The sequence below is a fragment of the Pseudaminobacter soli (ex Li et al. 2025) genome (genome assembly GCF_029892515.1).
Lineage (GTDB): Bacteria > Pseudomonadota > Alphaproteobacteria > Rhizobiales > Rhizobiaceae > Pseudaminobacter > Pseudaminobacter soli_A.
In genome coordinates this window covers 110,297-164,375 of the sequence record NZ_JARXVF010000008.1, presented here as the reverse complement: position 1 = coordinate 164,375, position 54,079 = coordinate 110,297, and the positions used below count along the sequence as shown (strand labels likewise).

59 protein-coding genes and 1 pseudogene are annotated in these 54,079 nt (G+C 63.6%); 26 read left to right on the top strand and 34 right to left on the bottom strand.

Annotated elements, in window-relative coordinates; all coding sequences use genetic code 11:
• Positions 1–185: 185 nt before the first annotated feature.
• The 4 genes from M2281_RS25285 to M2281_RS25270 are packed head-to-tail and all read right to left on the bottom strand — an operon-like array spanning position 186 to position 7,003.
• A complete protein-coding gene (locus M2281_RS25285; protein WP_280823963.1) occupies positions 186–2,255 on the bottom strand; it encodes a hypothetical protein in 2,070 nt (689 codons plus the stop codon).
• A gap of 1 nt (position 2,256) precedes the next feature.
• Complete coding sequence (locus M2281_RS25280; protein WP_280823962.1) at positions 2,257–5,085, bottom strand: DUF4159 domain-containing protein; 2,829 nt, start codon at positions 5,083–5,085, stop codon at positions 2,257–2,259.
• On the bottom strand, positions 5,082–5,999 hold the full coding sequence (locus M2281_RS25275; protein WP_280823961.1) for a DUF58 domain-containing protein: 918 nt from the start codon (positions 5,997–5,999) through the stop codon (positions 5,082–5,084). The genes M2281_RS25280 and M2281_RS25275 overlap by 4 nt, the downstream gene beginning before the upstream one ends.
• Entirely contained in the window at positions 5,999–7,003 is a 1,005-nt protein-coding gene (locus tag M2281_RS25270; RefSeq protein ID WP_280823960.1) for an AAA family ATPase, read from the bottom strand. The genes M2281_RS25275 and M2281_RS25270 overlap by 1 nt, the downstream gene beginning before the upstream one ends.
• A gap of 137 nt (positions 7,004–7,140) precedes the next feature.
• On the opposite strand from M2281_RS25270, the gene M2281_RS25265 reads away from it, so the two are divergent.
• Genes M2281_RS25265 through M2281_RS25255 form a run of 3 tightly spaced genes read left to right on the top strand, consistent with a single transcriptional unit; the run spans position 7,141 to position 9,677 of the window.
• Positions 7,141–7,770 carry a DUF1285 domain-containing protein gene (locus M2281_RS25265; RefSeq protein WP_280823983.1) on the top strand — a complete coding sequence of 210 codons (630 nt, stop codon included), beginning with the start codon at positions 7,141–7,143 and terminating at the stop codon, positions 7,768–7,770.
• A gap of 3 nt (positions 7,771–7,773) precedes the next feature.
• Positions 7,774–8,406 (top strand): CoA pyrophosphatase, encoded by a 633-nt coding sequence (locus tag M2281_RS25260; protein WP_280823959.1) that lies wholly within the window; start codon positions 7,774–7,776, stop codon positions 8,404–8,406.
• A complete protein-coding gene (locus tag M2281_RS25255) occupies positions 8,403–9,677 on the top strand; it encodes a CCA tRNA nucleotidyltransferase (RefSeq protein ID WP_280823958.1) in 1,275 nt (424 codons plus the stop codon). Before M2281_RS25260 ends, M2281_RS25255 begins: the two co-directional genes overlap by 4 nt.
• Before the next feature lie 22 nt (positions 9,678–9,699).
• On the opposite strand, the gene M2281_RS25250 is transcribed toward M2281_RS25255, so the two are convergent.
• A complete protein-coding gene (locus tag M2281_RS25250) occupies positions 9,700–9,885 on the bottom strand; it encodes a DUF1059 domain-containing protein (protein WP_106725759.1) in 186 nt (61 codons plus the stop codon).
• Positions 9,886–10,132: 247 nt separating this feature from the next.
• Between M2281_RS25250 and M2281_RS25245 the strand changes: the two genes are divergently transcribed.
• From M2281_RS25245 to M2281_RS25230, 4 genes and pseudogenes are all read left to right on the top strand, one after another.
• Positions 10,133–10,474 carry a hypothetical protein gene (locus M2281_RS25245; RefSeq protein ID WP_280823957.1) on the top strand — a complete coding sequence of 114 codons (342 nt, stop codon included), beginning with the start codon at positions 10,133–10,135 and terminating at the stop codon, positions 10,472–10,474.
• Between the two features lie 235 nt (positions 10,475–10,709).
• A pseudogene (locus M2281_RS25240) lies at positions 10,710–11,180 on the top strand (glycosyltransferase family 25 protein); the annotation flags it as partial.
• On the top strand, positions 11,173–11,874 hold the full coding sequence (locus M2281_RS25235; protein ID WP_280823982.1) for a polysaccharide deacetylase family protein: 702 nt from the start codon (positions 11,173–11,175) through the stop codon (positions 11,872–11,874). The pseudogene M2281_RS25240 and the gene M2281_RS25235, both read left to right, overlap by 8 nt.
• 131 nt (positions 11,875–12,005) lie before the next feature.
• Entirely contained in the window at positions 12,006–12,206 is a 201-nt protein-coding gene (locus M2281_RS25230; protein ID WP_280823956.1) for a hypothetical protein, read from the top strand.
• A gap of 133 nt (positions 12,207–12,339) precedes the next feature.
• Here the strand turns inward: M2281_RS25230 and M2281_RS25225 are convergent, their stop codons facing one another.
• Positions 12,340–13,275: an alpha/beta hydrolase gene (locus M2281_RS25225; RefSeq protein ID WP_280823955.1), complete on the bottom strand. Its 936-nt coding sequence runs from the start codon at positions 13,273–13,275 to the stop codon at positions 12,340–12,342.
• 250 nt (positions 13,276–13,525) lie between these two features.
• Positions 13,526–14,440 (bottom strand): oxygen-dependent coproporphyrinogen oxidase, encoded by a 915-nt coding sequence (gene hemF / locus M2281_RS25220; protein WP_280823954.1) that lies wholly within the window; start codon positions 14,438–14,440, stop codon positions 13,526–13,528.
• Between the two features lie 118 nt (positions 14,441–14,558).
• On the opposite strand from hemF, the gene M2281_RS25215 reads away from it, so the two are divergent.
• Entirely contained in the window at positions 14,559–14,816 is a 258-nt protein-coding gene (locus M2281_RS25215) for a hypothetical protein (RefSeq protein WP_280823953.1), read from the top strand.
• Here M2281_RS25215 and soxR read toward each other — a convergent pair.
• A complete protein-coding gene (gene soxR / locus M2281_RS25210) occupies positions 14,803–15,273 on the bottom strand; it encodes a redox-sensitive transcriptional activator SoxR (RefSeq protein WP_280823952.1) in 471 nt (156 codons plus the stop codon). The genes M2281_RS25215 and soxR overlap by 14 nt on opposite strands.
• Before the next feature lie 271 nt (positions 15,274–15,544).
• Positions 15,545–16,003: a tRNA (cytidine(34)-2'-O)-methyltransferase gene (locus tag M2281_RS25205; protein ID WP_280823951.1), complete on the bottom strand. Its 459-nt coding sequence runs from the start codon at positions 16,001–16,003 to the stop codon at positions 15,545–15,547.
• Between the two features lie 281 nt (positions 16,004–16,284).
• On the opposite strand from M2281_RS25205, the gene M2281_RS25200 reads away from it, so the two are divergent.
• The 8 genes from M2281_RS25200 (at position 16,285) to M2281_RS25165 (ending at position 24,593) form a co-directional block, all read left to right on the top strand.
• On the top strand, positions 16,285–16,737 hold the full coding sequence (locus tag M2281_RS25200) for a hypothetical protein (RefSeq protein ID WP_280823950.1): 453 nt from the start codon (positions 16,285–16,287) through the stop codon (positions 16,735–16,737).
• Between the two features lie 15 nt (positions 16,738–16,752).
• Positions 16,753–18,627 carry an ABC transporter ATP-binding protein gene (locus tag M2281_RS25195; RefSeq protein ID WP_280823949.1) on the top strand — a complete coding sequence of 625 codons (1,875 nt, stop codon included), beginning with the start codon at positions 16,753–16,755 and terminating at the stop codon, positions 18,625–18,627.
• Between the two features lie 137 nt (positions 18,628–18,764).
• Entirely contained in the window at positions 18,765–20,633 is a 1,869-nt protein-coding gene (locus M2281_RS25190) for an ABC transporter ATP-binding protein (RefSeq protein WP_280823948.1), read from the top strand.
• A 9-nt stretch (positions 20,634–20,642) separates the two neighbouring features.
• Entirely contained in the window at positions 20,643–20,951 is a 309-nt protein-coding gene (locus tag M2281_RS25185; RefSeq protein WP_280823947.1) for a DUF6665 family protein, read from the top strand.
• Between the two features lie 221 nt (positions 20,952–21,172).
• Positions 21,173–21,736, top strand: a complete 564-nt coding sequence (petA, locus tag M2281_RS25180) for a ubiquinol-cytochrome c reductase iron-sulfur subunit (RefSeq protein ID WP_280823946.1) — start codon at positions 21,173–21,175, stop codon at positions 21,734–21,736.
• A gap of 14 nt (positions 21,737–21,750) precedes the next feature.
• Positions 21,751–23,055, top strand: coding sequence for a cytochrome b (locus M2281_RS25175; protein ID WP_280823945.1), 1,305 nt, complete (start codon positions 21,751–21,753; stop codon positions 23,053–23,055).
• Positions 23,056–23,081: 26 nt separating this feature from the next.
• Positions 23,082–23,945 (top strand): cytochrome c1, encoded by an 864-nt coding sequence (locus tag M2281_RS25170; RefSeq protein WP_280823944.1) that lies wholly within the window; start codon positions 23,082–23,084, stop codon positions 23,943–23,945.
• 102 nt (positions 23,946–24,047) lie between these two features.
• The gene (locus tag M2281_RS25165; RefSeq protein WP_280823943.1) at positions 24,048–24,593 is read left to right on the top strand and encodes an adenine phosphoribosyltransferase; all 546 of its coding nucleotides are present in this window, start codon (positions 24,048–24,050) and stop codon (positions 24,591–24,593) included.
• 120 nt (positions 24,594–24,713) lie between these two features.
• Here M2281_RS25165 and M2281_RS25160 read toward each other — a convergent pair whose 3' ends face one another.
• From M2281_RS25160 to M2281_RS25140, 5 genes are all read right to left on the bottom strand, one after another.
• Positions 24,714–25,208, bottom strand: coding sequence for a MaoC family dehydratase (locus M2281_RS25160; RefSeq protein ID WP_280823942.1), 495 nt, complete (start codon positions 25,206–25,208; stop codon positions 24,714–24,716).
• Positions 25,205–25,666: a MaoC family dehydratase gene (locus M2281_RS25155; RefSeq protein WP_280823941.1), complete on the bottom strand. Its 462-nt coding sequence runs from the start codon at positions 25,664–25,666 to the stop codon at positions 25,205–25,207. The genes M2281_RS25160 and M2281_RS25155 overlap by 4 nt, the downstream gene beginning before the upstream one ends.
• 93 nt (positions 25,667–25,759) lie before the next feature.
• Entirely contained in the window at positions 25,760–26,731 is a 972-nt protein-coding gene (corA, locus tag M2281_RS25150) for a magnesium/cobalt transporter CorA (RefSeq protein WP_280823940.1), read from the bottom strand.
• 138 nt (positions 26,732–26,869) lie between these two features.
• The gene (ychF, locus tag M2281_RS25145; protein ID WP_280823939.1) at positions 26,870–27,973 is read right to left on the bottom strand and encodes a redox-regulated ATPase YchF; all 1,104 of its coding nucleotides are present in this window, start codon (positions 27,971–27,973) and stop codon (positions 26,870–26,872) included.
• Between the two features lie 74 nt (positions 27,974–28,047).
• Positions 28,048–28,590 carry a dihydrofolate reductase family protein gene (locus M2281_RS25140; protein WP_280823938.1) on the bottom strand — a complete coding sequence of 181 codons (543 nt, stop codon included), beginning with the start codon at positions 28,588–28,590 and terminating at the stop codon, positions 28,048–28,050.
• Between the two features lie 307 nt (positions 28,591–28,897).
• On the opposite strand from M2281_RS25140, the gene M2281_RS25135 reads away from it, so the two are divergent.
• Positions 28,898–29,182 (top strand): hypothetical protein, encoded by a 285-nt coding sequence (locus M2281_RS25135; RefSeq protein WP_280823937.1) that lies wholly within the window; start codon positions 28,898–28,900, stop codon positions 29,180–29,182.
• Between the two features lie 98 nt (positions 29,183–29,280).
• Here M2281_RS25135 and pth read toward each other — a convergent pair whose 3' ends face one another.
• The 3 genes from pth to M2281_RS25120 all read right to left on the bottom strand — a co-directional run bounded on the left by pth (position 29,281) and on the right by M2281_RS25120 (position 32,629).
• Positions 29,281–30,009 carry an aminoacyl-tRNA hydrolase gene (gene pth / locus M2281_RS25130; RefSeq protein ID WP_280823936.1) on the bottom strand — a complete coding sequence of 243 codons (729 nt, stop codon included), beginning with the start codon at positions 30,007–30,009 and terminating at the stop codon, positions 29,281–29,283.
• A 26-nt stretch (positions 30,010–30,035) separates the two neighbouring features.
• Positions 30,036–30,668 carry a 50S ribosomal protein L25/general stress protein Ctc gene (locus M2281_RS25125; RefSeq protein WP_280823935.1) on the bottom strand — a complete coding sequence of 211 codons (633 nt, stop codon included), beginning with the start codon at positions 30,666–30,668 and terminating at the stop codon, positions 30,036–30,038.
• Between the two features lie 173 nt (positions 30,669–30,841).
• On the bottom strand, positions 30,842–32,629 hold the full coding sequence (locus tag M2281_RS25120; protein ID WP_280823934.1) for a DEAD/DEAH box helicase: 1,788 nt from the start codon (positions 32,627–32,629) through the stop codon (positions 30,842–30,844).
• Between the two features lie 244 nt (positions 32,630–32,873).
• On the opposite strand from M2281_RS25120, the gene M2281_RS25115 reads away from it, so the two are divergent.
• Positions 32,874–34,199 carry a chromate transporter gene (locus M2281_RS25115; protein ID WP_280823933.1) on the top strand — a complete coding sequence of 442 codons (1,326 nt, stop codon included), beginning with the start codon at positions 32,874–32,876 and terminating at the stop codon, positions 34,197–34,199.
• A gap of 81 nt (positions 34,200–34,280) precedes the next feature.
• Here M2281_RS25115 and M2281_RS25110 read toward each other — a convergent pair whose 3' ends face one another.
• From M2281_RS25110 to lgt, 6 genes are all read right to left on the bottom strand, one after another.
• Complete coding sequence (locus M2281_RS25110; RefSeq protein ID WP_280823932.1) at positions 34,281–35,216, bottom strand: ribose-phosphate pyrophosphokinase; 936 nt, start codon at positions 35,214–35,216, stop codon at positions 34,281–34,283.
• 124 nt (positions 35,217–35,340) lie between these two features.
• Positions 35,341–35,907: a hypothetical protein gene (locus tag M2281_RS25105; RefSeq protein WP_280823981.1), complete on the bottom strand. Its 567-nt coding sequence runs from the start codon at positions 35,905–35,907 to the stop codon at positions 35,341–35,343.
• A gap of 61 nt (positions 35,908–35,968) precedes the next feature.
• Entirely contained in the window at positions 35,969–37,126 is a 1,158-nt protein-coding gene (locus tag M2281_RS25100) for a M24 family metallopeptidase (RefSeq protein WP_280823931.1), read from the bottom strand.
• Positions 37,126–37,920: a peptidoglycan editing factor PgeF gene (gene pgeF / locus M2281_RS25095; protein WP_280823930.1), complete on the bottom strand. Its 795-nt coding sequence runs from the start codon at positions 37,918–37,920 to the stop codon at positions 37,126–37,128. The genes M2281_RS25100 and pgeF overlap by 1 nt, the downstream gene beginning before the upstream one ends.
• 108 nt (positions 37,921–38,028) lie before the next feature.
• Positions 38,029–39,117, bottom strand: a complete 1,089-nt coding sequence (locus M2281_RS25090; protein WP_280823929.1) for a class I SAM-dependent methyltransferase — start codon at positions 39,115–39,117, stop codon at positions 38,029–38,031.
• Positions 39,114–39,962 carry a prolipoprotein diacylglyceryl transferase gene (lgt, locus tag M2281_RS25085; protein WP_280823928.1) on the bottom strand — a complete coding sequence of 283 codons (849 nt, stop codon included), beginning with the start codon at positions 39,960–39,962 and terminating at the stop codon, positions 39,114–39,116. The genes M2281_RS25090 and lgt overlap by 4 nt, the downstream gene beginning before the upstream one ends.
• Positions 39,963–40,176: 214 nt before the next feature.
• Here lgt and M2281_RS25080 point away from each other — a divergent pair, with 214 nt between their 5' ends.
• The 4 genes from M2281_RS25080 (at position 40,177) to M2281_RS25065 (ending at position 43,064) form a co-directional block, all read left to right on the top strand.
• Entirely contained in the window at positions 40,177–40,488 is a 312-nt protein-coding gene (locus tag M2281_RS25080) for an accessory factor UbiK family protein (protein ID WP_280823980.1), read from the top strand.
• A gap of 326 nt (positions 40,489–40,814) precedes the next feature.
• Entirely contained in the window at positions 40,815–41,315 is a 501-nt protein-coding gene (locus M2281_RS25075; RefSeq protein WP_280823927.1) for a YbjN domain-containing protein, read from the top strand.
• A 12-nt stretch (positions 41,316–41,327) separates the two neighbouring features.
• Positions 41,328–41,687, top strand: coding sequence for a tRNA-binding protein (locus tag M2281_RS25070; RefSeq protein WP_280823926.1), 360 nt, complete (start codon positions 41,328–41,330; stop codon positions 41,685–41,687).
• Positions 41,688–41,891: 204 nt separating this feature from the next.
• Complete coding sequence (locus M2281_RS25065) at positions 41,892–43,064, top strand: TMEM43 family protein (RefSeq protein ID WP_280823925.1); 1,173 nt, start codon at positions 41,892–41,894, stop codon at positions 43,062–43,064.
• 35 nt (positions 43,065–43,099) lie between these two features.
• Here the strand turns inward: M2281_RS25065 and M2281_RS25060 are convergent, their stop codons facing one another.
• The 3 genes from M2281_RS25060 to M2281_RS25050 all read right to left on the bottom strand — a co-directional run bounded on the left by M2281_RS25060 (position 43,100) and on the right by M2281_RS25050 (position 46,083).
• Positions 43,100–44,395, bottom strand: coding sequence for an ATP-binding protein (locus tag M2281_RS25060; protein WP_280823979.1), 1,296 nt, complete (start codon positions 44,393–44,395; stop codon positions 43,100–43,102).
• Positions 44,396–44,843: 448 nt separating this feature from the next.
• A complete protein-coding gene (locus M2281_RS25055; protein WP_280823924.1) occupies positions 44,844–45,563 on the bottom strand; it encodes a response regulator transcription factor in 720 nt (239 codons plus the stop codon).
• Positions 45,550–46,083, bottom strand: coding sequence for a MarR family winged helix-turn-helix transcriptional regulator (locus M2281_RS25050; RefSeq protein ID WP_280823923.1), 534 nt, complete (start codon positions 46,081–46,083; stop codon positions 45,550–45,552). The genes M2281_RS25055 and M2281_RS25050 overlap by 14 nt, the downstream gene beginning before the upstream one ends.
• Here M2281_RS25050 and M2281_RS25045 point away from each other — a divergent pair.
• The 4 genes from M2281_RS25045 (at position 46,082) to M2281_RS25030 (ending at position 48,455) form a co-directional block, all read left to right on the top strand.
• Entirely contained in the window at positions 46,082–46,294 is a 213-nt protein-coding gene (locus M2281_RS25045; RefSeq protein ID WP_280823922.1) for a hypothetical protein, read from the top strand. The genes M2281_RS25050 and M2281_RS25045 overlap by 2 nt on opposite strands.
• Positions 46,295–46,336: 42 nt before the next feature.
• Complete coding sequence (locus M2281_RS25040) at positions 46,337–47,230, top strand: branched-chain amino acid aminotransferase (RefSeq protein ID WP_280823921.1); 894 nt, start codon at positions 46,337–46,339, stop codon at positions 47,228–47,230.
• 153 nt (positions 47,231–47,383) lie between these two features.
• The gene (locus tag M2281_RS25035; RefSeq protein WP_280823920.1) at positions 47,384–47,671 is read left to right on the top strand and encodes a hypothetical protein; all 288 of its coding nucleotides are present in this window, start codon (positions 47,384–47,386) and stop codon (positions 47,669–47,671) included.
• 142 nt (positions 47,672–47,813) lie between these two features.
• On the top strand, positions 47,814–48,455 hold the full coding sequence (locus M2281_RS25030; protein ID WP_280823978.1) for an MBL fold metallo-hydrolase: 642 nt from the start codon (positions 47,814–47,816) through the stop codon (positions 48,453–48,455).
• An 8-nt stretch (positions 48,456–48,463) separates the two neighbouring features.
• On the opposite strand, the gene pqqE is transcribed toward M2281_RS25030, so the two are convergent.
• From pqqE to M2281_RS24990, 8 genes are all read right to left on the bottom strand, one after another.
• On the bottom strand, positions 48,464–49,585 hold the full coding sequence (gene pqqE / locus M2281_RS25025; protein WP_280823919.1) for a pyrroloquinoline quinone biosynthesis protein PqqE: 1,122 nt from the start codon (positions 49,583–49,585) through the stop codon (positions 48,464–48,466).
• Positions 49,582–49,878 (bottom strand): pyrroloquinoline quinone biosynthesis peptide chaperone PqqD, encoded by a 297-nt coding sequence (gene pqqD / locus M2281_RS25020; RefSeq protein ID WP_280823918.1) that lies wholly within the window; start codon positions 49,876–49,878, stop codon positions 49,582–49,584. Before pqqD ends, pqqE begins: the two co-directional genes overlap by 4 nt.
• A complete protein-coding gene (gene pqqC / locus M2281_RS25015; protein ID WP_280823917.1) occupies positions 49,878–50,633 on the bottom strand; it encodes a pyrroloquinoline-quinone synthase PqqC in 756 nt (251 codons plus the stop codon). The genes pqqD and pqqC overlap by 1 nt, the downstream gene beginning before the upstream one ends.
• Positions 50,630–51,568: a pyrroloquinoline quinone biosynthesis protein PqqB gene (gene pqqB / locus M2281_RS25010; RefSeq protein WP_280823916.1), complete on the bottom strand. Its 939-nt coding sequence runs from the start codon at positions 51,566–51,568 to the stop codon at positions 50,630–50,632. The genes pqqC and pqqB overlap by 4 nt, the downstream gene beginning before the upstream one ends.
• Positions 51,569–51,703: 135 nt before the next feature.
• Complete coding sequence (locus M2281_RS25005) at positions 51,704–51,799, bottom strand: pyrroloquinoline quinone precursor peptide PqqA (RefSeq protein WP_106725802.1); 96 nt, start codon at positions 51,797–51,799, stop codon at positions 51,704–51,706.
• A 178-nt stretch (positions 51,800–51,977) separates the two neighbouring features.
• Positions 51,978–52,517, bottom strand: a complete 540-nt coding sequence (locus M2281_RS25000; protein ID WP_280823977.1) for a PQQ-dependent catabolism-associated CXXCW motif protein — start codon at positions 52,515–52,517, stop codon at positions 51,978–51,980.
• 83 nt (positions 52,518–52,600) lie between these two features.
• On the bottom strand, positions 52,601–53,464 hold the full coding sequence (locus tag M2281_RS24995) for a substrate-binding domain-containing protein (protein WP_280823915.1): 864 nt from the start codon (positions 53,462–53,464) through the stop codon (positions 52,601–52,603).
• Entirely contained in the window at positions 53,464–53,985 is a 522-nt protein-coding gene (locus M2281_RS24990; protein ID WP_280823914.1) for a c-type cytochrome, methanol metabolism-related, read from the bottom strand. The genes M2281_RS24995 and M2281_RS24990 overlap by 1 nt, the downstream gene beginning before the upstream one ends.
• Positions 53,986–54,079 lie beyond the last annotated feature (94 nt).

Here is a 54,079-nt window from a genome sequence, read left to right as displayed (position 1 = left end):
GGGAGGGGGTAGGGGTGGGGGTATGTCGAGGGCGTGGTCCGAGACAGAGGTGGGGACGTCCTTCGAGGCTCGCCCTTCGGGCTCTCACCTCAGGATGAGGGAGGTTTGCGCCGACGGTCCTGATCCTGAGGTGCGACCCTGAGCTTGCCGAAGGGCGAGCCCCGAAGGACGCACCGCAGTAGTCTCTACCGCCCCTCGCGATACCACATGGCGCCCAGCGCCATCAGAAGCAGGCCGAGGCCGAAGAAGCCGCCGAACAGCGGCACGCGGCTGACCGACTTCAGCACGCTGTCATTGGTGGTCCTGAGCCCGATCCAGTCGCGGCCTGCCGCATCGGAATTGCCGCGCACCGGCACGATGCTCGGCACGTTGACGCCAGAAGAGGCGGCAAGGCGGCGCACGCTGCCGCCGGTCTTTTCGGCATAGGGCTTCAGGATCGCCTCGGTCGAAACCATGTCGCCGAATTCGGGCGCGTTGATGGGGCCGATATGGGCAAGCGTGGTCAGATTGCCGTTGGCAACCTGATAGAGGCCGATCTCCTTGGTGACCGCGCTGCCGGAGAAGATGCCGGGCTCGGTCTGCGTGAGCGGCACGGTCATGGGTTTGCCGGACGGGGTGATGACCTGGGCATTGCCGGGGTTGTCGCTCATCGTCTGGCGGCGGATCTCCAGCGTCATGCCGCGGCCGTTTGCGGTGAGGCGTTCTTCCTCGAGCTCGGGTTCCTTCATCAGCCAGTGGGCGATGCGGCGGTAAAGCGAAACATGCGGGCCGCCGCCCTCGAAACCGCGCGCCCAGAGCCAGCCCTGGTCGGACAGGAACATGCCGACACGGCCTTGGCCCTTGCGGTCGAGCACCAGAAGCGGCCGGTCATCGGGGCCCTTCATGACGACCTCGCCCTCGGGGTGATCGACGCCGATGATGCGGAACCAGCGGCTCCAGTTCGGCGGCTCGCTGGTCGAGCCTTCGAGACCGCGCGTGACCGGGTGACGTTTGCCGAGGTCGGTGAGACGTGGATAAAAGGCCCTTTCCACCACTTCGCCGGTGGGCATGGCGGGCAGCGCCGGCAGAAGCGGCGTGCGCGCGATGGACTGCTGGCCGGCATACTCGGGACCGGCGGCGACGAGCAGCGCGCCGCCCTTTTCGACATACTCGGTGATGTAGTCGTAATAGAGGATCGGCAGCACGTCGCGGTGCTGGTAACGGTCGAAGATGATGAGGTCGAACTCGTTGATCTTGTCGACGAACAGCTCGCGCGTCGGGAAGGCGATGAGCGAGAGTTCGTTGATCGGCGTGCCGTCCTGCTTTTCGGGCGGGCGCAGAATGGTGAAATGCACCAGATCGACCGACGCGTCGGATTTAAGCAGGTTGCGCCAGGTGCGCTCGCCGGCATGCGGCTCGCCCGATACCAGCAGCACGCGCAGGTTTTCGCGGATGCCATCGACCAGCGCGACCGAGCGGTTGTTGATGTCGGTGATCTCGCCGTCCTCGTGGTCGACGGCGACCTCGATGATGTTGCGGCCGGCATTGGGAACGGTGATGCGCAGCGGCATCTCCTGGCCGATGATGGCGCGCTCCACCGATACCTGATGGCCGTTGATCGAGACGCGCACGTCGACCGAGCCGGTCTCGCCGCCCGAGGTGATGACGCGGTAGCTCATCTCAAGCGGCTTGCCGACGATGCCGAAGCGCGGCGCCTTTTCGAAGCGGATGCGGCGGTCCTTCTCGCCTTCCTCGCCGGTGATCAGCGCATGCAGCGGTGCGTGGAAACTCTGCGTGCCGTTCGGCACGTCATGCACCTGCCCGTCGGTGATCATCACGGCGCCGCCGATGCGCGAGGGCGGCACGTCGCGGAAAGCGCCGTCTAGCGCCGAGAACAGGCGCGTTTCGGTGCGTTCGTCGGCAGCGTCGGCCTTGCCGGCCTCCACCACGCGGACCTCGAACTGCTTGAGATGCGACAGCTTTTCCTGCAGCGAGGCTAGCGCCTCGTTGGTCTGGCCGGTGCGGTTGCCGATGTCCTGGCTGGGGCTGCGGTCGACGATCAACGCCACGACGCTTTGCAGCGGCTCGCGGATCTCGTCGAGCAGAACCGGGTTGAACAGCGCAACTGCCAGGGCAGCCAGCGCGACCAGCCTGAGCAGGGCGCCGCGCCGGCGGAAAAGCAGACCGGCCAGCGCAAGCAGGGCCAGCGGCACGAGGATGAGGCCCAGCAGCGACAGGCCGAGCAGCGGTTCGAAGGAGAGCGACCAGCTGTTCATGCTACTGCCCCAACCTTTCGAGCAGGGCGGGCACGTGCACCTGGTCGGATTTGTAGTTGCCAGTCAGCATGTACATGACGATGTTGACGCCGGCGCGAAAGGCAAGCAGGCGCTGCGTCGGGTCGGACGGCACGGTGGGGAACATCGGATTGCCGCTGCCGTCGACGGCCCAGGCGCCGGCGAAGTCATTGGCGGTGATCATGATCGGGGTCACGCCGTCGCCGGTGCGCACGGGGCGATGCTCGGCATTGTTCGCCTCAAGCGACGCCTCGACCCAGAGCGGGCTGCCGTTGAAGCGGCCGGGAAACTCCGGAAGGATGTAGAAGGATTTCGTCAGCACGTGGTCTGCCGGCACAGGCTCCAGCGGGGGCACGTTGAGATTGGCCAGGATGTCGCGCAGCCGGCCGGTGGCCGGGCTGGCCGATTCCCCGCCGATGCCGTTGGCATACTGGTCGCGCGTGTCGAACAGCACCGTGCCGCCCTGCTGCATATAGGCGTCGATGCGGGCGATGGCCTCCTGCGAGGGCATGGCCGCCTTGGGATCGATCGGCCAATAGATGATCGGGTAGAAGGCGAGTTCGTCATGGACGATGTCGACGCCGGCCGGGTCGCCCGGCTCGAGCGCGGTCTTGTCGATGAGGAAGCGCGTCAGGCCTTCGAGGCCGGCGCGGCTGATGTCGTCGACCGAGGAGTCGCCGGTGATCACGTAAGCCAGCCGGGTCTTCGACACTGCCTGGACGGCGGCTTCGTCGCCCGGCTTGGAATCGTCGGCATGCGCAGCATGCGGAGCAAGCGCAAAGAAGAGCGCGCCCGCAGCCAGCAGCACGGCAGCAGTGCCGGCACCGCGCGCAGCAGTGCGGCCGCGGCGGCCGGCGAACATGCCGCCCAGCCAGAACACGGCCAGCGTGTCGAGCAGCATGAGGATGGCTGCGGCGGCCACGAGCGGGCCCTTCAGGTCGCGGGATTCATCGAAGGCATAGCGCATCTCGGTGACGGGCGCCGCGATCTGAGGGCGCGCTAGCGGGGCGAGCGTGGCGTCGGCCGGGAGCAGATTATGCGCCACCACGCCTTCCTCGCTGCCATAGAGGCCGGGCGGGTTTTCGATGGTCACCGCCGGGCCGCGACCGACCGTCAACGGCCGCGCCTCGGCGGGCGGCGGCACCAGCGTGCCGTTGGCCGCGATCATGCGATAGGGCGCCAGCGAGGCCACCTGGCCTTCGCCGTTGGCGGCGACTGCACCTTGGTTTCGCGACATCTGCACCAGGCGCCGCAGCATTTCCACGAAGCTGCCGGAGATCGGCAGGTTGGACCAAGTCGCCTGCGGCGCGGTGTGGAAGAGCACGAGCGTGCCTTTTTCGCGCTTTGCGCCAGTGACCAGCGGCGTGCCGTCGGCGAGGTTTGCCCAGGTGCGGTCGACGATGTCGGCCGAAGGCTCGGCCAGTACCTGTCGGCTGACAGTAACCTCCGAGGGCGGGGCGAGATCGGAGAACGGGCCGGTCTTGGGGAATTCGGTGACCGGCTGCGGCTCGGTCCAGGACAGCGCGCCGCCCAGCGAGCGTTCGCCGGTGCGGAGGCGGACGGGCAGAAGCTCGTCGTCATTGCCGGCGGCAGCGAGGCGCGAGCCGGCGAAGCGCACCAGCATGCCGCCATTGTTCACCCACTCCACCAGCTTCTGGTGGGCGGGCTCGGGAATGTTGCCGATATCGGCCATGACGATCATGGCCGGCTTCTGTTCCAGAAGCTGCGGGATGGCATCGGCGAGGTCGCGGCTCTGGGGCTCGACCAGATCGGCGAAAGGCTGCAGCGCCCGGCGGATATAATAGAGGGGCGACAGCAGCGGCTGCGCCTGGTCGGCCTCGGATTGCGAGATCAGCCCGACGCGGCGGCGCTTGGCGCTTTCGTCCAGCACGCGCACGGCGCCGGCGTGATTTTCGCCGTCGATCGACATGGCGGCAAAATCGTTGCGCAGCTCGAAGGGAACCTTCATCAGCCCCGCGCCCTTGGTCTCGCCCATGCCGAAGGTGATGGTCGCGTCGGCGATGCGGCGGCCCTTGTCGTCATAGGCGCCGGCGCTGATCTGGCGCGGCGCGGCATCGCTGGACGGGCGGACCGCGGTGAGCGCAAAGCCTTCGATCTGGTTCTCGGTGCTGGTCAGCCCCACGGTCGCCAGCCTGTCGGGAACTGCCCAGATCACGCTCGACGGACCTTTGCCTAGGAGCGTCTTGAAGGCGGCGTCGTCGCCTGGTGCTGCAAGGCCGTCGGCCAGCACGGCAACGCTTGCGCCGGGCATGGTGTCGAGTGCTGCGGAGACGCGGGCATAGACGCCCGGGCGGTCAGTCGGGATCGGTCGCGGATGGGTAGCGCGCAGCTTGTCGCGCGCGGCCTCGGGCGAGAAGGGGCCGATGTCGGCATTCGGCTTTTCGGCAGTGAACGCCAGCAGGATCGGCACGCCGCCGACCGCGGCATCGTCGATCAGCCGCTCGGCGGTGGCAACGCGGCGGTCCCAATCGGGCGAGGCGGCCCAGCCGTTGTCGATGACGAGCGCCAGCGCGCTGCCGGCGGTGGGCAGTTTTTCGCGCGGATTGAAGATGGGTTCGGCGAGCGCCATGACGACGAGCGCGGCCATCAGGAGCCTCAGCAGCGTCAGCCACCACGGGCTTTGCCGGGGCGTTTCCTCGCGCTTCAGCACGCGGGCCAGGATCTTCAGCGGCGGAAAGATCTCCGTCTGCGGCTTGGGCGGGGTGAGCCTCAGCAGCCACCAGATGACCGGCAGCGCCAGAAGGCCCCACAGGATCGCGGGGAAGCCGAAGGAGAGCGGCAGCCAACTCATGCGCGCACTCCCGTGGCGTAGCCACTATCGGCGCTCATGGCCATGTGCACCTGCACCAGCGCCTCGGAGGCGAGGCGGTCGGTGTGGTTGACGGTGTAGCTCCAGCCGAGCCGCTTGCACCAGGCCGCGAGCTCTTCGCGGCGGGCGATGTAGAGCCGGCGATATTCTTCGCTCAGCTGCTCGGCGCGGCCGGCGGTGATCTTGTCGCCGGTCTCAGGATCGCTGAACTCGGTGCGCCCGGAATAGGGGAAGGTTTCCTCCGCCGGATCGGCAACCTCGATGAGATGCGCACGGGCGCCGCGCCGCGCGAGAACATCAAGCCAAGCCATTGTTTCCTCGACGGGATCGAGGAAGTCGCTGGTAATGACGATGTCGGAAAAGCGGCGCACGGCGGTGAGATCGGGTTTGTGCGGCAGCGGACCGGCATGAGACAGGTGGGTGGCGAGCCGCTCGGCGCCGTTGCGCGCGGTGAAGGGATCGGTGAGGCCCGGCCAGGCGATGCGCTCGCCGCCGCGCGACAAAAGCTCGGCCAGCGCCAGGGTCAGCACCAGCGCGCGCGATTCCTTGGAAACGTTTGCGGTCCGCGACTTGTAGAGCATGGAGGCGGACGGGTCGGCCCACAGCCAGACGGTGTGGGCGGCCTCCCATTCGCGGTCGCGCACATAGATATGGTCGTCGCGGGCGGAGCGTCGCCAGTCGATGCTGGCCATGGTCTCGCCCTCGACATAGGGGCGGAACTGCCAGAAATTCTCGCCGATGCCGCGCTTGCGGCGGCCATGCCAGCCGCTGATGACGGTGTTGACCACGCGGCGCGCCTCGATCAGCAGGTCGGGCACCAGAAAGGCACGCTGCCTTGCGCGGGCAAGGGCGTCCTTGGTGCCGACAGGAGGCGACGCCTCGCCAATGCGTGCCATCAGATTCCCTTCACCAGCCGCGCCACCACGTCGCGCACGCTCATGCCTTCGGCGCGGGCGGCGAAGGTGAGCGCCATGCGGTGCTGCAGAACCGGCTCTGCCAATGCCTTGATGTCGTCGATCGACGGCGCGAGCCGGCCGTCATAGAGCGCGCGGGCGCGGGCGCAGAGCGTCAGCGCCTGGCTGGCGCGCGGGCCGGGGCCCCAGGCGACATGCTTGTCGGTGTCGGCATTGCCCTGACCCGGACGGGCCGAGCGGACTAGCGACAGGATCGCCTCGACCACGCTTTCGGGCACCGGCATGCGACGGATGAGCCGCTGGATTTCCTTCAGGCGCTCAGGCGTCAGGACATTGGCGGCCTTGGCCTCCTCGACGCCGGTGGTTTCGAGCAGGATGCGGCGCTCGGCCTCGATGTCCGGGTAGAGGATGTCGATCTGCATCAGGAAGCGGTCGAGCTGGGCTTCGGGCAGCGGGTAGGTGCCTTCCTGCTCCAGCGGGTTCTGGGTGGCCAGGACGTGGAAGGGGGCGGGCAGGTCATGGCGCGCGCCGGCGACGGTGACGTGATACTCCTGCATCGACTGCAGAAGCGCCGACTGCGTGCGCGGGCTCGCGCGATTGATCTCGTCGGCCATCAAAAGCTGGGCGAAGATGGGGCCGGGAATGAAACGGAAGGAGCGCCTGCCGTTCTCGTCCTGCTCCATCACTTCGGAGCCGAGGATGTCTGACGGCATCAGGTCGGGCGTGAACTGGACGCGGCGCGAATCCATGCCGAGCACGATGCCTAGCGTCTCGACCAGCTTGGTCTTGGCAAGGCCCGGAACGCCAACCAGAAGCGCGTGCCCACCGGCCAAAAGCGCCACCAGCGTGCGCTCGATGACGCTCTCCTGGCCGTAGATGACCCGGCCGATGCCGTCGCGAACCCGGGCAATGTCGCCAAGCGCCTTCTCGGCATCCGCGATCATTTCCTTCTCGCCGATCGAGGGGTCCTTGATCACTACGCTCATACCGCTTCGATCCTCGCTTCTGGGCGAATATGTAACCATTTCTGGCCGTTACGATTCGCTTCTTTCCAGTCCAATCAAGTGAACTTAAATCACTGAACTAGGCTGACAAGCGCAACAACAGTGACTATTTCGTGACGATGACCCATGACAGCCAAGATCAACGAGAGAGCCTGACAGCAGTGGGCGACGCCGCCGGACTGCAAGCACTTATTTCGCGCGCCGCCCGCGCGGGACAAGGCCTGCCGCCCGTCGAACGCTGGAACCCGGACTTCTGCGGCGACCTCGACATGGAGATCCGGCAGGACGGAACCTGGTTCTATCTCGGCACCCCGATCGGCCGCATGCCGCTGGTGCAGCTGTTCTCCACGGTGCTGCGCAAGGACGCGGACGGCAAGACCTACCTTGTGACGCCGGTGGAGAAGGTGGGCATCCGCGTGGTGGATGCGCCTTTCGTGGCCGTCGAGATGACGGTGACGGGCTCGGGCGACGAGCAGGTAATTACCTTCCGCACCAATGTGGGCGATGTTGTGGAGGCGGGCCCGGAGCGGCCGATGCGCTTCGTGGACGAGGACGAGACCGGCGGGCTGAAACCCTACGTGCTGGTGCGCGGCCGGCTCGAAGCGCTGGTGGCGCGGCCGGTGATGTACGAGCTGGTCGAATATGGCGAAGAGGTCGAGATCGACGGCGAGCAGATGTTTGCCGTGCGCTCGAAGGGGGCCGTGTTTCCAATCATGCCGCTGGAGAAGCTGCAGCGGCTGAGTGCCTGAGCCATGGACAAGGTTGCCGCATCGCATTTTTCCGCACGCGACTTTCGCGAGCGTGTGGTGCGCCTGCATCCGGAAGATGCCAGGCACGACTATGGCGACCATTATTTCAATCCCGGCTTCGGGGACCTGATCAAGCGAGACAATCTCCGCGCGGCCGCCGTGCTGATCCCGGTGGTGGATCACGGCGATGAGGCTAGCGTCATCCTGACCAAGCGGGCCGAGAAGCTGCGCAGCCATTCCGGCCAGGTGGCCTTTCCGGGCGGGCGCATCGACGCCACCGACCCGACACCGGAATTTGCCGCGCTACGCGAGGCTCAGGAGGAAATCGGGCTCGACGCCGGCCACATCGAGGTCATCGGGCGCATGCCGGACTATGTGTCGGGCAGCGGCTATCGCATCGCGCCGGTGCTCGGCATCGTGCAGCCGGGCTTTCACCTGAAGCTCAATGCGCATGAGGTGGACGTGGCCTTCGAGGTGCCGCTGCGCTTCCTGATGGACCCGGCCAATCATCATCAGAACAGCCGCGTCTGGGACGACCGCAAATGGGTCTATTACGACATGCCCTATGGCGGCCAGCGCATTTGGGGCGTCACGGCCGGCATCATCCGGACCCTCTATGAAAGGTTTTATACATGAGCGGCAGCGCGACGATCGCCGGCAAGGCGGACTGGCTGGACGACGCGAAGCTGCAGGCGCTGCTTGCGGCCCTGAACGCGGATGGCGAGCAGGCGCGCATCGCCGGCGGTGCGGTGCGCAACGCGCTTCTGGGGCAGCCGGTTTCGGACGTCGACATCGCGACCACGACCAATCCGGACGAAACCATGCGCCGCGCCAAGGCGGCCGGCTTCAAGGCCATTCCGACCGGGGCCGAGCATGGCACCATCACCGTGGTGGCGGGCGGGCGGCCGTTCGAGGTGACGACGCTGCGCGCCGACATCGAAACCGACGGACGCCGCGCCAAGGTGCATTTCGGCCGCGACTGGAAGCTTGACGCCGAACGGCGCGACTTCACCATCAACGCGCTCTACGCCGAGGCGGACGGGCATGTGGTCGATCTGGTCGGTGGCCTTGCCGACCTCGAAAACCGGACATTGCGCTTCATCGGCGACGCGGAAACGCGCATCCGCGAGGATTTTCTGCGCATCCTGCGCTTCTTCCGGTTCTTTGCCTGGTATGGCGCGGGGCGGCCGGACGCTGAGGGGCTGAAGGCCTGCGCGCGGCTGAAGGAGGGGCTCGACGGGCTGTCGGCCGAACGGGTGTGGAGCGAGCTCAAGAAGCTGCTGTCTGCGCCCGATCCCTCGCGTGCGCTTCTGTGGATGCGGCAGGCCGGGGTGCTGACGCGCATCCTGCCGGAAAGCGAGAAGTGGGGCATCGACGCCATTCATGCGCTGGTGGCCACCGAGGCGTCACTCGGCTGGCCGGCCGATCCAATGCTGCGGCTGGAAGCCATCGTGCCACCGGACGCGGTGCGCATGGCCGCGATGGCGGAGCGGCTGCGGATGTCGCGCGCTGAGGCCAATCGGCTGGCGGAGTGGGCGCGCTCGGACACGCCGGCGCCGACGCTGACCGAAGGCGCCTTTGCAAAAGTGCTCTATCGCGGCGATCCCGGCGGCATTGCCGACCGGCTGAAGCTGGCGCTGGCTTCTGCCCGGAGCAAGGCGGTGCAGGACGACAAGGCGATGATGGAAGCGGGCGGCTATTCGCGCCTTCTCGGCTTTGCCGCGAAATGGCAGCGGCCGGAATTTCCAATTAATGGCAAAGACCTTGCGGCGCTTGGCGTCGGCAAGGGGCCGAAGGTGGGCGAGATGCTACGTGGGCTCGAAAATGCCTGGATCGATTCAGGTTTTTCCCTCGAACGCGGCGCGCTGCTCGAACGCGCCGCCGATAGCCTCAAGACGGTTGATTGAGATTTTGGGCGGCACTTAGCTCTCAGGCGGCGTCGCGAACCTTTTCGATCCGCGAGCGGATCGCCTCGATCATCGTTTCGCGGATGATCGTCTCGCCATGGGTTTCGCGCATGTGCTCGACCGCGCGGCGGATGATTTCCGCCTCCTCTTGGTGGCGGGTGTGCCAGTCACAGCCGGGGACGAGTGAGCCGCATTGAAACTCTTTCATGGCTTTTCTCCCTTTGTTTTCATTGCGTAATCTGCCTGTTTCGTCCCGTTTCGATGATCATTGAGATCAAGCGGGACATTCGTCCCGCCCTTTGGGGGCTTCTTAGGCATTGCCCAAGGATTGCCCTCCAGGCTCCCGCCGTCAACTGGTTCCGATCGCCGGCCTTGTCGAGCCGCAACCGCCAGTCGAGCGATGCACAAGATCATGATAGCATGCCGCCCGTTAGCACATGTTCCGGGAGGAAACGATGCGTGCTCTAAGTATTGCCGTCACATTGCTTTTGATCTCAGGCTCCGCAAACGCCGCCAATAACAAGCAGCAGTTCTGGAACCTGACCGAAAACACCGTCACGGAGTTTTACCTGGCGCCGGCCGGAACCGAAAGCTGGGGCAAGAACCAGACGAAGAACGACCCCGATGGCTCGGTCGACCACGATGAAAGGTTGCTCATCCGCGACACGCCGGCCGGCAATTATGATGCCAAGCTCACGGACAAGACCGGTCGGACCTGTGTGGTGAAGAACGTGGAGGTCAAGGAGAAGGGCGTATTCTCGATTGAGGAGAAGCAGCTGACTGGCTGCACGAAGTGAGGGGCGCAGGCACGCTGAGGTAGGTAGCCGTCGACCACGGTGAAACCGTGGTTGGGATCGTCGGCGGGCTCTTGGCGCCGTCGATATCGGCGCGCTCTGGATTGGCTTCCCCGAAAGTACTCCGAAGAAAGCCTGTCGCATTTTTATTGATTTCTGATAGACGGGCGCTATTGCGGCTCGCAGGATTATTCCGCTGGCTTGGAAATATTAGCAACACGTTTTGGATGCGAAGATGATGGGCGGTGCTGTTTCGTCGACGGAAAGTCAATCTCACTCGTCCCAGAAGACAATCAAAGCATTCATCATCTATTTGAAGCGGGCAGAGAACCGGCGTGAACAGGTAAGTCGCCTGGTTGCCGAACTTCCGGTCGAAGCGGAAATCATAGACGCCGTGGATAGTCTCGCCTTGTCGAAGCCTGAGATCGACCGCGTCTATCGCCGCCAATTGCACCGGCCGCGCTACCCGTTTGCATTGAGCACCAACGAGATCGCCTGTTTCCTTTCACATCGGAAGGCCTGGCAGGCCATCGTAACCCAGAACCTCGATGCAGGCCTCGTCATCGAGGATGATGTCGCTTTGAACGCCGGCTTTGGTGCCGCTTTTGCGACGGCCTGCTCGCATCTGAAATCTGGCGACTTCATCCGTTTGCCTTTTCGCGCAGATCGTGAAACAGGGGCGGAAGTCTTTGCCGGAAATGGTGTTCGTACCGATCCTTCTCTATCACCAGATCGATATTCCGCCTGTCCGGCGGGTGCCGTTTCGCAGCATGATCGTTCATCCCGACGCGTTCCGCCGGCAAATGAACTGGCTGAAGCGGCTTGGCTACCAGGGCTTATCGCTGCGCGAGGCGATGCCCTATATCCGAGGCGAAAAGACCGGCAAAGTGGCCGCAATCACCTTCGACGACGGCTTTCTCAACGTCTACGAAAAAGCTCTGCTCGTGCTGCAAGCGCATGGCTTCACGGCGACCAATTTCTTCGTCGCCAATCAGGTTGGCGGGCAAAATGCCTGGGATATTCCGTTCGGCGGGGTGCAGGCTCCCTGCATGTCGGTTGCCCAGATGCGGGAATGGGCGGCACTCGGGCATGAAGTCGGCTCGCATACACTCGACCATGTGCATCTGCCGCAAGTGCCCTGGGAGGAAGCAAGAAAGCAGATCGCGCTATCGCGTGAGATACTGCAGGACATGATTGGCGAAGCGGTGACCTCGTTTTGCTATCCTTATGGCGACGAGAATGGAGATATGCGCAAGCTCGCGCGCGATGCGGCCTATGATTACGCCACGACAACCGCGCGGCGGCGCGCCCGCAAGGAGGACGACTCCTTTGGCCTGCCGCGCCTGACGATCCGGCGCAACGACACTTGGCTGCATTTTCTCAGGAAGTGCCTCACTAGATGAGCCTCGCTTTCCATTTTCCCCGACCGACCTTCTGAGGCATTGCCGAGACGGGTTGCGCGTTCGGGCGCGTGGAACCTTAGGTGCAAACGGTTGTTGTTTGGCCACCTGTCAACCAGGAAAAGGAACGTGTCATGGCAAAGCACCCGGCATCAGAGCATCATCACAACGCCGCGGCCCACCATGCCGCGGCTGCTCATCATCACCGCAGCGCTGCGCATGAACATGAACAGGGACGCCACGACGAGGCCAAAAAGCACTCATCGGCCGCCGTCGAACACAGCGAACATGCCCACCGTCACACGACCGAAGCTCATAAGCATTCCGGCAAGTGAGGCTTAGCGGTTGATCAGGCCCGCTCCGGTGCCCCGGCGCGGGCCTTTCTATTCGTTCGGACGTGCGAAGCAGCCGTCGGCCCAGATGAGGCTGCCTGTGGGCGTCCGTCCACTCGATTCTTGAGGGCGCTCGTCAGTTCAAAGACACGGCGCTCGCACGTGCCAGCCAATCGCCGACGACCTTGACATCTTCGTCGCCGAGACCGTGGTCGGCCTTGATCGTGCGCACTTCCAGGCGTGCGCCGTGATCGCGCAGCATGGCTTCGAGCGCCGGCGCGAGAGGCGCGTAGGTCTGGTCGGCCCCCCCTGCCACCACGAGGAAGCGCGTGCCCGACAGGCTGACCTCAGGCACTTTGTCCAGCACCGACATCGGCCGCAGCAGGATCGCACGTTCGATCAGGCCCGGATGGAGCACCGAAAGCGCGGCCAGCAGATTGGCGCCGTTCGAGTAGCCCAGGAAGGTGGTGTGATCGAGGTCGAGCTTCTTCACCTTCACCATGCCGGCGAGGAAATTGGCGAATGCGTTGGCTTCGCCGCGGATGTCGTTCTGGTCGAACTGGGTAGGGGTGATGCGCTTGTACCAGCGCTTCTTGCCGTCCTGCACGACGCGGCCGCGCACGCCCATCAGCACTGCGCGCGGCGCCATGCGCGAGGCAAGAGACATCAATGTCGTCTCGTCGCCGCCCGAGCCGTGCAGCAGCACCAGCGTTTCGGCCGAGGGATTTTCCGGCCGCTTGACGAGCACGGTGAAATCCTTGGCGTGGATGATCGAGCTGGCGCCGACCTCGGCGGGGAGGGCACCAGTTGCCGGAGCCTGCGGCGCGGGGCTCGCATTGGCCGTATCAGGCTGGGCGGCGGGGGCAGCCGCCTTCGCATCGGCCGAAAGGTCCGGACAGCCGGAGGCGCTGGCGGGGGGGGCGACCAGTTTTTCCTTGTTCGTGCTCGAAGCAGCCATCCTTGCCTGCGATCCGTTACGTTCGCAGTCAGATAGGTCGCGCGCGCTGGCGACGCCAGCCACGCCAAGGGCGAGCAGAAGGGACAGGGTGCCGATAAACGTTTTCTTTGCCATGCCTGGACACTGTCAGCGAAAAGTTAACCAACATTCTAGGGTGCGTTTGGCCGCCGGAAACGGACAACCATCGGCCGACGGTCAGTCGAGCCGAGAAAACCGATTATCTGCCGTTCAAAGCAAGCCGATGACAGCAGGCTGACGAAACGGCAAGTTTCAATCACAATGTGTTTCAATCCGTCATCGGGCAACAGGAGATGCCCGACAACTTGTCATCAATTCGGGAACTGAGCGACGCGTGGTTGGCCGTTTACGGCCACTTCACCGCCGGCGGCATGCTCGACAGGATCGAGTTGACGTTGCCGCCGGTCTTCAGGCCGAAGATCGTGCCGCGGTCGTAGAGCAGGTTGAACTCGACATAGCGGCCACGGCGGATGAGCTGCTCGTCGCGGTCGGCGTCGGACCAGGCGGTGTTGAAGTTGCGGCGCACCAGATGCGGGTAGACGACGAGGAAGGAGCGGCCGACATCCTGCGTGAAGCGGAAATCGGCGTCCCAGCCGCCCTTTTCCTCGGGCGAGTGCAGCCAGTCATAGAAGATGCCGCCGATGCCGCGCGCCTCGTTGCGGTGCGGGAGATAAAAATACTCGTCGCACCAGGCCTTGTACTTGGCGTAGTCGGCCACGGCCGGATGCTTGCCGCAGGTGAATTCCATCGTCTTGTGGAAGGCCATCGTATCGGGGTCTTCGTGCGTGCGGCGCCGGTCGAGCACAGGTGTAAGGTCGGCGCCGCCGCCGAACCACTGGCGCGAGGTCACCACCATGCGCGTGTTCATGTGCACGGCTGGAACGTTCGGGTTCCAGGGGTGCGCAATCAGCGAGATGCCGCTTGCCCAGAAGCGCGGGTCTTCCTCGGCGCCGGGCATCTGCTTGCGGAACTCAGGCGAGAATTCGCCGTAAACGGTGGAGGTGTGCACGCCGACCTTCTCGAAGACGCGGCCATGCATCATCGACATGATGCCGCCGCCGCCCTTGCCTTCGTCGCGCTGCCAGGGGGTCCGCTCGAAACGGCCCGCCGCGCGGTCGGTCTGCGGTCCGGTTACCTCGTCCTCGAGCTGTTCGAAGGCGGCGCGGATGCGGTCACGCAGTTCCTCGAACCACTGACGAGCCGTTTCCTTCTTGTCCTCGATGTCGGCCGGCAAGCCGACTGGGATTTCGGGGCGTTCCATACCAACTCCACTTGATCAGGGATGCCTGAGTTCCATAGGGACGGGCGCATCCACAAATGACTCGTATTTTTTCACCGCGATCCCTAATCTCTTGGTGATCTGGGTCAAGGAGTTCCTCGTGAGTACCCCGACAAGACCGCCACTGGATGGTCTGAAGAAGAGGCTCGAAGAGAGCCGGGCGGCGCGTGCGCGCATGCCGCGCGACGGTTTCCTGCGCGAAACCTACGTGCTGCCGCGATCCGATGCGCGCGCCAAGGCGAAGGAGTGGTTCGACCGCTGGCCGAAGCAGGCCTATTGGACGAGCATCGAGAGCTGGTTCGAACGCCCCGGCGACGTCATCGAATTCACCATCCGGCGCCTGCCTACGTCCGACTAGGCGGCGCTGCCTTTCCTGCTGTTTCGACCAGCAGACGCCTGGGGCCGGGGCCCTCGGCGGCGAGACGGTCATGCGCATTGTGCAGCGGGCAGTGCTCCAGCGACATGCAACCGCAGCCGATGCAGCCGGTGAGGCCGTCGCGCAGCTTCTGCATCTGCAGGATACGCCGGTCGAGATCGGACGCCCAGCCTTCCGACAGCACCCGCCAGTCCTCGCGCGTCGGCGTACGGCCGTCCGGCAGCGAGGCGAGGGCGGCTGCAATGTCGGCAAGCGAAAGGCCGATTTCCTGCGCAACACGGATGACGGCGACGCGCCTGAGCACGTCGCGGCTGTAGCGCCGCTGATTTCCGGCGGTGCGGTGGCTCCGGATCAGGCCCTTGCTTTCATAGAAATGCAGCGCGGAAACCGCCACGCCGCTGCGGCTTGCCACTTCGCCGACCGTAAATTCCCTGACCATAACGAATTCCAGCTTGACCTAAAGTTAAGTTGAGGTTGTAGCAGGTCATCCTTCGGCACGCAAATCGAAGGATGGATGGATGTTCATGAGACTGGCAATCGCGGGATGGCTGACGCGGCGCGGACGGCGCGTTGGGCGGTTTGCGGTGGTTTTGGGTCAAGATGCTCGCACGTTGAATCACAACAGCGCTGTAAGCTTTTGTTTTTGCCGCATGATCTTGTCCGAAAAGTCTGCAGCTTTTCGGGATCATTCTCCGGGCGTGGTGGACCTGTCAGCCGAGCTGCCGCATCGCTTCGCTGGCGGCGATCGCCGCGCTCAGGGCAAGGTTCAGGCTGCGGCCGCCGCCGCGCATGGGAATGAGAAGCCGTTCGTCGGCGCGGTCGTGCACATGGTCGGGTACGCCCGCAGATTCGCGGCCAAACAATATTACGTCGCCGTCGGCGTAGTGGAATTCGGTGTAGGACAGGGTGGCCTTGGTGCTGAACAGGACAAGCCTGCGGCCTTCGGAAATCCGCCAGGCATCGAAGGCCGCGAAATCGACATGGCGCTTAAGGGCGGCCATTTCGAGATAGTCCATCCCGGCCCGGCGCAAATTGCGGTCGGAGAGGTCGAAGCCGGCTGGCTCGATGATGTCGACGGCAAGGCCGAAGCAGGCAGCCATGCGCAATATCGTGCCAGTATTGCCGGCGATGTCGGGCTGGTAGAGCGCGATGCGGATGCCTTGGGTCAATATTCGTCTCCGCTAATCTGTTGCCTGATGGCAACGATTGCCCTGTTGTGGCGAGAAAGTTTCCGGCCGGCATGGCTTTTCGAGCCGTTTGGGTCTATAGAGCCCGCATTGTCAACTCGAACCGAAGGAGGAAAGCATGGCTGTACGTATGTTTTGGCTCCACCGAGGCCGTAAGGCCTGACGGCGGTTTCGGTTCGACGCTTTTTACTTCCTGACATTTCCAAACAGCATCGTCTCGATTTCCGCCGGAACAGTTTCTCCGTTCCCGAAGGAATTTTGCGATGTTTTTTCCGTTTGCCAAGGGGCCCGATGCCCCGTCTGACCTGCCTTCCAATCCGGGCCGCCGCGCTGCCGGCGGCTTGAGCCGCAGCGAGCGAAAGCTGGCCGCCTGGGCGCTGGCCATGGGTGCGCGCGTGCCGCTCGAGCACCCATATGAAGGACACCGGCGGCGCGGCGGCCTGCCCGATATCGACCCCTGGGACGCCGGTCCTGATCCGGGCTATCGCTCGCCGCTACGGCGACTGATCGACTGGCTTGGCGAAATCGTCCGTCGCGATGTGCCCATGAAAGCTCCTGTCGCGACCATGTCAGGAGCGATGTGCGAGAGGGTCGGCGCGGCCGACCCGATATCCTACATTGGCGCGGCCGACTCTGCTGCGAAAGGCGGAGCCGGCGAGGCCGGTGAAATTACGACCGAAGATGCATGCGAGCGCCCGCTGAAGCGCGCCGCATGACATGATTTGAAGAGAATGAAGATGTTTCGCTGGTTTGAACAAAGACTGGATCCGTTTCCCGCGGACAAACCCATCGAGCCGCCGCGGACGCTGGTCGCGTTCTGTTGGCATTTCACGAAGCCCGCCTGGCCGTTCGTGCTGATCGCGGCGATTACCATGGCGCTGATCGCCATCATGGAAGTCTGGATGTTCGGCTTCCTCGGCAACATCGTCGATTGGCTGTCGGCGCATGATCGGGCCACGTTCCTTCAGACGGAGTGGTGGAAGCTTGCGGGCATGGTGCTGGTCGTCGGCGTCGCCTTGCCGCTGACGGTGTCGCTGTCGTCCTTCAATACGTACCAGACGCTGTTCGGCAACTATCCGATGCGCATCCGCTGGCAGGTGCATCGCTACCTGCTGAACCAGTCGATGGCCTTCTACCAGGACGAGTTCGCAGGCCGCATCGCCGCCAAGCTGATGCAAACGGCGCTGGCGGTACGCGAGACGGTCATCAAGTTCGTCGAGGTGCTGAACTATGTGATCGTCTATTTCCTGGGCGTGCTGGTCATCGTCGGCTCGGCCGACTGGCGGCTGACGGCGCCGCTGCTGGTGTGGCTGGTCTGCTATCTCCTTGCGCTGCGGTTCTTCGTGCCGCGGCTCGGCAAGGTCGGAGCGGCGCAGGCCGATGCCCGCTCGCTGATGACCGGGCGGATCGTCGACAGCTACACCAACATCCAGACGGTGAAGCTCTTTTCCCATGCACAGCGGGAGGCCACCTATGCGCGCGAGGGCATGAGCGATTTCATGCGAACCGCCTACGCGCAAGGGCGTCTCGTGACGCAGTTCTACATGGTCGTCTACGGCCTCAACTCGCTGCTGCTGATTTCGGTCGGCGCGCTGTCGATCAGCCTGTGGCTGGACGAGATCGTCACGGTTGGCGCAGTCGCAGTGGCCATCGGCCTGGTGCTCCGGCTCTGGGGCATGTCGCAGTGGATCATGTGGGAGGTCTCCGGCCTGTTCGAGAACATCGGCACGGTGCAGGACGGCATCACGTCGATCTCGCTGCCGCGGCTGGTCGAGGACAAGCCCAATGCGCCCGAGCTCTCGGTCCGCAAGGGCGAGATCGAGTTCGACAAGATCGGCTTCCACTACGGCCAGGGCAAGGGCGTCATCGAGAACCTGTCGCTGACCATCAAGCCCGGCGAAAAGGTCGGCCTGGTCGGTCGCTCGGGTGCGGGCAAGTCGACGCTGGTCAACCTGCTGCTGCGCTTCTACGACCTCGAAAGCGGCCGCATCGCCGTCGACGGGCAGGACATCTCGGCGGTGGCGCAGGATTCGCTCCGCGCGCAGATCGGCATGGTCACGCAGGATACCTCGCTGCTGCATCGTTCGGTCAGCGAGAACATCCTCTACGGCCGTCCCGATGCCGGCGACGAGGCCATGGCGGAAGCAGCACGCCGCGCCTCGGCGAGCGAGTTCATCGCGACGCTGGCCGACGCCAAGGGCCGCAAGGGCTATGAGGCGCATGTCGGCGAGCGTGGCGTGAAGCTTTCTGGCGGTCAGCGCCAGCGCATCGCGATCGCCCGTGTCATGCTGAAGGACGCGCCGATCCTGATCCTGGACGAGGCCACCTCGGCGCTCGACTCCGAGGTCGAGGCGGCGATCCAGGAAAACCTCTATCGGCTGATGGAGGGCAAGACGGTGATCGCGATCGCGCACCGGCTGTCCACCATCGCGGCGATGGACCGGCTGATCGTCATGGACAAGGGCCGGATCGTCGAGCAGGGCTCGCACGAGGAACTTGTCGCGCACGGCGGACTTTACGCTCAGTTGTGGATGCGCCAGTCCGGCGGCTTCCTGCCGCATGAGGTGGAAGCCACGCCGGTCGAAAAGGAAATCGCCGCCGAATGAGGATGCGGATTTCCGGGCCGGAAAAGGTGGCCGTCATTCCGCCGATGTTTTGCGGTTTCGAGAACCTATATTGGTGGGGCGCCACGGCGGTGCCCCACCGCCCGACCTAAAGAGGGGCGGACGCCAAGACCGGGTTGATGAAGGAGAAAGGCTTGCTGGAGAGGATGTGGCGGAAGGTCGAAGGCTGGATCGACCCGTTCCATGACACCGACCGCGAGGTCCTGCCAAGCAACGCCTGGCGGTTCATCCTCTATTTTGCCATGCAGGCGAAGGGGCCGTTCCTCCTGCTGCTCGTCGTCGGCGGACTGGCCGGCGCGGTCGATGCAGCCCTTTACTGGTCTGTCGGCTGGCTGATCGACCTGCTCGATAGGTCCTCGCCGCAGACCCTCATCGCCGATCACTGGCCGCAGCTGGCAGCACTTCTGGCGCTGCTTCTTGTGGTGCGCACGGCGGTGATGGTGGCTTCGGCAGTGGCCGAGCAGCAGGTCATCGTGCCGGGCTTCTTTTCCATGGTGCGCTGGCAGGCGTTCCGCCGCGTGATCGAACAGCCCTACGGCTTCTACCAGAACGACTTTGCCGGGCGCATCGCCACCAAGATCATGCAGGGTGGCGAGTCTGTCGGCGACTTCATCGTCAACGTGCTGCAGACCATGTGGTCGTTCCTGACCTTCGTGGTGCTGGCCGCCACGATCCTGATGGCGCTCGATCCATGGATGGGCGTGGTGGTGGCAGTGTGGTTCGTCGGCTATGTGATGATCATCCGCTTCCTGCTGCCTGAGATGCGCAAGTCCGGCCGAGCGGCCGCCGACCAGCGCTCCATCTTCAATGGCCGCATGGTCGACGCCTTCACCAACATCATCGCCGTAAAACTTTATGACAGCGGCAGTCGCGAGCACGCCTTCGTGCGCGAGGGCATGGTGGGGCTCTACGACTCCGTCATCCGGCTGACGCGGGCAATCACCACGGTGCGTACTGCGGTGGCCTTCACCAACGGCCTGATGATGGCTTCGATCGCAGCCCTCTGCATCGCCAAATGGACCGGCGGCGGAATCACCTCGGGCGCCATTGCGTCTGCGCTCGGGCTGGTCTTCCGGCTCAACCAGATGTCGGGCTGGATGATGTTCAACATCAACGGGCTGATCCGCTCCTATTCGACGATCCAGGATGCCACCGGCACGCTCTCGGTGCCGCCGGCGATTCGTGATGCGCCCGATGCCACTGTGATACCGCGCGCGATGGGCGACATCCGCTTCGAGAACGTCTCCTTCCACTATGGCGCGGGCAGCGGCATCATCGACGACCTCAGCCTGCATATCCGGCCGGGCGAGCGCGTCGCGCTGATCGGCCCGTCCGGCGCGGGCAAGACCACCATCGTCAACCTGCTGCTGCGCCTGTTCGACGTCGAGAAGGGGCGGATACTCGTCGACGGCCACGATGTGCGCGAGGTGACGCAGGCCTCGCTGCGCGCGCAGTTCGGCGTGGTCAGCCAGGAGGCGATGCTGATGCACCGCTCGATCCGCGACAATATCGGCTATGGCCGCGAGGGCGCGACGCAGGCCGAGATTGAGGATGCGGCCGAGCGGGCGGCGGCGCATGATTTCATTCTCGGCGTTTCCGATCCAAAGGATCGGCAGGGCTATGACGCCCATGTCGGCGAGCGCGGCGTGAAGCTGTCGGGCGGACAGCGGCAGCGCGTGGCAATCGCGCGCATGATGCTGAAGGATGCTCCGATCCTGATCCTCGACGAGGCGACCTCGGCCCTCGACTCGGAGGTCGAGGCGGCGATCCAGGAGAACCTGTACCGAATGATGGAGGGCAAGACGGTGATCGCCGTCGCGCACCGGCTTTCCACCATCGCAGCGCTCGACCGGCTGATCGTCATCGACGGCGGCAGAATCGTCGAGGAAGGCACGCATGAGGAGCTGATCGCTCGCGACGGCCTCTATGCGCAGCTCTGGAAGCGTCAGTCCGGCGGGTTCCTCGCCGAACGGCTGGCGGCCGAATAGGAGGGCGCGATGTCTCTCAGACCTCCCAGCCAACGCGGTCCCGGCAAGCAGAACGGGGTGGATGTGCTTGGGCACGAACTCGCCGAGGAAATGGCGGTCTCGCTCGGCAGGGCAGGGCGGCGCGCCGAACAGGCGGTTGTCCGCCTGCGCGATCATAATGGCCCGGCCGAGGAGCGGGTCGTGCTCCTCAAGGCGGCGGCCGAATCGGTGCATGCCTATTTCATCCAGCGCGAGCTTTGCGGCCTGCGCCGGCATGACGACGTGATCCGCGACTACGCCATCCCGCGCGAGGTTCTGGTGCGGCTGGGGGCGATGTGAGGCTTGGCCCACAATTTGGCCTTTTGAAGTGGCCTGTGCCTAACCCGCGACAATCTGCCCTGCCTCTGTCTTGCCGTCTGGACAAGCGTGTTCTTCACGCATAAACCGATCCCGAATGCCGGAGGATTGCGTCAGCCTGTTCCGCTATGCGGGCCGGGCTATCGACAAATTGAGCGGGGGCTCTACCGCCGGCGAGGGTAAGGCGAAAGGATCATATTCCCGTGAGCGCAAACGATACGATCGACCCAACCCGTCGTGACTTTCTCTTTGTGGCGACCGGCACGGCCGGAGTCGTGGGCGCGGCGGCAATCGCCTGGCCCTTCATCGACCAGATGCGCCCCGATGCATCGACGCTTGCAGCGTCGTCCATCGAGGTCGACGTGTCATCGCTGACGCCGGGTATGTCTCTGACGGTCAAGTGGCGGGGCAAGCCGGTTTTCATCCGCAACCGCACGCCGGAAGAGGTGAAGGCCGCGCAGGAAGTGGCGCTGGATCAGCTTAAGGATCCGGTGGCACGCAATGCCAACCTTCCCAGCGACGCGCAGGCGACCGACGCCGACCGCTCGGCTGGCAAGGAGAAGGAAAACTGGCTCGTCATGGTTGGCGTCTGCACCCATCTGGGTTGCGTGCCGCTCGGCCACCAGGGTGATTTCGGTGGCTGGTTCTGCCCGTGCCACGGTTCGCACTACGATACGGCCGGCCGTATCCGCAAAGGCCCGGCGCCGCAGAACATGGCTGTGCCGGTATTTTCGTTCATTTCCGACACCACCATCCGGATCGGCTGAGGGGACTTAATTCCATGAGCGGTGGACATTCTACCTATTCGCCCAAGACGGGCCTCGGACGCTGGATGGATGCGCGCATGCCCTTGCCGCGCCTCGTCCATGATTCCTTCGTTTCCTACCCTGTGCCGCGTAACCTGAACTACGCTTATACGTTCGGCGGCATTCTCTCGCTGATGCTGATGGCGCAGATCCTCACGGGTATCGTGCTGGCCATGCACTATGCCAACGACACATCGCTGGCGTTCCAGTCGGTCGAGAAGATCATGCGCGACGTGAATTCGGGCTGGCTCCTGCGCTACCTGCATTCCAACGGCGCCTCGATGTTCTTCATCGCCGTCTACGTGCACATCATGCGCGGCCTCTACTACGGTTCCTACAAGGCTCCGCGCGAGCTGCTGTGGATCCTGGGCTGTATCATCTATCTCCTGATGATGGCCACGGGCTTCATGGGCTACGTGCTGCCGTGGGGCCAGATGAGCTTCTGGGGTGCAACCGTCATCACCGGCTTCTTCACCGCCATTCCTGTGGTTGGTGACTGGATCCAGCAGCTGCTGCTGGGTGGCTTCTCGGTCGACAACCCGACGCTGAACCGCTTCTTCGCTCTGCACTACCTGCTGCCGTTCATGATCGCCGGCGTCGTGGTGCTGCACGTCTGGGCGCTGCATGTCGTCGGCCAGACCAACCCGACCGGCATTGAAGTGAAGTCGAAGACCGACGTCGTGGCCTTCACGCCCTATGCGACCATCAAGGACGCGTTCGGCATGATCGTGTTCGGCCTGGTGTTCGCCTACTTCGTCTTCTACATCCCGAACTACCTCGGCCACCCGGATAACTACATCCAGGCCAACTCGCTGAAGACCCCGGCCCACATCGTGCCCGAATGGTACTACCTGCCGTTCTACGCGATCCTGCGCGCCATCACCTTCAACATTGGCCCGATCGACTCCAAGCTCGGCGGCGTGCTGGCCATGTTCGGCTCGATCGCGGTGCTGTTCTTCGTGCCGTGGCTCGACACCTCGAAGGTCCGTTCGGCGTCCTATCGTCCCTGGTACAAGCTCTTCTTCTGGCTCTTCGTCGCCAACGCCATCTTCCTTGGCTGGCTCGGCTCGCGTCCGGCGGAAGGCACCTATGTGGCGCTGGCCCAGATGTCGACCCTGTACTACTTCGCGTTCTTCCTCGTCATCATGCCGGTGCTCGGCCTGATCGAGACCCCTCGGCGCCTGCCGAACTCGATCACCGAAGCCGTGCTCGAGAAGAACAAGGGCGGTGCTCCGGTTCACCCCACGGGTGCGACCGCATCCCCGGAAACCAAAGGCTAAGCGAGAATCTTGAGAGGAATATCCGCATGAAAAAGATTCTCAACGGATTGGCTGCTTTCGGTCTGGTCATGGCCGGCACCTTCGGTGCCGCTCTCGCCGCCGAGGAAGGCCACAACGCAGCAGAGCCGGCCCACTTCCCGATCATCCACCCGGTGCAGGAGAAGTGGACCTTCGCCGGCCCGTTCGGAACCTATGACCGGGCGCAGCTCCAGCGCGGCCTCAAGGTCTACAAGGAAGTCTGTTCGGCCTGTCACTCGATGAACCTGGTGGCGTTCCGCACACTGCAGGATCTCGGTTACTCCGAAGCCCAGGTGAAGGCCTTCGCCGCCGAGTACGAGGTCCAGGACGGCCCGAACGCGGAAGGCGAGATGTTCACCCGCAAGGCCACGCCGAACGACCACTTCCCGGCGCCGTTCGCGAACGACGCCGCCGCGGCTGCCGCCAACAACGGCGCGGTTCCGCCGGACATGTCGCTTCTGGCCAAGGCTCGCACGGTCGAGCGCGGCTTCCCGACCTTCATCTTCGACATCTTCACCCAGTATGCCGAAGGTGGTCCGGACTACATCCACGCCCTGCTGAACGGCTACGACCAGCAGCCGCCCGCAGGCATGGAGATCGCCGAGGGCACGCACTACAACCCGTACTTCATCAACGGCAAGTCGCTGGCGATGGCCAAGCCGATCTCGGACGGCCAGGTGACCTACGACGACGGTGCGCCCCAGACGGTCGACCAGTATTCGCGCGACGTCTCTGCCTTCCTGATGTGGGCTGCCGAGCCGCATCTGGAAATCCGCAAGCAGACCGGCTTCCGCGTCATGGTGTTCATGCTGCTCTTCGCCGGCCTGATCTACGTGACCAAGCGCAAGGTGTGGGCGAACGTCGCTCACTAACCCGGATAAACCGCTACGGCGGAATAGTGAAAAGGGCGCTGCGGCGCCCTTTTCTTTTGATGCCCATAGCGGCAAAACTAACGGGTAACGGGAACCAAGCCCATGAAGTCCGACCTCGACGAAATGCTGACCTCCTCGATCCGGAACATTCCGGATTACCCGAAACCGGGCGTGATGTTCCGTGACATCACCACTCTGCTGGGCGATGCGCGCGCCTTCCGCCGCGCCATCGACGAATTGGTGCACCCTTACGCCGGCTCCAAGATCGAGAAGATCGCCGGCATCGAGGCGCGCGGCTTCATCCTCGGCGGCGCGATCGCGCATCAGCTTTCGGCCGGCTTCGTGCCGATCCGCAAGAAGGGCAAGCTGCCGCACGACACCGTGCGTATCGCCTACAGCCTCGAATACGGGCTGGACGAGATGGAGATGCACAAGGATGCCGTGGTTCCGGGTGAGAAGGTCATCCTCGTGGACGACCTGATCGCCACCGGGGGCACCGCCGAGGCTGCCGCCAAACTGCTGCGCCAGATGGGCGCTGAAATCGTCGCGGCCTGCTTCGTGATCGATCTGCCGGACCTCGGCGGACGCAGGAAGCTCGAGGCGCTGGACGTGCCTGTGCGCACGCTGATCAGCTTCGAAGGGCACTGAAGCCAACGGATGTGGGAGCCGTGCTCACGGCTCCCTGCGCCTGCCTGGGACAACGCGGACAGCATCAGTCCGTAGGCAGACCTTAGACGGATTGTTCGGAGAGGAATTGCGGCTGCGCCTTCAGCAGGGCACCCGCCAGACCTCTCCGCCAGCCTTCACCAGCACCGCACTCTCGAATTCCAGCAGTTTGTCGCCGGTGGAGTCGAATGCCTCGCCACGCAAGGTCAGGACCCGCCAGCCGGGGCGGCTGGCGATCGGCCGATGGTCGAGGCCGGTGCGTGTGAAGGTGACGGTCTCGCCGGCATAGAGCGGCTTCAGCCACTTCAGGTTCTTGAAGCCCGGGGAGGGGCCGTATTCGGGGGCCGGACCAGGCTCGGACCAGCCCTTGTCGCCCACTTCGGTCAGCTGGGCGAGGTTGTAGCGCATCCAGGTGGCGGTGGTGTGCCAGCCCGAAGCGCAGAGCCGGCCGAACACGGTGCCTTCGGCCAGTTTCTCGTCGACATGGAAGGGCTGCGGGTCGTATTTGCGCGCGAACGCCTTGATCGCTTCCGGCGTAAAAGTGTGCGAGCCGAGCGTAACCGTGACGCCGATGTCGAAGAATTCGTCGAGCGTCATGCCGTGGCCTCGCGTGTCAGGAACATGGCGGTGTTTTCCAGCTCGAAGACGTTCTCGTTCTTCTGGTTGAAGAGTTCGTGGCGGAAGGTGACGAAGCCGAGTTCGGGCCGCGACTTCGACAGGCGCCTTGTCACGACTGTGCTGCGGCCGCTCAGCGTGTCTCCGGCAAGCACCGGCTTCTTCCAACGCGCATATTCGATCCCAGGAGCGCCCTGGGACGTCGAGTCGAGCAGGAACGCGTCGCACATCATCCGCATGAACATCGAGCATGTGTGCCAGCCTGAGGCCGAAAGACCGCCCAGTATGCTGGCCTTGCCCGCCTCTTCGTCGAGATGCATGGGCTGGGCGTCGAACTCGCTGGCGAACTCGATGATTTCGCCTGCCGTCACCAGTTTCGGGCCGAGATTGATCGAGACCCCTTCGGCGAGGTCCTCATAGGCCCATTTCTTGTCCGTCATCCGCGGAATCCTGTTCAGCTTTGAACTTCCATTCTGGCCGTTATGGCACCCGCGAGCAAGCGCAAGGGCGGCGCCAGAGGCGTCTTCCGGTTGTTACAGCCAGCCGCGCCGTTTGAAATAGACGTAAGGCAGCACCGCCGACAGCACCATCAGGAACAGCGCGAAGGGGTAGCCGAGCGCCCATTTCAGCTCGGGCATGATCTCGAAGTTCATGCCGTAGACGGAAGCGACGACGGTGGGCGGCAGGAAGATTACCGCCGCGACCGAGAAGATCTTAATGATGGCGCTCTGCTCGATATTGACCATGCCGAGCGTGGCATCGAGCAGGAAGACGATCTTGTTGGACAGGAACGAGGCGTGGTCCGTCAGTGAGGCCACGTCGCGGGACAGCGTCTTGGTGCGCGCGCGCAGGTCCTTGTTCTTGCTTTGCATCATGACGTTGCCGAGAAAGCCGCTCAGGCGCTGCAGGGTCATCAGGCTTTCGCGGATGTTGGACGTCAGCTCTTCCTTGCGCCCGATGGACTGGAACACCTTGCGGAAATCGCGGTCGCGCTTGGAAGGGCTGCCCGAGCTCGGCGTGAAGATGCTGCGTGAGATGCCGTCGATGTCGTGGCCGATGCGCTCCAGAACATCGGCGAGACGGTCGACCACCGCCTCGAGCAGGCTGATCAGGATGGCATCGCCCTTGGTGCAGCCCATGGCCGTCTTTTCGGCCCGCAGGGGGAAGGTCAGGAACGCGCGCGGCTCGTGATAGCGCACGGTGATCAGCCTGTTGCCGGAGAGCACGAAGGTCACCGGCGACATGACCGCGTTCTCTTCCTCGGTCTGCGAGGGCAGGGTGGCGGTCATGAAGATCGCGCCGTCCTCGGTGTAGAGGCGCGAGGAGATCTCGATCTCTTCCATCTCCTCGCGGGTAGGGACGCCGACGCCGAGCCAGCGCTCGATTTCGGTCTCCTCGTCCTTGGTCGGACTGAGGAGATCAGCCCAGACCACAGTATCCTTGTGCTCTTCCAGCCCGTTCACCGAACGCAGCCGGTCACCATCGACCACATATGCCCTGATCATCAACGCTCTCCGTGATCGAGGAGGGGGGTGCGCCGGTCGTCGACGCGGAAACTGACAGCTCAGCCGCGCTTAGCGGCTGAGATTCGACCCGTCAAGAATGGCCGGTGGAGATGACGGTGTGATGTTCGTCCATAACTTCTAGGTGTTGAACTTGAACATCATCACGTCGCCGTCCTGGACGACATATTCCTTGCCTTCGTCGCGCGCCTTGCCGGCCTCCTTGGCCGCGACTTCGCCGCCGAGCGTGACGAAGTCGTTGTAGGCGATGGTCTGGGCACGGATGAAGCCGCGCTCGAAGTCGGTGTGGATGACGCCGGCGGCGCCCGGCGCCTTGGTGCCCTTCTGGATGGTCCAGGCGCGCGTTTCCTTGGGGCCCGCGGTGAAATAGGTGATGAGGTGCAGGAGATCGTAGCCGGCGCGGATGAGCTTATCCAGGCCGGGCTCTTCCAGGCCGAGATCGGCCAGGAATTCCTGCGCTTCCTCATCGGGAAGCTGTGCCACTTCCGCTTCGATGGCGGCCGAGATGATCACGGTGCGCGCGCCCTGGGCGGTCGCCATCTTCTCGACGGCTGCGGTGTGCTCGTTGCCCGTCGCGGCCTGGCTTTCGGCGACGTTGCAGACGTAGAGCACGGGATGCGAGGTGAGCAGGTTCAGGCCCTGCAGGATGGCGAGGTCTTCGGCCGCAATGCCGTTCAGCAGCATGCGCACGGGCTTGCCGTCCTGCAGCAGGGCAAGCGCCTGCTCCATCATCGGCAGAACGGTGGTTGCTTCCTTGTCCTTGCTGGCGGCGCGCTTGCGGATCTGCACGATGCGGCGCTCGAGGCTTTCGAGGTCGGCGAGCATCAGCTCGGTCTCGACGGTCTCGGCGTCGGCGACGGGGTCGATGCGGCCCTCGACGTGGGTGATGTCGTCATCCTCGAAGCAGCGCAGCACGTGGACGATGGCGTCGACCTCGCGGATGTTGGCTAGGAACTGGTTGCCGAGGCCTTCGCCCTTCGAGGCGCCGCGCACCAGGCCGGCGATGTCGACGAAGGAGATGCGGGTCGGAATGATCTCCTTGGACTTGGCTGCCTCGGCGATCTTTTTCAGGCGCGGGTCCGGCACCGCCACTTCGCCGGTGTTCGGCTCGATGGTGCAGAACGGATAGTTGGCGGCCTGCGCTGCCGCAGTGCGCGTCAGCGCGTTGAAGAGCGTGGACTTGCCGACATTGGGCAGCCCGACGATGCCGCATTTGAAACCCATGGTGATCTAGCCTTATCGAGATACGAAAACTTACTCAGGGCTATGGGCGAAAGGGTCGACGATCGTCAAGCCCTTCAGCGTCGCACACGGTATTGCGCGTGGATAGCCCCGTTCGCGAGCGGCTTGGCAAAGACCAGGTCGAGCCAGCGATCCGGCTGCTTGCCGCCGAATGCGGCGATGCCGCTGCCCAAGACAATCGGGATGATGCCGATCTCGACCGTGTCGAGCAGGCCCGCGTCGAGAAACTGGCGCGCAAGATCGCCGCCGCCGAACATCCATATTCGGCCTTTGGCACCACGGTCGCGCAGATTGGCGATCAGTTCGGCCGGCGTGCCGGACATCGCCTCCGTGTTGGAAGGAAGATCATGCGGCGCATGTGAGGTGGCGACCAGGCAGGGATAGTCGCCATAGGCCCATTCCGAATGGCGTCGCACGACATCGTAGGTCCGACCGCCCATGACAATGCCAGTGACGGATGCCATGAAAGCGTCGAAGCCGAATTCATTGTCAGCTGGAAAGTCGTTGAGCCAGTCGAAGCTGCCGCCCTCACGGGCAATGAAGCCGTCGAGGCTTACTGCGAAATTGTAGATCACGTCGTCCTTGCCAATCGTCGCCATACGACTCACTCCCTCTGAAATAGCGGGTCTAGGTAGGACCGAAGCTGTGGCAACAGTGTCAGGAGCCTTTTGCGGTCGGCGTTGTCTGTGGGCGCCAAACCTTGAGCCAGAGGCTCACTCTTGTGGAACAGCTTCTTCAGCCCGTCCTTCAAATCCTCAGGGAGAAAGAATTTGCCGCCGAAATTGGGCTGAAGCGAGGAGCACCAGACACGTTGCCCAGCACCTGGCAAGCGACCGCGCGCTGATGATGCGAAGGCTGCCATTAATCAATCCCCGGCATGATAGTTGCGAGGGAGTGTGGGCCTCAATGGAAACGCGGGCAACGTTTTGGCACTATCTTGCTGCCCCGTTCGTGTTGGCAGTTATTGGCGCTTGCTGGCATCTTGCTCGCGCCTTGTGGGCCCCTCACCCCGAGCGGATTACTGGAAAACTCATAGATGTCGAGTTGCCATTCGGCTACCGGTGGACGGACTGGGTCCATGAGACGGAATTCGATGAGGACGGCTACTATCGACTGGACAGCTGGCGAAATCTGAAGGTTGCAGTATTTTTGGTTGTCGCCGTTGGAATGTTCGTCATCCTATCCTCATAGCAGATAGCCGACGCATTCGCTGCATGTGTCAACGCGGCGCTACAGTGGCTGATCGATCTTGCCGCGTACAGGTGGCAAAATCTGTAGCCGCGCGTGGCTCAGTCCTTATGGAACAGCTTCTTCAGCATGGCGGCCATGGGGCCGGTCTCGGGCGCCTTGACGGCCGGCGTTTGCGGGCGGGCCTGGCGGATGTGGCTCTGGGCCTTGGCGGGCTTCTGCTTTGGGGGAGGAGTGTCGTCCTCGCCGGTCGGCTGCAGCTTGTCGCGCAGCGCCAGCGTCACGCGGTTCATGAAGCCGCTGTCGTCGCCCTTGGCGATGAGGTCTGAATTGTCGGCGATGGCATCGAGCAGCACTTCGAGCCATTCGCGGTCGGCCTTGGCGAAGTCGCCAAGCACATGGCCGTGCACCATTGCCTTGGCGCCCGGATGGCCGATGCCAATGCGCACGCGGCGATAGTTCTGGCCGCTATGCTGGTCGATGGAGCGGATGCCGTTGTGGCCGCCTGCGCCGCCACCAACTTTCACCCGCACCTTGCCGGCGGCAAGGTCGAGCTCGTCGTAGAAGACGGTGAGATCGGAGGGGGTGAGCTTGTAGAAGCGCAGCGCTTCGCCGACCGACTGGCCGGACAGGTTCATGAAGGTCTGCGGCTTCAGCAGGATGACTTTTTCGCCGCCGATCCTGCCTTCGGCGACAAGGCCCTGGAACTTCTTCGACCAGGGCGAAAAATCATGGCGGCGGGCAATAGCCTCCGCCGCCATGAAACCGACATTGTGCCGATTGTTGGCATACTGCGCGCCCGGATTTCCTAGACCTGCGAATAGCAGCATGGACAGGGTCCTCCAGGCGCCGAGGATTATTCCTCGGAAGCTGCTTCCGCTTCGCCCTCGGCAGCAGCAGCCGCACCTTCCTCGCTCTTGAGGCCGGCAGGCGCCGCAACAGTGGCGATGGTGAAGTCGCGATCGGTGATGACCGGCTTCACGTTCTTCGGCAGCTTCACAGCCGAGATGTGGACCGAATCGCCGATGTCGAGACCGGTCAGGTCGATCTCGATGAACTCCGGAATTGCGTTGGCCGGGCAGTGGAACTCGACGTCGTGGCGCACGATGTTGAGCACGCCGCCGCGCTTGATGCCGGGCGACTGCTCTTCATTGATGAAGTGCACGGGCACGTTGACGTTGACCTCGGTGTTCTTGCCGACGCGCAGGAAGTCCACATGCATCGGGAAGTCGCGAACCGGATCCAGCTGGTAGTCCTTGGGCAGGACCTGGATCTTCTTGCCGTCGACGTCGATGGTCGCGACGGTGGTCATGAAGCCGCCGCCATGAATCTTGTAGAAGATTTCCTTGTAGGGAACGGTGATCGCGAGCGGGGGCTGCTTATCACCATAGATAACTGCAGGTATCTTGCCGTTGCGGCGAAGTTCCCGGGCGGACCCCTTACCAACCCGTTCGCGTGCCTCGGCCTTGAGCTCGTAAGTTTCGCTCATGGCATTTCCTTTCTGGTTATTGGAGCGCTTGGGAAGGGCAAAGCACAATCCCAAACGTAGAAAGCGGCCGTGGCCGCCCCCATCCGCGTTGCCTCCAAGGGTGTCTACGCGGGTGGCGGCTCTATAGCGGAAGGTGGCCGGCGACGCAAGTTTTCGGCGCCGGCTTGGGTGCCTCAGCCCTGGTTAGCCTTCGAGAATTTCTTCTTCGGCTTCTTGAACGGGGGCTCACCGGCCTGTTTCGCCGGCTTGGCCTTGGGCTTGGGCTTGAACTTGCCCTTCTTCTCGCTGTTCCACGAGGGGGCAGAGGCCTCGCGCGCCGGCTTTTCGCGCGGCGGCGCCTTGCCATCCATCCGCTGGATCGTGACGCCCTTTTCACCGGTGCCGGTTTCCTGGACGGCTGCCCAGAAGGAGTTGGCCTTGTCGCCGGCGATCTCGAAGTGGCTGTCGGTGTCGTTGATCTTGATCGAGCCGACCGCGCGCTTGGTGATATGGCCGGCCTTGCAGATCATCGGGAGGAGCCAACGCGGTTCGGCGCGGTGCTTGCGTCCGACGGTGACGCGGAACCAGACGCCGTTGTCGAAATCGCTGCGGTCGCGGGGCGGGGCGTCGTCGCGATTCCGCTCGCGCGGCGCGCGCTCGGCAAACACTGGCGCTTCCATCAGCTCTTCTGGCGCCGGACGCGCGGCAAGCTGCAGCCGGAGATAGGCGGCGGCGATGTTTTCGGCGCCATGCGCCTCCATCAACTCGCGCACGAAGGCGATCTCGTCCTCGTTGGGCGCGACCGTCAGTGCCGGATCGCCGAGGATGCGCTCGCGGTTGTGGCGTTCGATGTCGCTTGCCGTGGGGGCGGGCACCGTGGTGGCGGTCAGCTTGGCCAGCTTCAGCACGCGGCTGGCCGCGCCGCGCCTATGCAGCGGCACGATCAGCGTGCAGATGCCCTTGCGGCCGGCTCGGCCGGTGCGGCCGCTGCGGTGCAGAAGCGTGTCGGGGTTGGTCGGCAGGTCGGCATGGATGACCAGGCCGAGATTGGGCAGGTCGATGCCGCGCGCGGCAACGTCGGTCGCCACGCAGACGCGGGCGCGGCCGTCACGCATGGCCTGCAGCGCATTGGTGCGCTCGGCCTGGCTGAGCTCGCCCGACAGCGACACCACCGCGAAGCCGCGGTTGGACAGGCGGCTGGTGAGGTGCTTCACCGCCTCGCGCGTGTGGCAGAAAATGATGGTGTTCTGCTGGTCGAAGAACAGCAGCGTATTGATGATGGCGTTCTCGCGGTCGGCAGGCGCGACCAGAATCTGCTGGTATTCGATATCTGCGTGCTGGTCGCTTTCGCCCTGCACGGTGATGCGCCGCGCGTCGCGCTGGAAGCGTTTCGCCAGCTGGGCGATCTGGTTGGGAACCGTGGCCGAAAACAACAGCGTGCGGCGCTCGGCGGGAGCTGCGGCAAGGATGAACTCGAGATCGTCGCGGAAGCCGAGGTCGAGCATCTCGTCGGCCTCGTCGAGCACGACGGCGCGCAGTTCGGAAATGTCGAGCGAGCCGCGCGTGATGTGGTCGCGCAGGCGGCCGGGGGTGCCGACCACGATATGGGCGCCATCGGCAAGCGCACGGCGCTCGCTACGCATGTCCATGCCGCCGACGCAGGAGCCGATGCGCGCGCCGGTTTCGCGGTAGAGCCATTCAAGCTCGCGGCGCACCTGCATGGCGAGTTCGCGCGTCGGGGCGACGATCAGGGCAAGTGGCAGGCCGGGCGCGCCGAAGCGGTCGCGGCCGTCGAGCAGGGTCGGCGCAATGGCGATGCCGAAGGCAACGGTCTTGCCGGAGCCGGTCTGGGCGGACACCAGCAGGTCGGCGTCACGCGCCTCGGGTTGCAGCATGGCACTCTGGACGGGTGTCAGCGTCTCGTATCCACGCGATGCGAGCGCAGCCGCCAGCGCGGGCGCCATCATGTCGAAGTCAGTCATCAAACAGGCTTTCTTGGTCGGCGCGGCGGCGACTGGCTTTTCGTCAACAACAGGCCGCGCGGTTCGAATCTTGACTTCCCCCTAAAGCCTTGCGGCCATTGCGGCAAGCCGCCTCGCGCCGTTGGGCCGAAATAGCGCAAGCGCCGTTGAATGCGACAGGTGCCGCGATTATGCTCCCTGGGGCAGGAAATAACTATCACTATCGTCCAAGTCGATATCTTGGCGACCATCTGCGGAGGCCGCCATGCGACAGCCTGAAACGCCGTCTTTCAGTGAAACGGTCCGTGTCTTCGGCAAGATCGGGCTCTTGTCCTTCGGTGGGCCGGCCGGGCAGATCGCGCTCATGCACCGCGTACTGGTGGAGGAAAAGCGCTGGCTCGATGAGGCGCGCTTCCTGCATGCGCTGAACTACTGCATGCTCCTGCCGGGGCCTGAGGCGACGCAGCTTGCAACCTATGTCGGCTGGCTGCTGCACGGCGTCCGGGGCGGGCTGGTTGCCGGCATCCTTTTCGTGCTGCCGGGGGCGCTGGTCATCACCCTGCTGTCGGCAATCTATCTGACGCTTGGCAACGTGCCGCTGGTGCAGGGGCTGCTTTTCGGGCTGAAGGCAGCCGTTCTGGCCGTGGTGCTGGAAGCGCTGATCAAGATCTCGAAGCGGGCGTTGAAGAGCGGCCTGATGGTCGCCATTGCGATCGTCGTATTTGTCGGCATCGCTTTCCTGAAGATACCGTTCCCGGTCATCATCGCCGCCGCGGCACTGGTGGGCGGAGCTATGCATCTTGGCGACCGCTCCTCGATGGCGCTCGCGGCGAAAGGCGACGAGCCCTTATCCGTCGATGCCATGCACGAATGGACACATCCGAGCTGGCGACGTTTCTGGGGTACGTTGATCGTCTGGCTGGGCATCTGGTTCCTGCCGCTGGCCGTGCTTTTTGCACTGCCGGGCGAAATGCGCGTCTTTGCGACCGAGGCCGGATTCTTCTCGAAGATGGCGGTCGTCACCTTCGGCGGGGCCTATGCGGTGTTGTCCTATGTCGCGCAGCAGGCGGTGGAGGTCTATGGCTGGCTGAAGCCCGACGAAATGCTCGCCGGCCTCGGTCTTGCCGAGACCACGCCGGGGCCGCTCATCCTGGTGCTGGTGTTCGTGGGCTTTCTGGGCGGTGCGCGCCATGCGGGGCTGGACCCGCTGCTCGGCGGGCTGCTGGGCGCGGCGGTGACTCTCTGGTTCACCTTCGTGCCGTGCTTTCTCTGGATATTCGTCGGCGCGCCATTCGTCGAAAAGGTGCGCAATGTGGCCTGGCTGGCCGGGGCGCTGGCGGCGGTGACCGCGGCTGTCGTCGGCGTCATCGCAAATCTGGCGGTGTGGTTTTCGCTGCACGTGCTGTTTGGCCAGCTCGGCGAATGGCAGCTTGGGCCCTTTGTCCTGCCCGTTCCGGACCTTGCCGGCTTTGACTGGGCGGCCGGGGCGATTGCAGCAGCTGCCGCAATCGCGCTCATCGGGTTTCGCGCCAACATGATTGCCGTGCTTGTCGCAGCGGCGCTGGCGGGAATGTTCTGGACTTTTGTTTAGAGCGAGATGGATCTCGCTCTAAACCATTGTTTCTGAAACATGACCTTATCCGAAAAGTCTGCAACTTTTCGGGATCATGTTTTAGTCGAACAGGCTCGAAACGGATTCTTCCGTGGCCGTGCGCGAGATTGCTTCGCCGATCAGGTCGCCGATCGAAATGACGCGGACATTGTGCGCCGATTCCACCGACGAGGTCGGCTGGATCGAGTCGGTGATGACCAGTTCCTGCAGCTTGGAGCCGGTGATGCGCGCAACCGCGCCGCCCGAAAGCACCCCGTGGGTGATGTAGGCCGTGACGCTGGTTGCGCCGTTGGCCAGAAGCGCGTCGGCCGCGTTGCACAGCGTGCCGCCGGAATCGACAATGTCGTCGATCAGGATGCAGTCCTTGCCGCGAACGTCGCCGATGACGTTCATGACTTCCGACTCACCCGGGCGCTCGCGGCGCTTGTCGACGATGGCGAGCTGGGCGTCGAGACGCTTGGCCAGCGCACGGGCGCGCACCACGCCGCCGACGTCGGGCGAGACGACCATGACGTTGGCGAGCTGCTTGTACTTGGCCTTCACGTCGCGGGCCATGACCGGCACGGCAAACAGGTTGTCGGTCGGGATGTCGAAGAAGCCCTGGATCTGGCCGGCGTGGAGATCGAGCGTCAGGACGCGGTCGGCGCCGGCACGGGCGATCATGTTTGCGACCAGCTTGGCCGAGATCGGCGTACGGCCCTGGGCGCGGCGGTCCTGCCGAGCATAGCCGAAATAGGGGATGACCGCCGTGATGCGCCGTGCGGAGGAGCGCATGAAGGCGTCGATCATGATGAGCAGTTCCATCAGGTGATCGTTGGTCGGGAAGGAGGTGGACTGGAGGATGAAGACGTCCTCGCCGCGCACGTTTTCCTGGATCTCGACGAAGATTTCCTGGTCTGCGAAGCGCCTGACACTGGCTTTGCCAAGCGGGATGTTGAGATAGCGAGCGACGGCTTCTGCCAGCGCCCGGTTGGAATTGCCTGCGAAGAGTTTCATGAACCGATCCTGGCGGAGTCTTTGTGGAAATTTAGCGGGCTTTTACCGGGCTGAGCCGCTATTGCAAGCGGAGTCATGGGTTTTTGACCGTTTTCAAGGCTCGGTGTGGCGTTGGGACCCAGGCTTAGCCGGTTTGTCCCGACAGCCACGAGGCGAGCTGTTCGATGGTTGCATCGGCAATTGACTGCATGGCGCCGGGCGGAACGGAGCTCCATCCGTCGCCGCCGGAGATCTGGACTTTCTGCTGGCCGTTGATGCGGTGAAGGCGCGTGCCGGCCGGATCGTAGACGTCCCAGACATAGACGACCGTGGTTTCCTTGCCTTCGGTCAGCGCCGAAAAATAACCCTTCAACACATGAGTCGCGGTCTGGTCGGAAGAGCCGGCAAGGCGGATGCCGCGCTCGCGCGCCTTGATCGCCAGGCGCTCGGTGAGGGGAGTGGCGGCCTCGACGCTGGCGCCCACGATCGGCGCGACCTGGACGCGGACATTGGCGGGGATCGGCCTGCCGACTGCCGATGTGTCCGTCGTGCTCGCTATGACGGGCGATGTCGCGGGCTGGGGGCCGGCGGTAGCGCTGCCGGATTGCTGGGCGGCGATGGCCGAGGGTTCGAGCACGTCCTGCGTGCTGGTGCAGGCCGACAGGGCAGCGGCCGCCAGCAACGCCATGGTGCTGACCGGCAGTCGCCTCATCGTCATGACATCAACCGCAACCCGCACCGATTCCACCTCTCTTTGTTAAAGCGGATTCACTTCACGATGACGTCACGATCAAGTCGAGATCGTGGCGCGAAAGTGGCCGAGGCTGCGTCTCGGTTGTGAGATAGGTTCGTCCGAGCGTCATCGCAGTTTCGGTCTCCGAATCCATGATGATCATGTGCGCGAAAAGCGTCATGTCGGGCGCGATGGGTTCGGGATTGCCCTGGTAGAACATCGGCATGTCCATCCAGGACGGCGCGAACCGCGCGCCAAGCGAATAGCCGCAAGCATTGAGCCGATGCTTGGTCAGGCCGTGCGCCTCCATGGTGCGGGCATGCGCTTCGAACACGTCGCCAAATGTGTTGCCGGGCGTCATCGCCTTTTCGACCGCAAGCAGCGCGTCGCGAGCGGCCTCGAACAGTTCCTGATGTCGCCGCGAGGCCTTGCCGGTCAGCACGGTGCGCATCATGGCGGCGTGATAGTGGTTGTAGATGCCGGCCCATTCCAGCGTGAGCTGGTCGTTCTTGTTGAGCTTGCGGCGGCCGGACTTGTAGCGGCACAGAAGCGCGTCGGAGCCGGAGCCGATGATGAAATCGTTGGCCGGATAGTCGCCGCCGCCCTCGAAGATCGCGCCCTGCATGGCGGCCAGGATCGCGCCTTCATCGCCGCCCTGCTTGATCAGCGGCAGCGCGGCGTCGAGTGCTGCGTCGGCGAGCTCGGCGGCCCTTTCCACCTTCTTGATTTCGGCCGGGCTCTTGAACAGGCGCAGCCGCGACACGATGCCCGAAGCGTCCGCGATCTGGCCAAAAGTCTGCAGCAGCTCGTCGAGGCGGCGGCCGTTATAGGCGGTGAGGCCGTGCGTGTCATATTCGACGCCGATGCGGGCGCCGAGCAGGTCGAGATCGTTCAGCAGGTTGCGCAGTTCGAGCGCGGGGTTGGAGCCCTCGCGGTCGGTCCACAGCACGATGTTCTCGATGATCGAGGTCTGGCGCGCCTGGCGCAGGTCGGCCGAACGCGTCATCAGCGTCATGGAGCCGTCGACCTTCACGACCAGGCACTGGAAGAAGCAGAAGCCGAAAGTGTCGTAGCCGGTCAGCCAGTACATGCTTTCCTGCGCAAACAGCAGGATGGCATCCAGCTTCTTTTCGGCCATCTCGATGATCAGGCGGTCACGACGTGCGTCGAATTCGGAGCGTTCGAAATGCAGCGCCATCAATTCCCCTCCAGAACGATTGCTGATATCTGCCGGCCGTAATCCGCCTCCTTGCGGTGGGTGGAACGGCGGTAGGAGTAAAAGAGATCTTCCTCCGCATAGGTGCAGCGGTCGAGGCACTCGGCATCGACGCCGAATTTGCGCAGCCGATCGACTGTGTACCGGTTGAGATCGAACATCGCGTGGCCTGCATTCTGCGAGGGCGCGAAGTAGCGGGCATTGTCCGTATCCGCGGCGACGAAGCGCTCGACGAATTCGGGGCCGACCTCGTAGTTGTTCGGGCCGATCGAAGGGCCGAGCACGGCGACGATGCGCTCGCGGCGCGCGCCCAGACTTTCCATCGTGCTGACGGTGTTTTCCAGAACGCCGCCGAAGGCGCCCTTCCAGCCGGCATGTGCGGCGCCAATGATGCGCGCTTCCGGATCGGCGAACAGGACGGGACCGCAATCGGCGGTCGAGGCGCCGATGGCGATGCCGGGCCGGTCGGTGACGATGGCGTCGCCCCTGGGGCGCGGGCCGTCGAACGGTTCGCGCGCGACGATCACGTCCGGCGAATGGATCTGGTGGGCAGTCAAAAGCGAATCGACGTCCACACCCATCCAGCCGGCGACGCGGCGGCGATTTTCACGCACCAGCGTCGGGTCGTCGTCGGAGCCTGCGCCGATGTTGAGGCCGCTATAGATGCCTTCGGAAACGCCACCCACGCGAGTGAAGTAGCCGTGGCGGATGCCATTGGAGAGGGCTTCGCCGAGGCGGGCGGAGCGAATTGGATTGATCGTTGATCGGTCTGCCATGGCCCGCCTTGTTCTCTAGCGAAGACGGTTCCGTCAAGGCGAAAATCACTCACGCCGCCCGTGCATTCGCTCGCGAGCATGGGACAGTGAGGCAGTGGATCGGCCGAGTCAATCCGCGTTTGCGAAGGGCGGGACCTGGATTTTCGGCGGCATCACGGCGAGCACCTTGAACAGGTTTCCCATGGCGTCGGGGCCGGCCAGGCGCTCGACTTCGCTGTGGATTTTGTCGCGGCCGATGGCGTCGGCATTGGCGCCGAGCCGGCCGGCGCGCTCGAGAAGACCCATGCCCAGCAGGAAGTCGCCCTGGGTGGCGAGATGCGCGGCAAGGTCGTGACGGCGCGCGGCTGCCGCGAGCGCCTGGAAATCGACATGCGAGGTGATGTCGGCAAGACCCGGGCTCGCCAGCACATCCTCGTAGCGGTGCTTTCGCAGCGCCTGCAGCGTGTCACCGACGCCTGGCGTGAAATAGCCGTAGTCGATGAACAGGCCCGCTCCGCCTGATGTGGAGATGCGAGCCGCAATGGTTTCCATGAGAGCGCTACGCGCAGGCGCGATTTCCACGATCGAGCCTTCGGGCGCCTGGGCCGCATCGGCCGGCAGCAGGGACGGATCGAGCGAGCCGGCGCCGGCGACGAATTGCAGGTCGCCGGCATCGTCGAGAGCCACGGCGCGCTCCCGCCAAGCGCTGCCCGCACGGACGAACTGGCGGGTCGGAATAGCGTCGAACAGCTCGTTTCCGACGATGAAGAGCGGAAGCTGCGGCAGCGCGTCGATGGTCTGGTGCCATTCGATAGCGGAGGCGAAATCGCCGAGGGTTGCCCTTTGCACGTCTGCAAGCCGCGGGCTGGTCTCGATCAGGGCAAGTCTGGCCTGCTTGAGAAAGGCCGGGTCGAGCCTCGACAGCGTGCGCAGCATGTCCTTCATCAGGGTGCCGCGGCCGGGGCCGATTTCGGCCAGCGCGAAGGGCGAAGGGCGGCCGGCCGCATCCCACGCCGTGTGCAGCCAGACGGCGACCAGCTCGCCGAACATCTGACTGATCTCAGGCGCGGTGGTGAAATCACCGGCGACGCCGAAGGGCTCGCGCGTGGTGTAATAGCCCTGCTTGGGGTCGAACAGGCACAGCGCCATGTATTCGGCCACCGAAATGGGGCCGCTGGCGGCAATGAGATCTGCGATGCGCTGCTTGAGGTCGGTCATGCGGGAACTGCGGCGGCGGGCTTTGCGGTGGCCATGGCCCAGATGCCGAGCAGGACCATCGGAACCGACAGCACCATGCCCATGGTCAGCCAGCCGCCATAGAGGTAGCCGAGTTGCACGTCGGGCTCGCGGAAATACTCGGCGAATATGCGCGAGCAGCCATAGCCGGCCACGAAGGCGCCGGAGACAAAGCCCGGCCGCTTCAGCTTGAAGAAGACGTGGGTGAGGATGCGCAGCACGAAAAACAGCACCAGACCTTCGAGCGCGGCTTCGTAGAGCTGGCTCGGGTGACGCGTGAACGGGCCGCCATTGGGAAACTCGATTCCCCAGGGCAGGTCGGTCGGCCGGCCCCAGAGCTCGGAGTTGATGAAGTTGGTGAGCCGGACGAGGCCGAGCCCGACCGGAACGCCCGCGGCGATCACGTCGAACATGGTCCAGACCGGAATGCCGCGCGAGCGCGCAAACAGGATCATCGCCACCGTGGTGCCGAGAAAGCCGCCATGGAACGACATGCCGCCTTGCCAGACGGCGAAAATGTCGAGCGGGTTCTGCATGTAGCGGGCGAAATCGTAGAACAGAACATAGCCGATGCGGCCGCCAAGCACGACGCCGACCGCCGCCCAGACCAGGAAGTCGTCGAGATCCTCCGGCTTCATCGGCAGCTTGCCGTCGGTCCACAGCTTTGGATTGGTCACGAGGCTGCGGCCGTACCACCAGGCGAACAGGATGCCCACGATATAGGCCACACCGTACCAGTGAATCGCCAGCGGCCCCACATGGAGGATGACCGGGTCGATATTGGGAAAGGGCAGGGCAGCCAGCGGCAGGGCGAGATAGTTGCTCAAGAAAGTCTCCCGATCGGACGAACGGCTTGGCCCGGACCATGCGGCAGGCTTTTGGCAGGGTCAAGGCGAGCGTTGTCGAAGGCGGCTGCCGACCCGGGATCCCATTAACCACGGCAAGCGCCGAAAGTGTGACGTCGCAGCCGCCCGGTGGCCAATAGTCTTGCATTCAGGGCGCCACAGCACTACGTCGAAATGGCAAAAACGAGGTGCTGCCATGTCGAACGGTCCGAACCGCATTATGGATGAATTTGCCAAGTTGGTGACGGATGCCGCGGGTGCTGCGCAGGGCGTTCGCCGCGAGGTCGAGACCGCCTTCAAGAGCCAGGCCGAGCGCATCCTCAATTCGATGGATGTGGTTCAGCGCGAAGAGTTCGAGGCGCTGCGCGAGATGACCCTCAAGGTGCGTGCCGAAAACGAAAGACTGGCAGCGCGGGTAGCTGAACTCGAGGCCAAACTCGGAAATTCTTCGGAAGAAGTGTCCGAAACGGGCGCAAAGCGCACCACAAAGTCTTCATCCAAAAAATAATTCGTTAATCTTATCCACATAGGGTCATTTCGAAAAAGCGCTTTCGGCTGAATCGCTTACCCGGCTTGCATAAAATTTTGAGTCAGCCGGTTTCCACACCCTATTCGCCTCTTCCGTAAAAAGGGGCTGGTAACGCGTATCCGCATCAATACACTGAATTTGTTGCATGATTCGAAACCGAGTCATGCGCCGGGCGGTGGGGGTCCGGTTCTAGTGTTCCTGTATGCTGATCTTTCCTGCCGACCAAACTTCTAGAGATAGTGTGTTCGCGTGTGCCCGTCCCGCGGAGCCTTCAGTTGTGCTCCGAGAACGTCAGGAAGCATTTTATGGAACTTGTCGAACTGGAATTTGCACGCGAAATCCACCCGGTGGATGTGATCGAACAGGTCGCCCACAATAACGAATGGTCGTTCGAGCGCACCGGCGATGATGAGATTGCCATCTCCGTCACCGGCACCTGGACCGACTACCACGTCTCCTTCTCGTGGATGGAAGACTTCGAGGCGCTGCATTTGGCTTGCGCCTTCGACATCAAGGTTCCCGAGTCGCGCGCCGTCGAGATCATGCGGCTCTTGTCGCTCATCAACGAGCAGATGCTGTTCGGCCATTTCGATCTCTGGGAGCAGGAAGGGGCGATCATGTTCCGCCAGTCGCTGCTTCTCGCTGGCGGGGTCGAGCCGACCAGCCAGCAGGTCGAGGTGCTGCTGTCTTCCGCGCTGGAAGCCTGCGAATGCTATTTTCAGGCCTTCCAGTTCGTGGTCTGGTCGGGTACTTCTGCCAGGGAAGCTTTGGCGGGCGTCCTGTTCGAGACCCGCGGCAACGCCTGAGACTGCTTGGAAATGACTGCGCATAGCGAGCGAAAGCCTGAGATAACCTTCGCCGATTTCGACCGTGTCGACATCCGCGCCGGCACGATCGTGGAGGCGGAGCCGTTTCCCGAGGCGCGCAAGCCGGCGTTCAAGCTGAAGATCGATTTCGGCCCAGAGATCGGCGTGAAGAGATCGTCGGCGCAGATCACCAAACACTACACGATCGATACGCTGATCGGGCGGCAAGTGTTTGCCGTGGTGAATTTCCCGCCGCGCCAGATCGGCAAGTTCATGTCGGAAGTGCTGACAATGGGCTTTCCGGACGAGAACGGGGATGTCGTTCTCGGCGCCATAGAGCGACGCGTGCCCGATGGCGGCCGGCTGTACTAGCCAAGTCGCCGGCTGACCAACTGATTTGCAGACCCGATAACAAGCAGCTTGAGCGCGCCAGCCATCCCGGCGGCGCTCTTTGTTCCGGTTGTATTCACACTTCCTCAAGTGCCCTCGCGCTACCCATCAGGCTCCGGTCGGGGGACCGGATGGGCAATGGGGATTTGGGCAGGCCTTTGTCGGCCTTGCTGTCGGGGGCAGTAATTGAGCAACAATTTTACCAAGACGACATCCGTGTCGTGGTTCGAGCGCATCAAGCAATCGGTGATCGGTGCGCTGATAGGCGTCCTGCTGGTGGTTGGCGCGGTGGTCCTTCTGTTCTGGAACGAAGGACGCGCGGTCACCACGGCGCGCTCGCTGGCCGAAGGGGCCAGCGCGGTGGTCACGGTTTCCAGCGAGGCGATCAGCGCTGCCAATGACGGCAAGCTGGTCCATACCAGCGGCACGGTGACGACGGACGAAACGCCGACGGACGAAGAGTTCGGCGTCGAAGCCAAGGGCATAAGGCTCGTGCGCACGGTCGAGATGTACCAGTGGCACGAGGCCACCAGCCACGAAACCAAGAAGAATATCGGCGGCGGCGAAGACACCGTTACGAACTACACCTATTCGACCGACTGGTCCGAGGATGCGGTCGATTCTTCGAAATTCGAGTTTGCGCAAGACCACGACAATCCGTCGATGGACATCTCATCTGGCACGTCGCAGGTCTCGGAGGCCCAACTGGGCGCCTTTGCGCTCGGCCAGGCCGTGCTGGACCAGGTTGGCGGCGATGAACCGCTGAAGGTCTCGTCGGCCCAGCAGGGCGCGATCGAGGCGGCCTATACCGGCTCGGCCAAGCTCTCGCTGGCCGATGGCGGCATCTATCTCGGCAACGATCCCAAGAAACCGGTCGTGGGCGACTATCGTGTCCGCTACAAGCTGGTGCCGCTCGGCGACATCAGCGTGATCGCCAAGCAATACGGCAACAGCTTCGAGGGCTACCAGACCAAGGCGGGCGACGAGCTCTTGCTGGTCGAGCGCGGCAAGGTGTCGGCCGACAAGATGTTCGCCAACGCGGTCAGCGAGAACAACATTCTCAGCTGGATCCTTCGTGCCGTCGGGCTGGTCGTGCTGATGATCGGCTTTGCCATGATCATGGAGCCGATCGGCGTGATCGCTGACGTCATTCCGTTCCTGGGTGACATCGCGCGGCTGGGGACGGGGCTTGCGGCCTTCCTCTTCACCATCATCGTCGGCACGGTGACGATCGCGATCGCCTGGTTCTACTACCGTCCGCTGCTGGCGATCGGGGTCGTCGTAGTGGGCGTCGCCCTGACGGTTGCGCTGCTGCGCTTCTTCAAGGCGCGCAAGCAGGCTGCAGTGGCCCCTGCATAAACCGTCTTGCTTAGTTGGAAATCCCCGGGTGCTGGTTAGGCCGGCACCCGGATTATGGCGCGGAGGCCGCCGAGCGGGCTCTGCTCGAGCATGATGTCGCCGCCGTGGCTGCGGGCGATGTCGCGGGCGATGGCAAGGCCAAGCCCGGTGCCGCTGGCATCCAGATTGCGGGCCTCGTCCAGCCGCACGAACGGCTTGAACACTTCCTCGCGCTTTTCCTCCGGTATGCCCGGGCCATTGTCGTCGACGATCACGGTCAGCGAGCCGCGCGTGTGGGTGGCGGTGACGCGCACCTCCTCGGCATAGCGGAAGGCATTGCCAACCACGTTGGAAAGCAGGCGCGTGAAAGCGGTCGGCCGCACATGGATGACGCTGTCGCCCGTCAGCGAGGTTGCGAGGCTGCGCTGGCGTAGCTTGGCCTCTTCGCTGAGCTTTTCGAAGAAGGCTTCGAGATCGAAGCGGCCCGGGTCCTCCGCCGCCTCGCCGCGCGCGAATTCGAGATAGCCTTCGAGCATCGACTGCATGTCGTCGATGTCCTGGTTCAATGCCTTGAGGTCGGGTTTCTTGCCGGAGAGGGCAAGCGTCAGCCGGAAGCGGGTGAGGATGGTGCGCAGGTCGTGGCTGACGCCGGTGAGCATCGCCGTGCGCTGGTCGATCTGGCGCTCGATACGCTCGCGCATTTGGATGAAGGCGAAGCCGGCGCGCCGCACCTCCTCGGCGCCGCGCGGGCGGAAATCGCGCGGCATCGGGCGGCCCTTGCCGAAGCTCTCGGCGGCTTCGGCGAGCTGCAGGATCGGCCGGATCTGGTTGCGCAGGAACGGAATGGCGATGACCAGGAGCACCAGCGAGGTGCCGACCATCCAGATCAGGAAGATGTGGGTGTTGGAGGCGTAGGCCTGGCTACGGCGCACGAAGACGCGCAGCACCTTGTCCTTGAGCTGGACGCGCACCTCGACGATGTTGGAGTTGCCGACCGTGTCGATCCAGAAAGGACGGTTGATCTGCTTGGTGATCTCCGACGAAAGCGTCTGGTCGAGTAGGGAGAAGAAGGGCTTTGGGCCCGGCGGCGGCAGCGGGTCGGGCGGCAGAAGGTCGACCTTCAGCGCCAGCCGGTCCTGCGCGATGCGGATGACGTTGGCGTAGTCGTCGTCATGCGGGAAGGTCTCGATCATGTCGATGATGGCGGAGATGTCGCGCGTCACCGCCTGCGACAGGCGCAGGGTCACCGTCTGCCAGTGGCGCTCCATGAAGACGAAGGCCACCACCGACTGCAGCAGGATCATCGGCGTGATGATGATGATGAGCGAGCGCGGATAGAGCCGCTTCGGCATATAGAGCGAGATCAGCCGCCAGAAGCGATGCCAGGTGCGGCGCGCGGAAATGGCCGCGCGGCGCGTGCGGGCGGCGAAGCTGTCGTCTTCGGGGCTGTTCAATTCCGTCGTTGCCATCTGCGCTTCCATCGCCTGGCGGTTTTGCAACCGGCGGGCGGCTACTCGGAGAAACACTCTATGCCACATGCGAGGCAGGGCAGGGCGCAAAAAGAGGAAAAGCCGCGCGGCGTGTCGCACACGCCTGCAGCTTCATTTCTTCGCGCCCGTTTTGCAAGCACGTTGCTCGGCCTCGCATCCGAGCAAGGGTGAGAGGCTCTATATAGGCCGGACACCGGAACCTCCAAGCCGCAGATGGGCGCATTTCTCCGTCAGTCGAAGCGCGCCTTCCGACGTTCTTGGAGCATGATCTTGTCCGAAAAGTCTGCAACTTTTCGGGATCATGCTCTGGCTATTCGATGCTCAGCCTGTAGCCGATGCCGCGGACCGTCTGCAGCCAGACCGGGTTGGACGGGTCGCGCTCGATTTTGCGCCTCAGGCGATTGATCTGCACGTCGATGGTGCGCTCGCCAACCTCGGAATCGCCGCCGACCAGTTCGTGGCGCGGAATGGTCTCGCCGGCGCGCTCGGCGAAGATCGCCAGGATTTCCTGTTCGCGGTCGGTCAGCTTCAGCGGCTCGCCGGCCTTCTTCAATTCGCGGCGCGCGATCTGGAAGGTGTAGGGGCCGAATACGAGCTGCTCGACCTTGGGCGTGGCGACCGGGCCGCCGCGGCGCAGAATGTTGTTGATGCGCAGGATGAGTTCGCGCGGGTCGAAGGGTTTTGGCAGGTAGTCGTCGGCACCCGCTTCGAGCCCGGCGATGCGGCTGTCGGTTTCCGACAGCGCCGTCAGCATCAGGATCGGCACCTGCTTGTCGGTGCGCAGGGATTTTGTGAGGTCGACGCCGTTTTCGCCGGGCATCATGACGTCGAGAATGAGCAGGTCGAAATCGAGGCCGGCCAGTTTGCGCCGGGCCTCGGCTGCATTGCCGGCGACGGTGATGCGAAAACCGTTCTCGCTCAGATACTGCTTAAGAAGATTACGGATACGGGTATCATCGTCGACAACCAACAGGTGCGGAGCGTCGTCGTCCGGCACAGTTGGATTGTCGGAAATATCATTCGTTTCCATCTTCATTTCCTGACGCGTTTCCGGGCAGCTTGTCAATCTGCGCTCTCAAATCGGGGTTGACCATCGCTTTCAGAAACCGTTCGATCCCCTCACGTTCGGTCGCGGAAGAACTCCCCAATGCAGCACGGATGCGGCGTGACTGTGGCCGCGCCAGGGCCAGGGCCAGCGAACGACCCTTTTCGGTTGGATAGAGCTCGCGCTGGCGCCGGTCATACTCACCCTGCACCTGGGTGATGTGACCGGTGTCGATCAGCTGCTTGAGCACGCGCGCAAGGCTCTGCTTGGTGATCTGCAGCACGTCCAGAAGCTCGGCTACTGTCAGACCCGGCATGCGGTTGACGAAGTGAAGCACCCGGTGATGGGCGCGGCCGAAGCCGTATTCGGCCAGGATCTGGTCCGGATCGGAGGTGAAATCGCGATAAGCGAAGAAGAGAAGTTCGATGATGGACAGGTCGACGCCGTCTTCGCTGGTGATAGCGGTCTTGATTGGGGTGGCGTCGGTGCCGGTGCGATCCGTCATGGCTTTCCTTGCAGGGCTCTCAAAAATTATGTCAGCCTTGTTGACATATTTAGTGGCGGTGGTAATTTTTGCCAAGCTTTCGGGGGCAAATGCGAACGAAATGGCAAGTCTGGACGGTATTCCTTGGAATATCGTGCAATCTGCCTTGTTGCCCATAATGGCCCACGCTTCAAGCTACCAGCCGCCCTTGCGGCCGGTCCCGAACGATTAGCAACAATGAACTTGTGCGGGCAGGACCCGCCGGAGGTTTTCTATGTCTTCGGTTCCCTTCGATCAGCTCGATGGTTTCATCTGGATGAACGGCGCGTTCGTCAATTGGGCCGACGCCAAGATTCACGTACTTACCCACGGTCTGCACTATGCAAGTGCGGTGTTCGAAGGCGAGCGCGCCTATGGCGGCGAGATCTTCAAGCTGACCGAGCACAGCGAGCGCCTGCATGAATCGGCCCGCATCATGGGCTTCACCATTCCCTATTCGGTGGCCGAGATCGACGACGCCTGCCGCAAGCTCCTGCAAGTGCAGGGTTTTAGCAACGCCTATGTGCGGCCGATCGCCTGGCGCGGCAGCGACTCGCTTGGCGTTTCGGCGCCCAACAATCGCATCAACTGCGCCATCGGGATCTGGCAGTGGCCGAGCTATTTCAGCCCGGAGCAGAAGCTGAAGGGCATCCGGCTCGACCTGGCCGAATATCGCCGGCCTGATTCGCGCACCGCGCCTTGTCATGCCAAGGCGTCGGGCCTTTACATGATCTGCACGATCTCCAAGCATGCGGCCGAGGCCAAGGGCTATTCCGACGCGATGATGCTCGACTGGCGCGGGCAAGTGGCGGAAGCCACCGGCGCCAACATCTTCTTCGTCAAGGAAGGCAAGCTGCACACGCCGAAGGCCGACTGCTTCCTGAATGGCATCACGCGCAAGACGGTGATCGACCTCGCGCGGGCGCGCGGCATCGAAGTGGCCGAGCGCGCCATCATGCCGGAGGAGCTGGATAGCTTCGAGGAGTGCTTCCTCACCGGCAGCGCGGCCGAGGTGACGCCGGTCTCCGAGATCGGGCCGCACCGCTTCCAGCCCGGCGCTATGTGCAAGACGCTGCTCGAGGACTATGCGGCGGCCGTGCAGCCCAAGCATGCGCAGGCTGCCGAGTAAAAGTAGCTTCCGAATAGATATGATGAGCATGAGACGGGCGGCCAGTGGTCGCCCGTTTCTATTTTAAACTCAGATATTTGACTTTCCTGAAATTCGGCGTCTCATGCTGATATCGGCTCCTACGAGTCGTCTTACTGTTGGAGGGATAGTAATATGGAAGCGCTTCTCCCTATCATCATTCAACTTGTAACCGGCGCCATTGGTGGTCTCGGCGTCGGAGCCGCCCTCAAGCAGGCGGCGATGAGTGCGGCAGTAAAGGTTATCTCGGGTGCGATCGGCGGTGTGGTCGGTGGTCAGATACTCACCAATCTTCTCAGCGATCCGAATGTCGCTAGCGCCATGTCGGGCGCTCTCGGCGACGGGGTCGGCGGCCTTGTGGGCGGCGGCGTTCTGACGGCTATCGTCGGCGCAGTCATGGGAGCGATGAAGAAAAGCGCATGAGCCGCTAATCGACCTGATTTCCTCTCTCGACCATGGGCGGCTTCGGCCGCCCATTTTCATTGGCCACAGCGTTCACCACGCCCGACATGGACCTTGCGGGCAATCGTGCCTAAATGAACGCCGGACAATGGAAAGGAACATCATGGGCCAGCTCAACGCAGGGATCGTGCCGGTCACGCCCTTCCAGCAGAATTGCACGATCCTGTTCGACGCCGACGACAAGACGGGCGTGGTGGTCGATCCCGGCGGCGATGTCGAGAACATCCTTGCCGCCATCGAGGCCAACGGCATCAAGGTCACGGCGATCTGGCTGACGCACGGCCATATCGACCATGCGGGCGGCGCGATGGAACTGAAGGACGCGCTCGGGGTCGACATCATCGGCCCGCATGAGGACGATCGCATGCTGCTCGACAATATCGAGGCGCAGGCACAGCGCTTCGGTCTGCCGGGCGCGGTGCGCAACTGCGTGCCCGACCGCTTCCTGACCGAGGGCGAGGTGGTGTCCTTCGGCGACCACAAGTTCGAAGTGCTGCACTGCCCAGGCCACGCGCCGGGCCATGTCGTCTACTACAATCGCGATGCGAAGTTCGCCCATGTCGGCGACGTGCTGTTCAGCGGCTCGATTGGCCGCACCGATCTGCCGGGCGGCGACCACGCGGCCCTGATCCGCTCGATCAAGGAAAAGCTGCTGCCGCTTGGCGATGACATCGGCTTCATCTGCGGTCACGGGCCGGGCGGTCGCTTCGGCGAGGAACGCCGCAACAATCCGTTTTTGGTGTAGGTGAGGGCTTACACCGGCTCCCGTACCTGCGCGATGCGGCGATAGATGAACTCGGCACCCTTGTCCGTCTTGGCGGCGGCCTGGGCGTCTTCCACCAGCATGCCCATGCGCGCATGGATGGGCGACTTGATGCAGGCGGGATCGGTGGCGGCAGGGTCGCCCGCGATCGCCATGGCCTGGCAGCGGCAGCCGCCCCAATCGATCTCGCGCCTGTCACAACTGCGGCAGGGCTCCTGCATCCAGTCGGTGCCGCGGAAGGCATTGAAGGCGGGCGAGTCGGTCCAGATCTCGCGCAGCGAGCGCTCGCCGAAGCGCTCGAAGGTCAGCGAGTGGATGGTCTGCGCGGCGTGGCAGGGCAGGACCGTGCCGTCCGGCGCGACCATGAAGGCGTCACGCGCCCAGCCGCCCATGCAGGGCTTCGGGTAAGTGGCAAAATAGTCGGGCGTGACGAAGTCGATGTTCATGATGCCACGCAACCGCTCCTGCGCCGCAGCCACGATTTCCATCTGCTTCTCGACGGCCTCGCGGCTTGGCATCAGCGCGTCGCGGTTGACCAGTGCCCAGCCGGAATACTGCACATTGGCGATCTCGAGCCGCTCCGCGCCGAGCGAGAGCGCAAGTTCGATGAATTCGGGCACTTCCTCGATGTTGTGGCGATGGATCGGCGCGTTGATGGTCAGCGGCAGGCCGGCGGCGCGCACGCGCCGCGCCGTTTCCAGCTTCTGCTCGTAGGCCGAGTGGAGATGGGAGATGAGCTCGGTTGTGGCGGGGCGGGCGCCCTGGATGCTGAGCTGCACATGGTCGAGCCCGGCTTCCGCCAACGCGCGGATGCGCTCTTCGGTGATGTTGACGCCGGCGGTGATGAGATTGCTGTAGACGCCGCGCATGGCGAGGCAGTCGACGAGCTCTTCCAGATCGCGGCGCACTGTCGGCTCGCCGCCCGACAGATGCACCTGCAGCACGCCGAGATCAGCCGCCTGACGGAACAGCTGGGTCCAGGTCTGCGTGTCGAGCTCGCGGTTCCCCTTCAGTAGCTCCACCGGATTCGAGCAATAGGGGCACTGCAGCGGGCAGCGATGCGTCAGCTCGGCCAGCATGCCGATCGGGGGGAAGAGGGTAGCTTCGCTCATGTCTTCACCAGCAGCTTGTCGGTCCACTCCTGGAGGAAGGCGGTGACGTCGGCGGCGACGTCTTCCTCGGCGGCGTCATATTCCAGCGCCAGCGCCGATATGATGCCGGCAACCGTGGTCTGCCCGTCGCAATGGCGCAGGATGTCGAGGCTGACTTCGTTCGGCCAGAACACCTTTTCGGGCGACAGCACCGCCCAGGCCCGCCGCACCGGATCGTACTGGATGCGGACATGGCCCGGCAGCGACGGGGTTGCGTCGGGCGATATGATACTCCTTTCGCGCAGCGCCATCATCAGCTTGCCTCCGGCCGGAAGGCGCCCGGCGGTATGTGGCTGGGCTCGCAATAAGCGTGCATCAGCGCATCGAGCATGGCCCACAGTACGTCGCACTTGAAGACAAGTGCATCGATTGCCGCCTGCTGGCGCTCGGGCGTGTCGGCGTGGAACAGCACATAGCCAAGCGCGAAATTGGAATCGCGCGAGGCCTGTTCCGGGCGCTTCTCGAAATAGGCCAGCGTGTCCCTGGTCACGTAGTCGTATTTGGCGAGGATCGCCGGCACGCGCTCGCCGATGATGATGGGCGAGAACAGCTCGGTCAGCGACGACGCGACGGCCTCGAGCAGGGAACGGCTGGCGCAGAAGGAGAGGTAGGCGCCGACGGCAAAGCGCGTGGCCGGAAGCGCCAAGCGCTCGCACTTGACCATTTCGGCGGGGAGGCCGAGCCCAGTGGCGAGTTTTAGCCATTTGGCGATGCCGCCGTTCCAGCCGTCGTCGCCGTCATGGTCCTCGACGCGCTTGCGCCACTCGGCGCGGAAGGCGGGGTCTTCGGCGCGGGCGATGATGGTCGCGTCCTTGCGCGGGATCGCGGCCTGATAGCAGTAGCGATTGAGCGCCCAGGCCTGCATCTGACCCTTGGTCAGGGCGCCGGCCGTCATCTGGTGATGGAAGGGGTGACGGTTGTGGTAGCGCTCGGCGCCAACCTGGCGCAGCACGTCTTCGAGCTGTGCTGGCGTCAGGCCCCCAGAGGCCGCCTCATGAAAGTCGGTCACAGCTCGATCTCCATCCCGTCATGGCCGATTTCCCAACCCGCAGCACGGACCGTCTCATGCTCGACCGAGCTTTCGTCGAGCACCGGGTTGGTGTTGTTGATGTGCACGAAGATGCGGCGGCCGATCGGCACGTCGGCGAGCTGGCTGATCGAGCCGTCGCGGCCCGACATGGCGAGATGCCCCATGCGCTGGCCGGTCTTGGGGCCGACGCCGGCAAGCAGCATCTCGTCGTCGGTGTAGAGTGTGCCGTCGAAAAACAGGCAGTCGGCACCGGCCAACCGCTGGCGTAGGCCAGGGTCGATGCGCGCGCAGCCGGGAATGTAGAAGGCAGTGTGGCAGTCGTCATTGCTGGCGATGCGTACGGCGATCGTGTCGCCGCTTTCTGACCCGTAATTGTTTTCGGGCCGGGCCGCGTCCTCAAGATAGAGCGCGACCTTACCGGGAACCGAAAACGGCAGGATGCGAATGCCGATCTGCCGGTCCTCGGCGTCAGCCAGCTCGATCTCTTCGCCTTCCATCAGCTGCCGTCGCGGCACGATGGCGGCGTCGAGCACGTTGAAGATGGAATTGGCCTGCAAGGTGGAGAGCACGCGCTCGGTGGCGTAGATGGCAAAGGGCTCACGCTCGCGCAGGCTGAGCAGGCCGGCGATATGATCGACATCGGCATTGGTCAGCACCACGGCGCGGATCGGCGTGTTGCGTGGGCCATCCCCAAGCTGCGGCTGCAACTCGGGCGTGCTGGCGATTTGCTGGCGGATGTCGGGGGAGGTATTGAAGAGCACCCAGCCCAGGCCATCGGCCGAGACCGCAAGGCTGGACTGCGTGCGCGGCCATACGCCAATGGTCCCCGCGCGCGCTGCGCGGCTCAAATAGTAATTGCAGTTCCACTGCGGGAAACCGCCGCCCGCCGCCGACCCGACGATTTTCACGCGCATTGCAGAATCCGTTGCGAAGGTTTTCGAGGCCACACCCTCCACGCCCTGCGGAAGCAGCTCAAAACCGATCGAATTTGTGCGGTAAGCGCTTCGGGCGCGTGCTCACCGGCTGGATAAGCACGCGCCCCTCGCGGCTTACTTCTTGGGAGTGATCTCAGCCGGCAGATACCGCGAAATCTCCATGCCCGCGGCGACCTGGCACATGCTTGGCTTGGTCCAGTTCTTCTTCATGATCTTCTCCTGTTGGCCGACCTTCCGAAGAAGGCCGGGTCTCACACGTCAACCATTGCGGTGGCACCTTCTGCAATGGCCCGTCCATCGCGAAATGGACAAATGAAAGGGACTGTCATGAAACAACAATTAAAACAAAGGTTTGGTCGCCAAAAAGCCGACCTTTCGAAAACCCATGTCATGGAGCGAACAGTGGCCGCTTTTCCTCGAGCGGTAGGCCCGCCGTCTCCCAGCCGTCTGAGCCGAGAGGATACCAGAGGACCGATGTATAGCCCCACCCAAGGGCGCGTCTGGCTGCGTTCCACGACATCCAGCAATCGGTCATGCAGTAAAAAAGTATGGCGCGCGACCGGTCATTGCCAGTGTATTTGATCAAAGAATCTTGAAAAAAATCCTCCTGTTTTTGGTTGAGCTCTCCGTAACCGACATTGGCGAGCCAGATACTGCCGGGAATGTCCTTTCTGACCTTATCGCGCCAGATCGTGCCTGCGGGCAGATTGGCTGGCTTGGGCGTGCCCGGCATGACATCGAAGAACACCGCCTTCTTGTCGTGCCAAAGCGCCTCAGCCTCATCCGTCGTCACCACGCGCGCACCCTTCAACGTGTCCGGCGTCGGCGCGCGATAGTCGTCCGTGCGATAGCCGGAGGGCTCGGGTACGCCGCCGGCGAAGGCCGTGACCCCAGTCGAACCGAGAATGCCCGCGACGAGCAGCACCATCATCTCCTTTCGCTTCATCGTCTCTCCGGCACTTTGTTCCGACCCCGCCCGGCCGCCTGCCGGCAACCTTCCAACTCCCGTTGCTATTGCGTGATCGGCTTGTCCTGCTCGTCGAGCAGGGGCACGTTGTATTCCAGCAGCAGCTTGTTGATGTCGCCCTGGTTCTCCTGGATGAACTTGTTCAGCGTGCGCTTCCACTCCTGGTCGGAGGGGCGAACGCCCATGGTGATGCGATAGGTCATCCGCGAGCCGGTATTCTCCTTGACCAGCGGCACCACGGCGAGATCGGAATTAGCCTTGTGGGCGTAGTAGCCGGCCATCGGCCCCCAGATGATCGCAACGTCGATGACGCCGTCGAGCAGATCCTTGACCATCACTTGGCCCATGGAGGGGGAGATGCGCGTGTCGATCAACAGCGGATAGGCCTTGGCGGTCTTCAGCAGCTTGGCTTCGGCCATGTTGGCGGCCGGCGGCGTCCCGCCGACGACGCCGATCTTCTTGCCGACCAGCTTCGGATCCTCGATCGTCTCTACCCCGTCGAGGTCGCCGCCCTTCTTGTAGACCAGCGCGTACGTCGACCGGTAATAGGGGTTAGTGTTCTGCACCAGGTCGTCACCCTGGGCGAACCCCATGATGACATCGCAGCGATTGGCGCCCAGCGTGTTGCGCACGAAGCCGGTGACCATCGGATACCAGGTGTAGCGGATTGATTTGCGCCCGAGCTTGGCGGCCACCATCTCGGCCAGCTTGTTTTCGAAGCCTTCGCCGCTCTGATTGCTGAATGGCAGGTTCGAGGGGTCGGCGCAGACACGCAGCACGTCGGGATCGACCAGTTCGCCGGCCGCGCCCAGACCCGCGCCCTGCGACAGCGCCGAAGCGGGCAGGGCGATCGTCAGCGCAAGGGTCGCCAGGATGCTATGGAGTTTTCCATGCCTGCGGTTCGCCATCACGTCCCACCCATGCACTGGTTTTCGTGGTCCTTGGCCGTCTGGGACTTCTGCTCGTGCTTTTCCGGACGGCCACGCGGCAGATCGCCGACAGCCCGGGCGCGCAGATAGACGTAGAGGTCGTCCAGGTAGCAATAGACGTTCTTGTTGTCGCCGAACGCGGGCATGACCTTCTCATTGCCGGCGCTGAGGTTCTTGCGGCCTTCGGCAACGATCGACAGGAAGGTCGGGTAATCCATGGTCTTCAGGGAATCGACGAGGGCCGGCGCATAGGTCGAGCCAACGCCGTCAGGCCCGTGGCAGACATGGCAATCGGAGTTGAAGCGGCGAAAGCCGCTGAAAGTGTACCAGTCGACGGTTCCGTCGGGCTGGATCTTGAAGGTGGGGTTTCCGTCCGCGTCGAGATACTTGCCGTCTTCCTGGGAAACGGCCTTGGCCTTTTCCGCGTCGTCGGCCAGCGCGGCGCTTGCCACCGGCAGGAAGGAGATGGCCATAGCCGAGAGTACAATGCGAACAAACATTCAGGACCTCATGTCTTGACGCGCCGCAACCAAAACGGCTTCGAGACGGAACGATTGCGACTTGGCTTGGGGTTTGAACTGCAACAACGGGGGC

Excerpts from the sequence above, each read along its gene's own strand:
- M2281_RS25005 (WP_106725802.1), bottom strand. The coding sequence starts at position 51,799 with ATGAAGAAGAACTGGACCAAGCCAAGCATGTGCCAGGTCGCCGCGGGC.
- M2281_RS25250 (WP_106725759.1), bottom strand. The coding sequence starts at position 9,885 with ATGAAAGAGTTTCAATGCGGCTCACTCGTCCCCGGCTGTGACTGGCAC.
- M2281_RS25275 (WP_280823961.1), bottom strand. The coding sequence starts at position 5,999 with ATGGCACGCATTGGCGAGGCGTCGCCTCCTGTCGGCACCAAGGACGCC.
- M2281_RS25270 (WP_280823960.1), bottom strand. The coding sequence starts at position 7,003 with ATGAGCGTAGTGATCAAGGACCCCTCGATCGGCGAGAAGGAAATGATC.
- pth (WP_280823936.1), bottom strand. The coding sequence starts at position 30,009 with ATGCTGCTATTCGCAGGTCTAGGAAATCCGGGCGCGCAGTATGCCAAC.
- M2281_RS25190 (WP_280823948.1), top strand. The coding sequence starts at position 18,765 with ATGAAGGAGAAAGGCTTGCTGGAGAGGATGTGGCGGAAGGTCGAAGGC.
- M2281_RS25050 (WP_280823923.1), bottom strand. The coding sequence starts at position 46,083 with ATGACGGATCGCACCGGCACCGACGCCACCCCAATCAAGACCGCTATC.
- M2281_RS25160 (WP_280823942.1), bottom strand. The coding sequence starts at position 25,208 with ATGACGCTCGACGAATTCTTCGACATCGGCGTCACGGTTACGCTCGGC.
- M2281_RS25165 (WP_280823943.1), top strand. The coding sequence starts at position 24,048 with ATGAAGTCCGACCTCGACGAAATGCTGACCTCCTCGATCCGGAACATT.
- M2281_RS25060 (WP_280823979.1), bottom strand. The coding sequence starts at position 44,395 with ATGCCGAAGCGGCTCTATCCGCGCTCGCTCATCATCATCATCACGCCG.
- M2281_RS25110 (WP_280823932.1), bottom strand. The coding sequence starts at position 35,216 with ATGAAACTCTTCGCAGGCAATTCCAACCGGGCGCTGGCAGAAGCCGTC.
- M2281_RS25200 (WP_280823950.1), top strand. The coding sequence starts at position 16,285 with ATGTTTTTTCCGTTTGCCAAGGGGCCCGATGCCCCGTCTGACCTGCCT.
- M2281_RS25045 (WP_280823922.1), top strand. The coding sequence starts at position 46,082 with ATGGCTTTCCTTGCAGGGCTCTCAAAAATTATGTCAGCCTTGTTGACA.
- M2281_RS25170 (WP_280823944.1), top strand. The coding sequence starts at position 23,082 with ATGAAAAAGATTCTCAACGGATTGGCTGCTTTCGGTCTGGTCATGGCC.
- M2281_RS25115 (WP_280823933.1), top strand. The coding sequence starts at position 32,874 with ATGCGACAGCCTGAAACGCCGTCTTTCAGTGAAACGGTCCGTGTCTTC.
- M2281_RS25280 (WP_280823962.1), bottom strand. The coding sequence starts at position 5,085 with ATGAGTTGGCTGCCGCTCTCCTTCGGCTTCCCCGCGATCCTGTGGGGC.
- ychF (WP_280823939.1), bottom strand. The coding sequence starts at position 27,973 with ATGGGTTTCAAATGCGGCATCGTCGGGCTGCCCAATGTCGGCAAGTCC.
- M2281_RS25195 (WP_280823949.1), top strand. The coding sequence starts at position 16,753 with ATGAAGATGTTTCGCTGGTTTGAACAAAGACTGGATCCGTTTCCCGCG.
- corA (WP_280823940.1), bottom strand. The coding sequence starts at position 26,731 with ATGATCAGGGCATATGTGGTCGATGGTGACCGGCTGCGTTCGGTGAAC.
- M2281_RS25185 (WP_280823947.1), top strand. The coding sequence starts at position 20,643 with ATGTCTCTCAGACCTCCCAGCCAACGCGGTCCCGGCAAGCAGAACGGG.
- M2281_RS25125 (WP_280823935.1), bottom strand. The coding sequence starts at position 30,668 with ATGAGCGAAACTTACGAGCTCAAGGCCGAGGCACGCGAACGGGTTGGT.
- pqqB (WP_280823916.1), bottom strand. The coding sequence starts at position 51,568 with ATGCGCGTGAAAATCGTCGGGTCGGCGGCGGGCGGCGGTTTCCCGCAG.
- M2281_RS25090 (WP_280823929.1), bottom strand. The coding sequence starts at position 39,117 with ATGACCGACCTCAAGCAGCGCATCGCAGATCTCATTGCCGCCAGCGGC.
- M2281_RS25070 (WP_280823926.1), top strand. The coding sequence starts at position 41,328 with ATGACTGCGCATAGCGAGCGAAAGCCTGAGATAACCTTCGCCGATTTC.
- M2281_RS24995 (WP_280823915.1), bottom strand. The coding sequence starts at position 53,464 with ATGGCGAACCGCAGGCATGGAAAACTCCATAGCATCCTGGCGACCCTT.
- M2281_RS25100 (WP_280823931.1), bottom strand. The coding sequence starts at position 37,126 with ATGGCGCTGCATTTCGAACGCTCCGAATTCGACGCACGTCGTGACCGC.
- M2281_RS25105 (WP_280823981.1), bottom strand. The coding sequence starts at position 35,907 with ATGAGGCGACTGCCGGTCAGCACCATGGCGTTGCTGGCGGCCGCTGCC.
- M2281_RS25075 (WP_280823927.1), top strand. The coding sequence starts at position 40,815 with ATGGAACTTGTCGAACTGGAATTTGCACGCGAAATCCACCCGGTGGAT.
- M2281_RS25265 (WP_280823983.1), top strand. The coding sequence starts at position 7,141 with ATGACCCATGACAGCCAAGATCAACGAGAGAGCCTGACAGCAGTGGGC.
- soxR (WP_280823952.1), bottom strand. The coding sequence starts at position 15,273 with ATGGTCAGGGAATTTACGGTCGGCGAAGTGGCAAGCCGCAGCGGCGTG.
- M2281_RS25260 (WP_280823959.1), top strand. The coding sequence starts at position 7,774 with ATGGACAAGGTTGCCGCATCGCATTTTTCCGCACGCGACTTTCGCGAG.
- hemF (WP_280823954.1), bottom strand. The coding sequence starts at position 14,440 with ATGGAACGCCCCGAAATCCCAGTCGGCTTGCCGGCCGACATCGAGGAC.
- M2281_RS25120 (WP_280823934.1), bottom strand. The coding sequence starts at position 32,629 with ATGACTGACTTCGACATGATGGCGCCCGCGCTGGCGGCTGCGCTCGCA.
- M2281_RS25245 (WP_280823957.1), top strand. The coding sequence starts at position 10,133 with ATGCGTGCTCTAAGTATTGCCGTCACATTGCTTTTGATCTCAGGCTCC.
- M2281_RS25080 (WP_280823980.1), top strand. The coding sequence starts at position 40,177 with ATGTCGAACGGTCCGAACCGCATTATGGATGAATTTGCCAAGTTGGTG.
- M2281_RS25285 (WP_280823963.1), bottom strand. The coding sequence starts at position 2,255 with ATGAACAGCTGGTCGCTCTCCTTCGAACCGCTGCTCGGCCTGTCGCTG.
- M2281_RS25000 (WP_280823977.1), bottom strand. The coding sequence starts at position 52,517 with ATGGTGCTGCTCGTCGCGGGCATTCTCGGTTCGACTGGGGTCACGGCC.
- M2281_RS25155 (WP_280823941.1), bottom strand. The coding sequence starts at position 25,666 with ATGACGGACAAGAAATGGGCCTATGAGGACCTCGCCGAAGGGGTCTCG.
- pqqD (WP_280823918.1), bottom strand. The coding sequence starts at position 49,878 with ATGATGGCGCTGCGCGAAAGGAGTATCATATCGCCCGACGCAACCCCG.
- M2281_RS25040 (WP_280823921.1), top strand. The coding sequence starts at position 46,337 with ATGTCTTCGGTTCCCTTCGATCAGCTCGATGGTTTCATCTGGATGAAC.
- M2281_RS25055 (WP_280823924.1), bottom strand. The coding sequence starts at position 45,563 with ATGGAAACGAATGATATTTCCGACAATCCAACTGTGCCGGACGACGAC.
- M2281_RS24990 (WP_280823914.1), bottom strand. The coding sequence starts at position 53,985 with ATGTTTGTTCGCATTGTACTCTCGGCTATGGCCATCTCCTTCCTGCCG.
- M2281_RS25175 (WP_280823945.1), top strand. The coding sequence starts at position 21,751 with ATGAGCGGTGGACATTCTACCTATTCGCCCAAGACGGGCCTCGGACGC.
- pqqE (WP_280823919.1), bottom strand. The coding sequence starts at position 49,585 with ATGAGCGAAGCTACCCTCTTCCCCCCGATCGGCATGCTGGCCGAGCTG.
- M2281_RS25225 (WP_280823955.1), bottom strand. The coding sequence starts at position 13,275 with ATGGCAAAGAAAACGTTTATCGGCACCCTGTCCCTTCTGCTCGCCCTT.
- M2281_RS25135 (WP_280823937.1), top strand. The coding sequence starts at position 28,898 with ATGGAAACGCGGGCAACGTTTTGGCACTATCTTGCTGCCCCGTTCGTG.
- M2281_RS25140 (WP_280823938.1), bottom strand. The coding sequence starts at position 28,590 with ATGGCGACGATTGGCAAGGACGACGTGATCTACAATTTCGCAGTAAGC.
- M2281_RS25255 (WP_280823958.1), top strand. The coding sequence starts at position 8,403 with ATGAGCGGCAGCGCGACGATCGCCGGCAAGGCGGACTGGCTGGACGAC.
- pgeF (WP_280823930.1), bottom strand. The coding sequence starts at position 37,920 with ATGGCAGACCGATCAACGATCAATCCAATTCGCTCCGCCCGCCTCGGC.
- M2281_RS25230 (WP_280823956.1), top strand. The coding sequence starts at position 12,006 with ATGGCAAAGCACCCGGCATCAGAGCATCATCACAACGCCGCGGCCCAC.
- M2281_RS25030 (WP_280823978.1), top strand. The coding sequence starts at position 47,814 with ATGGGCCAGCTCAACGCAGGGATCGTGCCGGTCACGCCCTTCCAGCAG.
- M2281_RS25035 (WP_280823920.1), top strand. The coding sequence starts at position 47,384 with ATGGAAGCGCTTCTCCCTATCATCATTCAACTTGTAACCGGCGCCATT.